The 54018-nt window shown below is 67.7% G+C and carries 61 protein-coding genes (2 of these 61 cut by a window edge); 22 read left to right on the top strand and 39 right to left on the bottom strand.

Going from position 1 to position 54018, the window contains the following annotated elements:
- Positions 1-149, bottom strand: partial view of a hypothetical protein gene (locus tag BM372_RS10715; RefSeq protein ID WP_177235960.1) — the beginning only. 1303 nt of this gene lie to the left of the window's left edge; 149 of the gene's 1452 nt are visible here — the first part of the coding sequence; it begins with the start codon at positions 147-149; its stop codon lies off the left edge, out of view.
- The gene (locus BM372_RS10710; protein WP_090954975.1) at positions 149-472 is read right to left on the bottom strand and encodes a hypothetical protein; all 324 of its coding nucleotides are present in this window, start codon (positions 470-472) and stop codon (positions 149-151) included. Before BM372_RS10710 ends, BM372_RS10715 begins: the two co-directional genes overlap by 1 nt.
- A 192-nt stretch (positions 473-664) precedes the next feature.
- Here BM372_RS10710 and purB point away from each other — a divergent pair, with 192 nt between their 5' ends.
- From purB to BM372_RS10690, 4 genes are all read left to right on the top strand, one after another.
- Complete coding sequence (gene purB, locus BM372_RS10705; RefSeq protein ID WP_090954972.1) at positions 665-2107, top strand: adenylosuccinate lyase; 1443 nt, start codon at positions 665-667, stop codon at positions 2105-2107.
- The gene (locus BM372_RS10700) at positions 2104-2775 is read left to right on the top strand and encodes a histidine phosphatase family protein (RefSeq protein WP_090954970.1); all 672 of its coding nucleotides are present in this window, start codon (positions 2104-2106) and stop codon (positions 2773-2775) included. Before purB ends, BM372_RS10700 begins: the two co-directional genes overlap by 4 nt.
- Positions 2776-2860: 85 nt before the next feature.
- Positions 2861-3364, top strand: a complete 504-nt coding sequence (locus tag BM372_RS10695; protein WP_090954968.1) for a GNAT family N-acetyltransferase — start codon at positions 2861-2863, stop codon at positions 3362-3364.
- A 90-nt stretch (positions 3365-3454) separates the two neighbouring features.
- The gene (locus BM372_RS10690; RefSeq protein ID WP_090954966.1) at positions 3455-3889 is read left to right on the top strand and encodes an acyl-CoA thioesterase; all 435 of its coding nucleotides are present in this window, start codon (positions 3455-3457) and stop codon (positions 3887-3889) included.
- Between the two features lie 15 nt (positions 3890-3904).
- Here the strand turns inward: BM372_RS10690 and BM372_RS10685 are convergent, their stop codons facing one another.
- The 4 genes from BM372_RS10685 to BM372_RS10670 all read right to left on the bottom strand — a co-directional run bounded on the left by BM372_RS10685 (position 3905) and on the right by BM372_RS10670 (position 7598).
- A complete protein-coding gene (locus tag BM372_RS10685) occupies positions 3905-4966 on the bottom strand; it encodes an FAD-dependent monooxygenase (protein WP_090954964.1) in 1062 nt (353 codons plus the stop codon).
- Positions 4967-5024: 58 nt separating this feature from the next.
- A complete protein-coding gene (locus tag BM372_RS10680; RefSeq protein WP_090954963.1) occupies positions 5025-5417 on the bottom strand; it encodes a nuclear transport factor 2 family protein in 393 nt (130 codons plus the stop codon).
- A gap of 106 nt (positions 5418-5523) precedes the next feature.
- Positions 5524-6714, bottom strand: a complete 1191-nt coding sequence (locus BM372_RS10675; protein ID WP_090954962.1) for a 4-hydroxybenzoate 3-monooxygenase — start codon at positions 6712-6714, stop codon at positions 5524-5526.
- Positions 6715-6818: 104 nt separating this feature from the next.
- Positions 6819-7598 (bottom strand): IclR family transcriptional regulator, encoded by a 780-nt coding sequence (locus BM372_RS10670; protein ID WP_090954960.1) that lies wholly within the window; start codon positions 7596-7598, stop codon positions 6819-6821.
- 131 nt (positions 7599-7729) lie between these two features.
- Here BM372_RS10670 and BM372_RS10665 point away from each other — a divergent pair, with 131 nt between their 5' ends.
- Positions 7730-9031, top strand: a complete 1302-nt coding sequence (locus BM372_RS10665; protein ID WP_090954958.1) for an MFS transporter — start codon at positions 7730-7732, stop codon at positions 9029-9031.
- Here the strand turns inward: BM372_RS10665 and BM372_RS10660 are convergent.
- Entirely contained in the window at positions 9028-10131 is a 1104-nt protein-coding gene (locus BM372_RS10660) for an FUSC family protein (protein WP_256214192.1), read from the bottom strand. The two genes, BM372_RS10665 and BM372_RS10660, sit on opposite strands and share 4 nt — an antisense overlap.
- Before the next feature lie 198 nt (positions 10132-10329).
- On the opposite strand from BM372_RS10660, the gene mscL reads away from it, so the two are divergent.
- Positions 10330-10842 carry a large conductance mechanosensitive channel protein MscL gene (gene mscL, locus BM372_RS10655; protein WP_256214191.1) on the top strand — a complete coding sequence of 171 codons (513 nt, stop codon included), beginning with the start codon at positions 10330-10332 and terminating at the stop codon, positions 10840-10842.
- 84 nt (positions 10843-10926) lie between these two features.
- Positions 10927-11796, top strand: coding sequence for an ACT domain-containing protein (locus tag BM372_RS10650; RefSeq protein WP_090954956.1), 870 nt, complete (start codon positions 10927-10929; stop codon positions 11794-11796).
- A gap of 14 nt (positions 11797-11810) precedes the next feature.
- Here the strand turns inward: BM372_RS10650 and BM372_RS10645 are convergent, their stop codons facing one another.
- The 13 genes from BM372_RS10645 to BM372_RS10585 form a co-directional block, all read right to left on the bottom strand.
- Positions 11811-12743, bottom strand: coding sequence for a diacylglycerol/lipid kinase family protein (locus tag BM372_RS10645; protein ID WP_090954954.1), 933 nt, complete (start codon positions 12741-12743; stop codon positions 11811-11813).
- 111 nt (positions 12744-12854) lie between these two features.
- Positions 12855-13661 carry an IclR family transcriptional regulator domain-containing protein gene (locus tag BM372_RS10640; RefSeq protein WP_090955118.1) on the bottom strand — a complete coding sequence of 269 codons (807 nt, stop codon included), beginning with the start codon at positions 13659-13661 and terminating at the stop codon, positions 12855-12857.
- Positions 13662-13733: 72 nt separating this feature from the next.
- Complete coding sequence (locus tag BM372_RS10635) at positions 13734-14450, bottom strand: 3-oxoacid CoA-transferase subunit B (RefSeq protein ID WP_090954952.1); 717 nt, start codon at positions 14448-14450, stop codon at positions 13734-13736.
- Between the two features lies 1 nt (position 14451).
- The gene (locus BM372_RS10630; protein WP_090954950.1) at positions 14452-15111 is read right to left on the bottom strand and encodes a 3-oxoacid CoA-transferase subunit A; all 660 of its coding nucleotides are present in this window, start codon (positions 15109-15111) and stop codon (positions 14452-14454) included.
- Between the two features lie 2 nt (positions 15112-15113).
- Positions 15114-16340, bottom strand: coding sequence for a thiolase family protein (locus tag BM372_RS10625; protein WP_090954948.1), 1227 nt, complete (start codon positions 16338-16340; stop codon positions 15114-15116).
- Positions 16337-16792: a 4-carboxymuconolactone decarboxylase gene (pcaC, locus tag BM372_RS10620; RefSeq protein ID WP_090954946.1), complete on the bottom strand. Its 456-nt coding sequence runs from the start codon at positions 16790-16792 to the stop codon at positions 16337-16339. The genes BM372_RS10625 and pcaC overlap by 4 nt, the downstream gene beginning before the upstream one ends.
- A complete protein-coding gene (locus BM372_RS10615) occupies positions 16789-17607 on the bottom strand; it encodes an alpha/beta fold hydrolase (protein ID WP_090954944.1) in 819 nt (272 codons plus the stop codon). Before BM372_RS10615 ends, pcaC begins: the two co-directional genes overlap by 4 nt.
- On the bottom strand, positions 17600-19117 hold the full coding sequence (locus BM372_RS10610) for a lyase family protein (protein WP_090954942.1): 1518 nt from the start codon (positions 19115-19117) through the stop codon (positions 17600-17602). The genes BM372_RS10615 and BM372_RS10610 overlap by 8 nt, the downstream gene beginning before the upstream one ends.
- Positions 19114-19689 carry a protocatechuate 3,4-dioxygenase subunit alpha gene (pcaG, locus tag BM372_RS10605; protein ID WP_090954940.1) on the bottom strand — a complete coding sequence of 192 codons (576 nt, stop codon included), beginning with the start codon at positions 19687-19689 and terminating at the stop codon, positions 19114-19116. The genes BM372_RS10610 and pcaG overlap by 4 nt, the downstream gene beginning before the upstream one ends.
- Positions 19682-20578 carry a protocatechuate 3,4-dioxygenase subunit beta gene (gene pcaH / locus BM372_RS10600; RefSeq protein ID WP_371261725.1) on the bottom strand — a complete coding sequence of 299 codons (897 nt, stop codon included), beginning with the start codon at positions 20576-20578 and terminating at the stop codon, positions 19682-19684. Before pcaH ends, pcaG begins: the two co-directional genes overlap by 8 nt.
- A gap of 40 nt (positions 20579-20618) precedes the next feature.
- On the bottom strand, positions 20619-22631 hold the full coding sequence (locus BM372_RS10595; RefSeq protein WP_090954936.1) for a bifunctional sugar phosphate isomerase/epimerase/4-hydroxyphenylpyruvate dioxygenase family protein: 2013 nt from the start codon (positions 22629-22631) through the stop codon (positions 20619-20621).
- Positions 22631-23512: a shikimate dehydrogenase gene (locus BM372_RS10590; RefSeq protein ID WP_090954934.1), complete on the bottom strand. Its 882-nt coding sequence runs from the start codon at positions 23510-23512 to the stop codon at positions 22631-22633. The genes BM372_RS10595 and BM372_RS10590 overlap by 1 nt, the downstream gene beginning before the upstream one ends.
- Positions 23513-23664: 152 nt before the next feature.
- Positions 23665-24507, bottom strand: a complete 843-nt coding sequence (locus tag BM372_RS10585; RefSeq protein WP_371261724.1) for an IclR family transcriptional regulator — start codon at positions 24505-24507, stop codon at positions 23665-23667.
- Between the two features lie 226 nt (positions 24508-24733).
- On the opposite strand from BM372_RS10585, the gene BM372_RS10580 reads away from it, so the two are divergent.
- Positions 24734-26050: an MFS transporter gene (locus BM372_RS10580; RefSeq protein ID WP_090954930.1), complete on the top strand. Its 1317-nt coding sequence runs from the start codon at positions 24734-24736 to the stop codon at positions 26048-26050.
- A 162-nt stretch (positions 26051-26212) separates the two neighbouring features.
- Here BM372_RS10580 and BM372_RS10575 read toward each other — a convergent pair whose 3' ends face one another.
- Positions 26213-27298, bottom strand: coding sequence for an ATP-dependent DNA ligase (locus BM372_RS10575; protein ID WP_090954927.1), 1086 nt, complete (start codon positions 27296-27298; stop codon positions 26213-26215).
- An 89-nt stretch (positions 27299-27387) separates the two neighbouring features.
- Between BM372_RS10575 and BM372_RS10570 the strand changes: the two genes are divergently transcribed.
- The 3 genes from BM372_RS10570 (at position 27388) to BM372_RS10560 (ending at position 30459) form a co-directional block, all read left to right on the top strand.
- Positions 27388-28383: a TIGR03885 family FMN-dependent LLM class oxidoreductase gene (locus BM372_RS10570; RefSeq protein WP_090954925.1), complete on the top strand. Its 996-nt coding sequence runs from the start codon at positions 27388-27390 to the stop codon at positions 28381-28383.
- The gene (locus BM372_RS10565) at positions 28380-30074 is read left to right on the top strand and encodes an alpha-amylase family protein (RefSeq protein WP_090954923.1); all 1695 of its coding nucleotides are present in this window, start codon (positions 28380-28382) and stop codon (positions 30072-30074) included. Before BM372_RS10570 ends, BM372_RS10565 begins: the two co-directional genes overlap by 4 nt.
- 148 nt (positions 30075-30222) lie before the next feature.
- On the top strand, positions 30223-30459 hold the full coding sequence (locus tag BM372_RS10560) for a hypothetical protein (protein WP_090954921.1): 237 nt from the start codon (positions 30223-30225) through the stop codon (positions 30457-30459).
- A gap of 4 nt (positions 30460-30463) precedes the next feature.
- On the opposite strand, the gene BM372_RS10555 is transcribed toward BM372_RS10560, so the two are convergent.
- The 3 genes from BM372_RS10555 to BM372_RS10545 are packed head-to-tail and all read right to left on the bottom strand — an operon-like array spanning position 30464 to position 32152.
- A complete protein-coding gene (locus tag BM372_RS10555) occupies positions 30464-30766 on the bottom strand; it encodes a MoaD/ThiS family protein (RefSeq protein WP_090955113.1) in 303 nt (100 codons plus the stop codon).
- An 8-nt stretch (positions 30767-30774) separates the two neighbouring features.
- Positions 30775-31899: a WD40/YVTN/BNR-like repeat-containing protein gene (locus BM372_RS10550; RefSeq protein ID WP_090954919.1), complete on the bottom strand. Its 1125-nt coding sequence runs from the start codon at positions 31897-31899 to the stop codon at positions 30775-30777.
- 46 nt (positions 31900-31945) lie between these two features.
- Positions 31946-32152 carry a hypothetical protein gene (locus tag BM372_RS10545; RefSeq protein WP_090955111.1) on the bottom strand — a complete coding sequence of 69 codons (207 nt, stop codon included), beginning with the start codon at positions 32150-32152 and terminating at the stop codon, positions 31946-31948.
- Between the two features lie 152 nt (positions 32153-32304).
- On the opposite strand from BM372_RS10545, the gene BM372_RS10540 reads away from it, so the two are divergent.
- The 4 genes from BM372_RS10540 to BM372_RS10525 all read left to right on the top strand — a co-directional run bounded on the left by BM372_RS10540 (position 32305) and on the right by BM372_RS10525 (position 36076).
- Positions 32305-32790 (top strand): universal stress protein, encoded by a 486-nt coding sequence (locus BM372_RS10540; RefSeq protein WP_090954916.1) that lies wholly within the window; start codon positions 32305-32307, stop codon positions 32788-32790.
- A gap of 183 nt (positions 32791-32973) precedes the next feature.
- Positions 32974-33315: a metal-sensitive transcriptional regulator gene (locus tag BM372_RS10535; RefSeq protein ID WP_090954914.1), complete on the top strand. Its 342-nt coding sequence runs from the start codon at positions 32974-32976 to the stop codon at positions 33313-33315.
- 66 nt (positions 33316-33381) lie between these two features.
- A complete protein-coding gene (locus BM372_RS10530) occupies positions 33382-33612 on the top strand; it encodes a heavy-metal-associated domain-containing protein (protein ID WP_090954911.1) in 231 nt (76 codons plus the stop codon).
- A 103-nt stretch (positions 33613-33715) separates the two neighbouring features.
- Complete coding sequence (locus tag BM372_RS10525) at positions 33716-36076, top strand: heavy metal translocating P-type ATPase (protein ID WP_090954909.1); 2361 nt, start codon at positions 33716-33718, stop codon at positions 36074-36076.
- Between the two features lie 36 nt (positions 36077-36112).
- On the opposite strand, the gene BM372_RS10520 is transcribed toward BM372_RS10525, so the two are convergent.
- Positions 36113-36385: a DUF2277 domain-containing protein gene (locus BM372_RS10520; protein ID WP_090954906.1), complete on the bottom strand. Its 273-nt coding sequence runs from the start codon at positions 36383-36385 to the stop codon at positions 36113-36115.
- Positions 36386-36461: 76 nt separating this feature from the next.
- Entirely contained in the window at positions 36462-37511 is a 1050-nt protein-coding gene (locus BM372_RS10515; protein ID WP_090954904.1) for an EamA family transporter, read from the bottom strand.
- Positions 37512-37661: 150 nt separating this feature from the next.
- Here BM372_RS10515 and BM372_RS10510 point away from each other — a divergent pair, with 150 nt between their 5' ends.
- The gene (locus tag BM372_RS10510; RefSeq protein ID WP_090954901.1) at positions 37662-38204 is read left to right on the top strand and encodes a CGNR zinc finger domain-containing protein; all 543 of its coding nucleotides are present in this window, start codon (positions 37662-37664) and stop codon (positions 38202-38204) included.
- Positions 38205-38289: 85 nt separating this feature from the next.
- Here BM372_RS10510 and BM372_RS10505 read toward each other — a convergent pair whose 3' ends face one another.
- From BM372_RS10505 to BM372_RS10495, 3 genes are all read right to left on the bottom strand, one after another.
- Positions 38290-38649 (bottom strand): hypothetical protein, encoded by a 360-nt coding sequence (locus BM372_RS10505; RefSeq protein ID WP_090954899.1) that lies wholly within the window; start codon positions 38647-38649, stop codon positions 38290-38292.
- An 89-nt stretch (positions 38650-38738) separates the two neighbouring features.
- Positions 38739-39326 carry a hypothetical protein gene (locus BM372_RS10500; protein ID WP_177235959.1) on the bottom strand — a complete coding sequence of 196 codons (588 nt, stop codon included), beginning with the start codon at positions 39324-39326 and terminating at the stop codon, positions 38739-38741.
- A gap of 68 nt (positions 39327-39394) precedes the next feature.
- Positions 39395-40750 (bottom strand): MATE family efflux transporter, encoded by a 1356-nt coding sequence (locus BM372_RS10495; RefSeq protein WP_256214186.1) that lies wholly within the window; start codon positions 40748-40750, stop codon positions 39395-39397.
- 143 nt (positions 40751-40893) lie between these two features.
- Between BM372_RS10495 and BM372_RS10490 the strand changes: the two genes are divergently transcribed.
- Together BM372_RS10490 and BM372_RS10485 are read left to right on the top strand one after the other, a co-directional pair.
- On the top strand, positions 40894-41328 hold the full coding sequence (locus BM372_RS10490) for a DoxX family protein (protein ID WP_090954894.1): 435 nt from the start codon (positions 40894-40896) through the stop codon (positions 41326-41328).
- A 176-nt stretch (positions 41329-41504) separates the two neighbouring features.
- Positions 41505-42479, top strand: coding sequence for an acyl-CoA thioesterase (locus tag BM372_RS10485; protein WP_090954892.1), 975 nt, complete (start codon positions 41505-41507; stop codon positions 42477-42479).
- 11 nt (positions 42480-42490) lie between these two features.
- Here BM372_RS10485 and dnaB read toward each other — a convergent pair whose 3' ends face one another.
- Positions 42491-43870 (bottom strand): replicative DNA helicase, encoded by a 1380-nt coding sequence (gene dnaB, locus BM372_RS10480; protein WP_090954890.1) that lies wholly within the window; start codon positions 43868-43870, stop codon positions 42491-42493.
- A 686-nt stretch (positions 43871-44556) separates the two neighbouring features.
- Here dnaB and BM372_RS10475 point away from each other — a divergent pair.
- Together BM372_RS10475 and BM372_RS10470 are read left to right on the top strand one after the other, a co-directional pair.
- A complete protein-coding gene (locus BM372_RS10475) occupies positions 44557-45021 on the top strand; it encodes a hypothetical protein (protein ID WP_090954888.1) in 465 nt (154 codons plus the stop codon).
- Between the two features lie 3 nt (positions 45022-45024).
- Complete coding sequence (locus BM372_RS10470; protein WP_090954886.1) at positions 45025-45597, top strand: hypothetical protein; 573 nt, start codon at positions 45025-45027, stop codon at positions 45595-45597.
- Positions 45598-45675: 78 nt separating this feature from the next.
- Here the strand turns inward: BM372_RS10470 and BM372_RS10465 are convergent, their stop codons facing one another.
- Together BM372_RS10465 and BM372_RS10460 are read right to left on the bottom strand one after the other, a co-directional pair.
- Entirely contained in the window at positions 45676-46032 is a 357-nt protein-coding gene (locus tag BM372_RS10465) for a TFIIB-type zinc ribbon-containing protein (RefSeq protein ID WP_090954884.1), read from the bottom strand.
- A gap of 55 nt (positions 46033-46087) precedes the next feature.
- Complete coding sequence (locus BM372_RS10460) at positions 46088-46714, bottom strand: FMN reductase (protein WP_090954883.1); 627 nt, start codon at positions 46712-46714, stop codon at positions 46088-46090.
- A 129-nt stretch (positions 46715-46843) separates the two neighbouring features.
- Here BM372_RS10460 and BM372_RS10455 point away from each other — a divergent pair, with 129 nt between their 5' ends.
- The gene (locus BM372_RS10455) at positions 46844-47278 is read left to right on the top strand and encodes a DUF1801 domain-containing protein (protein WP_090954881.1); all 435 of its coding nucleotides are present in this window, start codon (positions 46844-46846) and stop codon (positions 47276-47278) included.
- A gap of 178 nt (positions 47279-47456) precedes the next feature.
- On the opposite strand, the gene rplI is transcribed toward BM372_RS10455, so the two are convergent.
- The 4 genes from rplI to rpsF form a co-directional block, all read right to left on the bottom strand.
- Positions 47457-47909, bottom strand: coding sequence for a 50S ribosomal protein L9 (rplI, locus tag BM372_RS10450; RefSeq protein ID WP_018775331.1), 453 nt, complete (start codon positions 47907-47909; stop codon positions 47457-47459).
- A gap of 17 nt (positions 47910-47926) precedes the next feature.
- Positions 47927-48166, bottom strand: a complete 240-nt coding sequence (gene rpsR, locus BM372_RS10445) for a 30S ribosomal protein S18 (RefSeq protein WP_003800144.1) — start codon at positions 48164-48166, stop codon at positions 47927-47929.
- 125 nt (positions 48167-48291) lie between these two features.
- A complete protein-coding gene (locus tag BM372_RS10440) occupies positions 48292-48864 on the bottom strand; it encodes a single-stranded DNA-binding protein (protein WP_090954879.1) in 573 nt (190 codons plus the stop codon).
- Positions 48865-48917: 53 nt separating this feature from the next.
- Entirely contained in the window at positions 48918-49223 is a 306-nt protein-coding gene (gene rpsF / locus BM372_RS10435; RefSeq protein ID WP_026266755.1) for a 30S ribosomal protein S6, read from the bottom strand.
- Between the two features lie 267 nt (positions 49224-49490).
- Here rpsF and BM372_RS10430 point away from each other — a divergent pair, with 267 nt between their 5' ends.
- Positions 49491-50174 (top strand): DUF1345 domain-containing protein, encoded by a 684-nt coding sequence (locus tag BM372_RS10430; protein ID WP_090955106.1) that lies wholly within the window; start codon positions 49491-49493, stop codon positions 50172-50174.
- Positions 50175-50188: 14 nt separating this feature from the next.
- On the opposite strand, the gene BM372_RS10425 is transcribed toward BM372_RS10430, so the two are convergent.
- The 3 genes from BM372_RS10425 to BM372_RS10415 all read right to left on the bottom strand — a co-directional run.
- Positions 50189-51517 (bottom strand): M18 family aminopeptidase, encoded by a 1329-nt coding sequence (locus BM372_RS10425; protein ID WP_090954878.1) that lies wholly within the window; start codon positions 51515-51517, stop codon positions 50189-50191.
- Between the two features lie 101 nt (positions 51518-51618).
- Positions 51619-52482, bottom strand: a complete 864-nt coding sequence (locus BM372_RS10420; RefSeq protein WP_090954875.1) for an intradiol ring-cleavage dioxygenase — start codon at positions 52480-52482, stop codon at positions 51619-51621.
- A 401-nt stretch (positions 52483-52883) separates the two neighbouring features.
- On the bottom strand, positions 52884-54018 hold the 3' portion of the coding sequence (locus BM372_RS10415) for an amino acid permease (protein ID WP_256214185.1). The gene runs 434 nt beyond the window's last position; 1135 of the gene's 1569 nt are visible here — the last part of the coding sequence; the start codon falls outside the window, past its right edge; its stop codon occupies positions 52884-52886.

Below are 54018 nucleotides of genomic sequence, written 5' to 3'. Positions count from 1 at the left end.
AGCCCCTCCAGTGCCCCGGCGCCGGCCAGCAGCTCCTCAAACTGGAAGCTGATCCCTCCGACGCCGCCCCGGATCCGCAGGCTTCCGTCATCCGGTTGCGCCGTGACCCTGGGTGTGCCGCCGGAGTCGGCCGGAGTCGCGTCGGCCATCAGGAGCCCGGGCCGCCCGCGGACAGCGTCACGTTCTGGGCGTGCCGGAGCACCGCCGCCGCTGCATCCAGCAGGGCGTCGCGGCTGCGCCGCAGCGACGCCGCCTGCAGGGAAACGCTCACACGGTAGGCGCGCCCGGCCGGCGACTGCCAGGTCTGCAGTTCAAGGCGGGCCAGGCTGGCGAGCACAGCGTCCGCCTCGTCGGCGCACCGCGCAACGCGGGCGGCGAGCTGCTGGATCTCATAGGTGCGTGAGGCGCACGCGAGGAAGTCGGCGGACTTTGCGCCAAGGACAGCCACGTTGCCCGCCGGTCCGGGTTGCATTCCACTGTGCTGCACTCCATCGGGCTGCATTCCACTGAGCATGTAGCCGACGCTAGTGGGCGGCCATCCCCTGCTGAATAGTGCAGTCCGGCTATGTGGACAACAACCCGACACCGCCGGGCAATCGACCTGGCAAGGTCACACGAACCGGTGCGCTTAAGGCCCGGCCACACTTCGTGAAAGAATCGGCCTATGCCTGAAACTGCCGCCACAGCTGATACCCGCACGCCGTCCGGACGCCTGGCCCTCGCCGCGTCCGACCACCAGATCGCGCTCGGTCCGCTGGATGGCCGCTACCAGTCCGCGGTCGCGCCGCTGGTCGACTATCTGTCCGAAGCGGCCCTGAACCGCGACCGCGTGGCTGTGGAGGTCGAGTGGCTGATCCATCTGACCGGCAACAGCGTCCTGCCCGGCGCCGGCCCGCTCACGGCGGAACAGCGGGAGCAGCTGCGCGCGATCGTCACCGAGTTCGACGCCGCCTCCGTCGCTGAACTGGCCGAGATCGAGGCCGTCACGGTCCACGACGTCAAGGCCGTCGAGTACTACATCGGCCGGCGCCTGGCCGGCATCGGGATCGATCACCTGACCGCCATGGTCCACTTCGGCTGCACCTCGGAGGACATCAACAACCTCTCCTACGCGCTCGGCGTCAAGGGAGCTGTGGAAGACGTGTGGCTCCCGGCCGCCCGGGCCCTCGTGGCCCAGATCAGCAAGATGGCCGAGGACAACCGCGCCGTGCCGATGCTCTCCCGCACACACGGCCAGCCCGCCACTCCCACCACGCTGGGCAAGGAACTGGCCGTCATTGCGCACCGGCTGGGCCGCCAGCTGGACCGGATTGCCCGGACCGAATACCTCGGCAAAATCAACGGTGCCACGGGCACCTACGCCGCCCACGTCGCCTCCGTCCCCGGCGCAGACTGGGAGCGCGTCGCGAAGGGCTTCGTCGAAGGCCTCGGGCTGACGTGGAATCCGCTGACCACACAGATCGAAAGCCACGACTGGCAGGCAGAACTCTATGCCGACGTCGCACGCTTCAACCGCATTCTGCACAACGTCTGCACCGACATCTGGAGCTACATCTCGATTGGCTACTTCGTGCAGATCCCGGTGGCGGGTGCCACTGGCTCCTCGACCATGCCGCACAAGGTGAACCCGATCCGTTTCGAAAACGCCGAGGCCAACCTCGAGATCTCCTCGGGCCTGCTGGACGTGCTGGGTTCCACGCTGGTCACGTCCCGCTGGCAGCGCGACCTGACTGATTCCTCCTCGCAGCGCAACATCGGCGTGGCGTTTGGCCATTCGCTGCTCGCCATCTCGAACGTCGCCAAGGGCCTGGACCGGCTTAAGGTCGCCGACGACGTGCTGGCCGCCGACCTGGACACGAACTGGGAGGTCCTCGGTGAGGCCATCCAGATGGTCATGCGCGCCGAGGCCATCGCCGGCGTCGAGGGCATGGAAAACCCGTACGAGCGGCTCAAGGACCTGACCCGCGGACACCGCGTGGACGGCGCCCGAATGCAGGAATTCGTCCAGAGCCTGGGCCTGTCCGCGGACGCGGAGGCACGGCTGCTGGCCCTCACCCCCGGCAGCTACACCGGCATCGCCGACAAGCTGGTGGACCACCTCAAATGAGGCTCCTGCTCATCCGTCACGGCCAGACGCCCGGGAACGTCCTCGGGCAGCTGGACACTGCCCACCCGGGCCCGGGGCTGACAGAACTGGGCGAGCGCCAGGCTGAGGCGTTGTCCCGCGCCCTTGCCAACGAGCCCATCCACACCATCTACGCTTCCACTCTGCTCCGGACGCAGATCACGGCCGGACCCCTCGCGCGGGTGCACGGGCTGGAAACCGAGGTGCTTCAGGGCATTCACGAGATCGAGGCCGGGGCGCTGGAGAAGCGGACGGACCACGAATCGCACAAACGCTACCTGGGCACGATTTTTGCCTGGGCGGACGGCGAACTGGAGCGCCGGATGCCGGCCGGACCCAGCGGCCATGAGTTCTTCGAGCGTTACGACGCCGCGATCGCCAAAATAGTGGCACGGGCAAACGGAGCCAGAGACTCAGGGTCCGTGGCTGTGGTCAGCCACGGCGCAGCCATCCGGGTGTGGGCCGGCCTGCGGGCGGGCAACATCGAACCGGACTTTGCCATCCGCCACGTTCTGGACAATACCGGCATCGTGGCGCTGGAAGGTGATCCGGACAACGGCTGGGAGCTCATCCACTGGGACGACAGTCCCGTGGGCGGCCTGGCGTTGGCGGATCCGACGGCGGAGGATCCCACCGGCCGGCCGTTGTAGCGCAACGCTTACCGGCAGGAAACACAGCTGAAACCGCTGGTGCCTAGCCTTACACTGCATAACACTTCGGCGAATCGAGGCAGTGATGCAGACAAATCCGCGGCTTAACATACGCCAGGTCACATGGGCCAACCCCGTCGGCACGGACCTGCGCGCCGCGCAGCAGGCGGAACTCGACGCCCGCTTCGGCCGCAGCGACCACGAACCCGGGCCGCCGCCGTCGGAAGCCGACACCGCGGTGTTCCTGGTGGCGCATGACAAGGCCTCCGGCCAGCCGGTGGGCTGCGGCGGCCTGCGGATCCTGGACAAGCACACTGCCGAGATCAAGCGGCTCTACGTGCTCCCGTACACCCGGGGCTCGGGCGTTGCCAGTTCCATCCTCGCCGCGCTGGAAGCGCACGCGCACGCGCTGGGAATCACCACCCTGAGGGCCGAAGCCGGCTCCGTGCAGACGGACGGACGGCAGTTTTACCAGAATGCGGGCTTCGAGCCGGTGCCGAACTTCGGACCCTACGTGGGCGTGGAGCACTCGTACTGCTACTCGAAGGCCATCGATTCACACAGCGCCGCGCACACCGCCATGGCCTGACGCCCCGGCACGCGTCGGGTGCGGCGCGGCGGCGGCCGGGCCTGCCCGTCACACTCGAAGCGCCACTGCGGCGTCGGCTAGTCTCGCACTATGGAACCGGCCGACATCACTTTCCGCACCCGCAAATGGGTGCGGCCTGAAGACCTCAACGCGAACGGCACGCTGTTCGGCGGAAGCCTGCTGAAGTGGATCGACGAGGAGGCGGCCATCTATGCCATCCTGCAGCTGGGCAACGGCCGGGCCGTCACCAAATACATCTCCGAAATCAACTTCGTCAGCTCCGCGGTGCAGGGCGACCTGATCGAAATGGGCCTGACGGCCACCCGTTTCGGCCGGACATCGCTGACCATGCGCGCCGAAGTCCGGAACATGATCACACGCCGCAGCATCCTGACCATCGATGAGATCGTCTTCGTGAACCTGGACCCGTCCGGCAAACCGGAACCGCACGGCTACACCGAGATCACCTATGACCAGGACCGGATTCCCACGCACCATCTGACCGAAACCTTGGATCAGGACTAAGAACCTGGATCAGGACTAACGGAATCCGGGCAACCGACCGGCCAGGCCCAGCAGCGCGTCCCGCACCGGCTGCGCACGCTCCGCCAGCGCCAGCCGCATCACCGCCGACGACGCCGCCCGCACAGCCTGCGTGCGCACGTGCCGCGAGCGCTCATACGCAGCCAGCCCCTCGTCCAGGGGACGGCGGTTGAGCATGTCCGCCAAGGTCACAGCATCCACCAGGGCCTCACAGGCGCCGCGGCCAAGATTGGGCGTCATGGCGTGGGCAGCATCTCCCACCAGCACCACCCTTCCGCGGACATAGCGCCCGAGGGGCGGAGTGGTCCAGACCCTCTGGGCCAGGGAGGTGTCGGGCACCGCGGTGGCGAGGACCTCGCGGATCGCCGGAGCAAAGCAGGCGTACCGTCCTCTGGTTTCGGCCAGGACCTCGGCGACGCTGAAACTGCCGGGTTCCCGTCCGGAGCGGAACGCCGCGTACCAGTTCGTCCCGGCCGCCGCAGGCCCGATCCCGAAGAGGTGCCCCCGGCCCCAGTACTCGCCCGAGTGCTCCCTCCACAGCGGACCGGGAACCACCCCGCGGACCGCCAGGAACGGCGTGATCCGTGCCCCCGCACGCGCGCCCCAGCAGTCGCGGCGGACCACGCTGTGAACGCCGTCGGCCCCCACCACCAGACCTGATTCATCGCGCCGCACGCCGCCGATGCGGCCGGCTGCCCGTTGCACGCCGGCCGGAACCGCGGCGTCGAGGTCCCGGATGAGCTCAATCCGGGAAACCCCGAAAAGCCCGGCGGCCCTGGCGGTGGTCAGGATCGTGCCGGCGGGATCGCGCACTGCCACGCCCTCGACGGCGGGACTGGAGGTCCTGACGGCGTCGAGGATGCCCACGGCAGCGAGGGCCTGCTGCGCGGCCGGCCACATGGCCAGGGACGTCCCGACGGCGGGAAGCCCTGCCCGCTGTTCACTGATGGTGACCTCGAAGCGCCGGGTGTCCAGGCACGCTGCGAGAGCGAGTCCGGCGATGCCGCCGCCGATGATGGAGACGCGGGTCCGCGCCGCCTGGCCGGTCGGGGGCGTCATGTCCCCGCCCCGCGGCCGGCGCCCGGTGCTTTTGCCGGGTCCAGAACTATGTGCAGAGCTAGGTCCAGAAATCGTCCGCCTTGGCCGTGTCCTCGAAGAATTCGCGCCCCTCGGTGATCTTTCCGTCGCGGACCACAAACGTGATCACGGTGGCCATGTCCAGGGTTTTGGTGTTGTTTTTTCCCTGGGTTTGCTGGATCGCCACCGTGTGGTTTTCCCCGCCGACGACGTCCTCGAGGTTGGCTTGGAAGGAACCCTGGGTCCGCGCTGCCAGTTCACCGAAGTACGCCAGGATCTCGTCGCGGCCCCGTTTAACTCCGGACAGCGCGCCGCTTCCGGCTACGTACCAGAGCGCGTCCTCGGCGAACATGCTGCCGAGGCTCGCCATATCCCCTGCGTTGAAGGCCGTGTACCCCCGCCGGACCAGTTCAGCATTCTCTACGGCTCCCATAATCGGACACCTCTCCGTCGTCCTTGTCGGGTCAAGCTGGGACGGTTAAAGGCTAGTCCTGGCCCGGATGCGTGTCGATGGAGAAATGCCCGCCGCGGCAGGGGCACTAGTGCGCACCCGGCCAGCCGGTGTACGCCTCTGCGAGGTAGGCGCGGCCGTGCCGGGAGGACACCACGGTGTTCAGTTCGCCGAGCTGGCGGGCGCGGGAGAAGTCGTCGGCGTCGGCCGGGGTGTGCAGCAGGGACGTCATCCAGTAGGAGAACTGCTGGGCCTTCCACACGCGGTCCAGGGCGCGGTCGCTGTAGGCATCCAGGAGCACCGTGGAGCCGGTCGAGTAAAAGCTGTCAAGGCCTTCGAAGAGCACTTTGACGTCATTCAGCGCCAGGTTCAGGCCCTTGGCCCCGGTGGGCGGGACGGTGTGCGCGGCGTCACCTGCGAGGAAGAGGTTGCCGTGCCGCATCGGGGCGTGGACGAAGCTGCGAAACTTCAGGACCATCTTGTCGATGACCGGCCCTTCCTTGAGCTCGAAGCCGTTTCCGTTGACGCGGCTGCGGAAGGCTTCCCAGATGCTGTCCTCGCTCCAGTTGTTGACGTCCTCGTTGGGGTCGCACTGGAAGTACATGCGCTGGACGGTCTCGGTCCGCTGGCTGATCAGCGCAAAGCCGTTCGCGGAGTTGGCGTAGATCAGTTCGTCCGAGCTCCGGGGGGCCTTGGCGAGGATGCCGAACCAGGCGAAGGGGTATTCGTGGAAGTACCACTTCCGCTGCGCCTCGGGGATCTGGAAGCGGCAGTGGCTGCGGGAGCCGTCCGCCCCGGCGATGAAGTCGGCCTGGAGTTCGTACTCGACGCCGTCTGCATCCGTGAACCAGACCTTGGGCTTGCCTTCGATGTCGTGGATGGAGGTGTCCGTGACGCTGTAGCGGACGTCGCCGCCGTCGGCCTTCCGGCGGCCGGAGAGATCCAGAAACACGTCGGTCTGCGGGTAGAGCCAGACCGACTCCCCGACGAGGTCCTGGAAGTCGATCCGGTGGCTTTCGTCGTTGAAGCGCAGTTCGATGCCGTCATGGCGGTCGCCGTCGCGCAGGACGCGGTCAGAGACACCGCTGTCCAGGAGCATCTTGACGGAGCCGTGCTCCAGGATGCCGGCACGGACAGTCTCGGAGATTTCCTGATGGCTGCGGATCTCGATGACGGTGGATTCGATGCCGGCCTTGGCCAGCAGGTGGGACAACATGAGCCCGGCCGGGCCGGCACCCATGATTGCGACCTGGGTGGTGAGGACTTTGCGCTGTGCCATGTGCTTCTCGCTTCATTGCGGGCCCCGGGGGTTGGGAGTCAGGCGGGGCCCGGAGCCGGTTTGCTTGTCTGACTAACAGTGTGCTCCCCGCGGCGTGATCCGCGTTACATCGCTTCCGTTGAACGGAACCCGGGGGTCTCGCGGGACTCCCCCAGACGCCGCGCGATCCCGCGGGCCGCCGTCTGGAGGACGGGAACAAGCGCCGCCAGACGCATCTCGCGGAGCGGAACGACGACGCCGAGGGCCGCCACGGCGCGCTTCCTGCGATCCAGCACGGGGACGGCGATCCCCCACGTGTCCGGGTCGACGACGCCGGCCAGCTGGGCATAGCCCTCGCGGGCCGCGTCGCCGAGGAGGATGCGGAGATCCTCCCCGGCCAGCCTGCCGGTCGGGTCGCTGAAGCTTTCGATGTACTCGCTCTGGACGGCGGCCGGCTGGTGGGCCATGAGCACCAGCCCGGCCGAGGACACATGCGCGGGCATCCGGCCGGCCACCTGCGCCCGGTTGGCAACGGAGCCGCGGCGGGACAGCCGCTCCACAAAAAGCGCCTCCTGGCCGTCCAGCACGGCAAGGTTCACGTTCTGGTTAAGGACCTGTTGGATGTCCTCCATGAAGGGCAGGGCGGCCTCGCGGAGCTCAAGAGTGCGGGAACTGCGGTTGGCGAGCTCCCAGAGCCGCAGCCCGAGGCTGATCGAGCCGCCGGGGCCCACTTCAAGCACCCCGTGGCCGGCCAGCTGCCGGACCAGCCTGTGCGCCGTGGTCAGGGGCAGTCCCGCCCGGGCAGCAAGCTCCGAAAGCTGCAGGGCGGTGACGCCCTCCGGGAAAGCGGCAATGAGCCGCAGGACCCGATCAACCACTGAGTCGCCGGAATTCGAGTTGGCCACGGTTTCCCTTCCGCTGAATGGTTTTAAGTGTTCCATGCAACACCCGGGAGTGGTAAAACTCTCACGTCAGCAAAAGCTTGGCCGACGCCCGCCGGCGCCGAAACCACGTAGCGAACAGCCCCGAGGTAGCCATGTCAACGACGTCGTTGGATAACAAATCACGGTGGCCCGTGTGGCTCTGCTGGCTGGCCATGGTGCTGGACGGCTTTGACCTGGTGGTGCTAGGCACAGTCATCCCCGTCCTCATCAAGTCGCAGGAACTTGGTTTCGACGCAGTCGGGGCGACGTTCGCGGCCACCATCTCCCTGGTGGGCGTGGGGCTCGGGGCGCTGTTCATCGCCCCGATGTCAGACCGCTTGGGCCGGCGCAACCTGCTGGTGGCCTGCGTGACATGGTTCTCCGTCTTTACGATCGCCGTCGTCTTCGCACCGAACGTGGCATGGTTCAGCACGTTCCGGTTGCTCGCCGGCCTCGGCCTGGGTGCCTGCCTGCCCGCCGCGCTGGCGTATATGAACGACTACGCGCCTGCCGGGACGGCCGGGAAGTCCACCACCCGGACCATGACCGGCTACCACGTCGGCGCCGTGGCCACCGCATTCCTGGCCCTGATGGTGATTCCGAACTGGCGGACCATGTTCGTGGTGGGTGGCTTGGCAGGGTTGGTCCTGGCCCCCTTCCTGTGGTTCAAGCTTCCGGAAACCCTCCCGCCGGTGCACCATGTCCCCGCAGCGGCCAAGTCCCCGGCGGGCGTCCCCGGCCGCGCTCCGATCGGCACGCCGGCCGCGGCGCCGGCCGCGCCGGCCGAAGAGCGCGCCAGCTTCCGCGACCTGGGCCGCAAGCCCTACCCGCGGATTGCGGCGGGCGTGGCCGTTGCATCCTTCATGGGGCTGTTGCTCGTCTACGGCCTGAACACCTGGCTGCCACAACTCATGGCCTCCGCCGGCTACAGCCTGAACGCCGGCCTCGCCCTGCTCCTGGTCCTGAACGTGGGCGCCGTGGTGGGCCTCCTGATCGCCGGGGTCCTGGCGGACCGACACGGCACCAAGAGGATCGTCCTGCTCTGGTTTGGCCTCTCCGCCGTGTTCCTCGCCGCGCTCAGCATCCAGATCCAGAATGAAATCGTGCTCTACGCCGCCGTCTTTGTGACCGGCGTGTTCGTCTTCAGTTCCCAGGTCCTGGTCTACGCCTGGGTCAGCCAACTCTTCCCGGTCCGGCTCCGCGGGACCGCCCTGGGCTTCGCCGCGGGCGTGGGCAGGCTCGGGGCGATCTTGGGCCCGGCCGTCACCGGCGCACTGGTGGCCGCCGGGATCGCCTACCCCTGGGGCTTCTACGTCTTTGCCGCCGCCGCGGTCCTGGCGGTCCTCGCCCTCGCCTTCGTCCCGCAGACTATCGCCGCAACGTCCCGCACCGGCGCCGGCGTCGAGCACTCCTAGGGTAGGGGCCTTGGCGCCGCTGTACCCCGGCGGCCCTTCAGGCGGCGCCACGCGCCGGGCGCCAGCACGACGGCGATGCCGACGGTGGCGCCGATGACGGTCTCCACGATTCTGTCGCGGAGCAGGATGCCGGGCGGCACGGGTGCCACGAGAAGCGTCGAGGTCAGGGCCAGCGGCGTGACAAAGACCTGCGCCAGCATGTACTGCCGGGCGATGAACATCTCCGCGCCGAACTGGCAGGCGGCAATCACCAGCACCGTCTGCCATGGCGTCGGCTGCAGGAGCAGGATCCCGGCGAGCAGCACCAGCCCGAGGGCAGTCCCGGCGATGCGCTGCAGGCCCCGGCTAACCCGGTGCCGGGTGGTGTGTCCCACGAGTGGAACGACGGCGGCCACCATCGCCCAGTAATTGTGGCCGATCCCGATCCACTGACCGGCCAGGGTCCCCAGCGTTCCCGCCAGGCCCGCCGCCACGACGTAGCCGCCGCTCTCCTGCCACGCAGCGCGCTTCTCAGCCGGCGTCAGGCTCACCGGTTTCGGGCTCACCCACGGGGTCCGGCGGCTCCGGGCCACGCGTGAGGACTGGCCGACCAGCAGGCAGAACACCACCGTGAGCACCGCCACCAACATGCACTGCCATAGCGGCGGCTGGTTGGGGATGGATGCGATGGCCGCAAACGCGAAGATATGGAACAGCGAACCCGACGGGCGCAGCCGCCACCAGGCGACCACCAAGGAGCAGCCGCCGGCCACCATGGTGGTCGCGGCGACCAGAAGCCAGGTGGTGCCGGCAGCCGAAAGCCCGACCAGCGCGTCCACACGCGCCGTGAGGGCGGCCAGCAAAATGACCACGAGCATGAGCCCGCCTGCCCGGACCTGTTGCCTCAGGCGCCTGGCATGCGGCTCGTTGCGGCCGTAGATCCCGGCGAAGGCGCCAAAGGAGGCAAAGATGGCCAGATCCAGGCGGTCCAGCAGGACCAGGGTGATCAGGGGGACAAAGACGCCCACGGCGCAGCGGAAGGCAACCCGGTGGTCCTTGTTGGCTGGCGCGATGGTGAGCATATCGGCGAACAGCTTCGCTGTACCAGCCTTCACTGCCATGCCCGCGGGGTAGTTTTCATGCGCCGGGCGCCTTTCGTTGCGGTCTACGTGGTACGACGGCGGCATTGGCATCCACATTGGACTCTACGCCGAAACGGCACGGCGGACGCAGCCGAAATCCGTTGATCGGAATCTGCCGGGCGCCGGCAAGCTGGTAGCGTCTAGCGGTTGAAGCAACAACACCCACCGGAGGTTCCCATGCTCAAAGGATTCAAGGATTTCATCCTGCGCGGCAACGTGATCGAACTGTCCATCGCCGTCGTCGTCGGTACCGCCTTCACCGCCCTGGTCGGCGCCTTCACCTCGAACATCGTGAACCCGGTCATCGCCGCGGTGGGCGGCGTCGAGACCGACGGGCTGGGCTTCCACATCTGGCCGGGCAACGACAAGACCTTCGTCAACATCGGCGCCGTCGTCACCGCCTTCCTGACCTTCCTGATCACCGCTGCCGTGGTGTACTTCATCTTCGTGGCCCCCATGAACAGGATCAACAGGATGGTCAAAAACCGGCTGGGTTCAGCCGGGCAACCCGAGGAAGCACCAATCCCGGCCGACACCGCGCTGCTGGCCGAGATCCGGGACCTGCTGGAGCGCCTCGCCGGTCCGGAACCCGACGGCGGCCGCACCAGCGCAGTGGGAACCGCGGCGGGGAGCGCGCACGTGGCCACGGGCGGCCACGAGGACAGCTTCCGGCACGCCGCAAGCCGCTAGCCGCGCCAGCGGCGGCCCTCGGGCGGTTCCTAACCGTCACCGGGCCGCAATCCTGCCGAAACAGCCAGCGGGAATCATGGGAGCATGACGCACCCAGCCCGCAGCAAAAGAGATAGCAAAGCCCAGTCTCCGGCCACCTCCGAATTGAGCTGCGAAGTCTGCGGCCAGATGCCCGAACCGACCAAGGCGCGGCTGACCCTGGCCAATATCGCCGTGATGCTGCCGATCGAGTTGCTGGTGCATGCGGCCGTGGTGGGCACGCACCTGCCCTATGTCGCCAAGGTCCTGGTGCTGACCATGACTGCGACCATCCTCGTGATCTGGGTTGCCGAACCATCGGCAGCACGGATGCTCCGGGGCTGGCTGCACGCACCGGCCCTGCGGCACCGTAAACGGCTGGTTGCCGCGCCCGCCCTGTGGCGGGCGCGGACCGTGCTCAGAGACAAACCCGGGTCGCTGCAGAAGCTCACGCAGGCCCTGGCCGGACTGGACACGAACATCCTCAGCATCCACGTCCATCCCGTGGCCGGCGGCGTGCTGGACGAGTTCGTGCTCTCCGCGCCGGGTGAAGTCCGTGAGTCCGAGCTGCTCCGCACGCTGCGCGCGGGCGGCGGGGTGGATCCGCACGTCTGGCCAACCACTGCCCTGGCCATGGCCGACGGACAAACCGGGGCCCTGAGCCTGGCTGCCCGGATCGCCGCCAACCCGGATGAGCTGCCGCTGGCCGTCGCGGAACTGCTGCGGGCCCGGATCCTTCCGGGACAGCCGGCCGGCAGCGCCGAGGCACCGGCTGCTGCGGGCGGGGACGGAACAGTCCTGAGAATCCCGACGGCATGGCATGGGCCGATTACGTTTTACCGGCCCGGCGAGCCGTTCACACCGGCCGAGTCCGCCCGCGCGCATCGGCTGGCCGAACTCGCCGAAATCCTGGCGCACCGGCCGGCCGCCCTGTAGCCAGCAGCGGTGCGTTAGTCCTTCGGTGCGGTCATCCGGATCTTCAAGGCGTCCGGTTCCGCGCGCACGGTCAGGCGCTTTCCGGTGCCCAAGTGGTCGCCGTCCAACTGGAATTCCTGTTCGACTTCCAGGCGGATCTCCGCCACGCCGCCCCGGAAGTACTCCACGGATTCGGTCTCGCGTTTGTTGCTGCCGAAAATGCCCGCAACGACGCCCAGCCAGCCGAACCTCCCGCGCGGCGCAAGGACCAGCAAGTCGAGGATCCCGTCGTCGATTTTGGCCTCCGGGAAGATTTCGACCCCACCCATGATCCGGCCGCAGTTGCCGATCATGACGCTGCGGACCCGGCGATGGATGGGGTGGCCGCCGTCGACACTGATCGTCGCCTTGACGGGTTTTCCGGGCAGTTTCCGGATGCCGGCCTCCACGTAGGCGAGCCAGCCCATCCGGTCCTTGAGGACATCCACGGTGTCCGCCATGATGGCGGCGTCGTACCCCAGCCCCGCCATCACGAGGAAGACCTGCTCGTGCTGCGAGCCGTCCAGCTGGGCCGTGACCACGTCCACCGCCTGTTCACTGCCGTTCAGTACGTCGAAGCAGGCGGAAACCGGGTCGCTGATGTCAACGCCCAAGTTGCGGGCCAGAAGGTTGCCGGTCCCCAGCGGCACAAGTCCGATCGGCGTTCCGGTGCCGGCGAGCACTTCCGCCACGCAACGGACCGTGCCGTCGCCGCCGGCGGCGATGACCACGTCGACCCCGGCCTCAAGGGCTTCGCGCGTCTGGCCGACACCGGGATCCTCCACGGTGGTTTCGAGCCAGAGCGGTTCCGCCCACCCCTGCGTTTCGCAAAGCCGGAAGATGGCGCCCTTCAGAGCTTCGCCCACCGACTTCGCGGGGTTGATGACCACAGCGGCGCGTCGTGAAGGTGTCGTATTGTTCTCGGGCATGGCGTCCTTTGCGGGCAGGTGTGCGGAAGGTGCCAGGCTGCGACATCCTAGCCAGTGAAATCCTAGCCGCACTGACACCAGAAAAACGGCAGGACAGCGCGGCTGGAGGCGCTACCGGCCGGAGGTCAAGTCCCCGGAGATGAGTTCCGCCGTGGCCAGCGTCGCCTCGCGGACCATCCTGAGGTAGCCCTCGGGGTCGGGCTGTGCAGACACCGTCTGGGCCTGCAGCGAGACGTTCACGGCCGCGACAACTTTGGGCCCGTCGTGGACGGGCGCCGCGACGGACATCAGTCCCAGCTCCAGTTCCTGGTTCAGCAGGCACCAGCCCTGGGCACGGACCTTGTCCAGTTCGGCCAGGAGGGCCGCTCGCGTGCCGATTGCTCCGGGAGTGAGCGGCCGAATCTGGGCCGCCGCGAGGTAGTCGTCCAGCTTTGCCGGCGGCAGGGCCGCGAGCAGCACCCTGCCCATCGAGGTCGCGTAGGCGGGGAACCGGGTGCCCACCGTGATCCCGACCGTCATGATCCGCCGGGTGGAAACCCGGGCGATGTAAGCAATGTCGGTGCCTTCGAGCACCGCGGCCGACGTCGACTCCCCCAGTTCGAGCGAGAGCTCCTCCAGGTGGGGCTGGGCGAGCTGCGGCAGGGACAGCCCGGACAAGTAGGCGTAGCCGAGCTGCAGCACTTTGGCGGTTAGGGCGAAGATTTTGCCGTCGGTGCGGACATAGCCCAGCTCCACGAGGGTGTGCAGGAACCGCCGCGCCGTGGCCCGGGTCAGTTCAGTCCGGGCCGCGACCTCGGTCAGGGTCATTTTGGGGTGTTCGGTGTCGAAGGCACGGATCACGGCGAGCCCGCGTGCCAACGACTGCACATACTGGTCGCTGGCCGCGGGCGCACCGCCACTCTTTGCTGCCTCAATCATTCTTGCCTCCCGGTCCCGCATCACTTTATCCGTGCGAGGGTACTCCGCGCTGGCAACCCCTTCGCAGGGCCGTCAGCTTCCGTCCGCGGACGCGGCCTTCAGCGGCACGGGGACCATGTCCTGGAGTTCCTCGAGGGTGCACCCGAAGGTCTCCCGGACCTGGACGCCGTCGGGTCCGGTGAGGAAGACGGCCTTGTCGGTGTAGACCCGGGTCACGCAGCCGATGCCGGTGATCGGGTAGGTGCAGGCTTCCACGATCTTGGACGCGCCGTCCCGGGTCAGGAGCGTCATCATGACGAAGACGTCCTTCGCTCCGGTGGCGAGGTCCATCGCGCCGCCGACCGCGGGGATGGCGTCCGGGGCGCCGGTGTGCCAGTTGGCCAGGTCCCCGGTCGCCGAGACCTGAAAGGCGCCGAGTACACAGATGTCCAGGTGTCCGCCGCGCATGATCGCGAACGAGTCCGCGTGGTGGAAGTAGGACGCGCCGGGCAGCTCGGTCACCGGGATCTTGCCGGCGTTGATGAGATCGCCGTCGATCTGGCCGCCGGTGGCAACAGGTCCCATGCCGAGCATCCCGTTCTCGGTGTGGAGCGTGATGTTCTGCTCCGGCTCGAGGTAGTTCGAGACCAGGGTGGGCTGGCCGATGCCGAGGTTCACGAATGACCCGGGCTTGATGTCACGGGCCACGAGGCGGGCGAGGTCGTCCCGGCCCAGCGGCGTGTCCGAGCTCTGGATCCCGGTCCGAATGCCGGCCTGGGTGCCGGTCTGGCTGTTGGACTCGATGCTCATCTCAGGCCACCTTCACAATGCTGTTGACGTAGATCCCCGGGGTGACGATGTTCTCCGGGTCCAGGCCGCCGGTGGGGACGATCTCGGACACCTGGGCGATGGTGTGTTTCGCCGCGGCGGCCATGATGGGGCCGAAGTTCCGGGCGGTCTTGCGGTAGACGAGGTTGCCCGTGCCGTCCGCTGTCAGCGCCTTGATGAGGGCGACGTCGGCGTGGATGGGGGTCTCGAACACCTGGCCGCGGCCGTCGAGGATCCGGGTTTCCTTGCCCTCGGCCAGCATGGTGCCGTAGCCGGTGGGCGTGAAGAACCCGCCGATCCCGGCGCCGGCGGCGCGGATCCGCTCGGCGAGGTTGCCCTGCGGAACGAGTTCGAGCTCGATCTGCCCGGCGCGGTACTTCTCGTCGAAGTGCCAGGAGTCGGACTGCCGGGGGAAGGAGCAGATCATCTTCCTCACCCGGCCCTCCTTGATCAGCAGGGCCAGGCCCTGGTCGCCCTGGCCGGCGTTGTTGTTCACCACGGTCAGGCCTGTGGCGCCGCCGTCCAGCAGCGCGTCAATGAGTTCGAACGGCTGGCCGGCGTTGCCGAACCCGCCGATCATGACGGTGGAGCCGTCCTTAATGCCGGCGACAGCCTCGCCAACAGTGTCAAGGAAATTCAGCATGGCTATGCCTTTCCGTTGCTGGTGCTGATGCCGGATGTGGCGGAAGCGGTGACGTTTTCAAGCACCACGGCCAGGCCCTGGCCGACGCCGATGCAGATCGCGGCGACGCCCCAGCGCTCACCGGAGGCCTGCAGGGACCGGGCAAGGGTGCCGAGGATCCGGGCGCCGGAGGCGCCGAGCGGGTGGCCCATGGCGATCGCGCCACCGTGCCGGTTCACGATCACGGGGTCGATGCCCCAGGCGTTGATGCAGGCCAGAGACTGCGCGGCGAAGGCCTCGTTAAGTTCGACGGCGCCCACCTGGTCCCAGCCGATGCCGGCCTTCGCGAGGGCCTTGTTCGCGGCCTCCACCGGGGCGTAGCCGAAGTATTGGGGGTCGTTGGCGTGCGCGCCGCGGCCGGCGACGCGGGCCAGCGGCTCCAGACCGAGCAGCCCGGCGGCGTTCTCGGAGCCGAGCCACGCCGCGGAGGCGCCGTCGGAGAGCGGGGACGCGTTCCCGGCGGTGACGGTGCCGTTCTCGGTCCGGAACACGGTCTTCAGTCCCGCGAGCTTTTCGGCCGAGGAGCCGGCGCGGATTCCTTCGTCGCGGACCAGGTCCGTGCCCGGGACCGGGGCCACGAGGTTGTCGTAGAAGCCCTCGTCCCAGGCCGCGGCGGACAGATTGTGGGAGTTGGCGGCAAACTCGTCCTGCGCCTCGCGGGTCACGCCGTGCTTCTCCGCCAGCCTTTCCGTGGCCTCGCCGAGGGAGATGGTCCATTCCTTCGGCATGGCCTTGTTCACGAGCCGCCAGCCCAGCGTGGTGGAGGCCAGGGTCAGGTCCCCGGCCGGGTAGGGCTTCTCCGTCTTGGGCAACACCCAGGGAGCGCGGGACATGGACTCGGCCCCGCCGATCAGCATCAGCTCGGCGTCGCCGGTGTTGATCTGCCGGGACGCGATGATCGCCGCGTCCAGCGACGAGCCGCACAGCCGGTTGACCGTGGTGCCGGGGATGGAGACGGGCAGGCCGGCCAGGAGGGTGCCCATCCGGGCGACGTTGCGGTTTTCCTCCCCGGCGCCGTTGGCATTGCCGAACACCACCTCGTCAATCCGCTCGACGTCGAGCCCGGGGGCGCGCTTTACGATCTCGCCGATGACATGCGCGGCGAGGTCATCCGGGCGGACTGCGGCGAGGCCGGAGCCGAACTTGCCGAACGGCGTCCGCACGGCGTCGTAAATAAATGCGTGGTTCATGAAGTTTTGTCCGTTTCTGTGTCGCCCCTGGCGGTCTCGTCCATGGAACGGAAGACCTGCTGGGCAGTCTTGAAGGCGGTGTTGGCGGAGGGGACCCCGCAGTAGATGGCGGTCTGGAGCAGGATTTCCTTGATCTCGTCCCGGCTCAGGCCGTTGGTGACGGCGGCGCGGATGTGCATGGCCAGTTCTTCCCAGTGACCGTGCGCCACCATGGCGGTAATGGTGACGGCCGAGCGCATCTGGCGGCTGATCCCGGGCCGGGTCCAGATGCCGCCCCATGCGATCCGGGTGATCATGTCCTGGAAGTCCTCGGTGAAGGAATCCTTGTTGGCGTTGGCGCGGTCCACGTGCTCGGCACCGAGGACCTCGCGGCGCACTTTCATGCCGCCGTCGTAAATTTCCTGGCTGGTCGCGCCGGGCTGGACTGCCCCGTGCCGCTCGAGGCCGGTCATTCGGCCGCTCCCCGGGTTTCGGTCCAGGCAATGAGGCTCTTCAGCAGCTCGGCAACGTGGCCGGGCGCCTCAAACGGCGCCAGGTGTGCCACGCCCTCCAGGCTCACTGCCGTGGCGGTGCCGCCTCCGGAGGTGATGCCGGCCGCCACTTCCTCGGCCATCGACGGCGGGGCCACTGAATCCAGGACGCCGGCAACCACCTGGGTGGGGACCTGGATGGTGCCGAGCTGGTCCCGCACGTCGAAACCGGCCAGCGCTTCGCAGCAGAAGGCGTAGCTGAAGCGGTCCGCGTCCCGGAGCGTGTGCAGGAGCCGGCTGCTGGCCTCCGGCTGGCGGTCCATGAACCCCGGCGCGAACCAGCGCTGCGCCGAGCCCTGGATCATCACCGGGGTTCCCTGGGTGCGCACGGTTTCGGCGCGCTCCAGCCAGCCTTCGGGGGTGCCGAGCTTCGCGCCGGAACACTGCACCGAAAGGCTTTTGAGCCGGTCACCGTGCTTGATGGCCAGTTGCAGGCCCGTGGCCGCGCCCAGGGACACCCCGGCATAGTGGAAACGAGTCCCCGGGGCGATGGAATCGATCAGGGCGATCACGGCGTCGGCGAGTTCGGCGACGGTGAAGGTTTCCTTGGCCGCGGGCGAGACGCCGTGTCCGGGCAGGTCCCAGGCGACGACGTCGACGTCGTTGCCGAGCGCGGCACCGGCCTGGTTCCAGAGCAGGGAGGACGTGCCGAGCGAGGGCCCCACAATGAGGAGGGGTTTCTCGCCAAGCGGGCGCTGGGGGGAGAGCAGGACTGCTTTGACGGTGGGTCTAGCCACGGGAAGCTCCGTTTCGGGGTGGGCGGGCGGCGGCGCCGGCCGGGCGGGCGGTGAATTCCGGGTAGGCAGCGAGAATTCGGTTGGTGATGGCTGTTGCCTGGCCGATGTAGTTGGCCGGGTCCAGAAGCTCCTCAATCCGGGCGTCGGCCAGCAGTTCTTCAGGGACGGCTTCGCGGAGCAGTTTCCGGTAGGTGGCCGCCTGTTCCGCGGCTGGTGCCCGGAGCGTCCGGTCCACCACGTTCTGCAGTTGTTGTTTGCCGGTCCGGCCGGAGCTGGGGCCGGCGCCCTCCGCGCTGCGGGCGGAATCCAGTAGCGGCGCAACGGCGGCGTTGACGGCTTCGGAGAGCAGCAGCGGGCCCGCGAGCTCGAGGTTGCGGCGCATGGCCGCGGGGTAGACCTGCAGGCCCTCGGCAAGTTCGCGGAGCTGTCCCGCCGCTCCGAGTGCCAGCCTCAGGAGCTGGCGCAGGGCCGCCCATTCTGTGTGCCAGGCGCCGTCGGGGCGTTCATCGTTGAAATTGGCGGCCGCGAGGTGCAGCTGCGCGGCCAGGGCCGGGGCCTGCAGGGCGGCACTGCGGATCAGCACGGACAGCACGGGGTTCTGTTTGTGCGGCATGGCCGAGGATACGCCCCGTCCCGTGGCACGCGGTTCCGCCAGTTCGGCCACTTCCGGCCGGCTCAGGAACAGGACGTCCGCGGCGATCTTTCCGGCCGCGTCCGTCACGGCGGCCAGTGCGTCGCCGAGCGAGGTCACGGCAAGGCGGTTGGTGTGCCAGGGAGCCGGAACGGCGGCGAGGCCCAGGCGGGCGGCCAGCCGGTCCGCGAGGTCAAACGGGGTCAGCGGCCCTGTTCCTCCGGTCAGCCCCAACTTTCCCGTCAGCAGGGTACCGGCGGCGAGGGTGCCGGCGGCGCCACCGGTCTGCACCGGCAGTTCGAGGGCTTCGAGGCGGCGGGCGGCTGCGGCCAGCCCGGCGAACCACTGCGCCGCCCTCAGCCCGAAGCTGAAGGGCAGCGAGTGTTGCGTCAGGCTGCGGCCCACGCAGAGGGTCTGGGCATGGGCCCCGGCCAGGCCGGCGAGGGCGGACGTCGCAGCGGTGAGTTCGGAGCGGAGTTCGCGGATTGCCCCGGCGGCCAGCACCATCAGGGCGGAGTCGAGGACGTCCTGGCTGGTCAATGAGGTGTGGACGGCCTGCACGGCGCCAAGACTATCGGTGTCGAGGGCCCTGACTTGTTCGCGGAGGTCAGCGAGCAGCGGGATGACGGGGTTGCCGCCGCCCTGTGCGCGCACGGCGATGCCCGCCACGTCGTACCGCTGCACGTCCGCGGCGGCTGCCACCAATGCGGCGGAGCCGGCCGGGGCGAGGCCCGCATCGTCCAGGACCGCGGCCCAGGCAGCCTCGACCTTCAGGAGAGCTGCGAGCACCGCACGGTCCCCCGTCAGCGCTGCCACCAGAGGCGACGCCGACACAGGGCTCAGCAGGCCGGCGTCGCAATCGGTTTCGAAGGAGGTCACTTCGGGGCACCCTCGGGGCCGCTGAAATCCAGGAACACTGTCTCGCCGTCGCCCTGGAGGCGGATGTCCCAGGTCAGTCCGCCGTCGGGATCCCGGCGTGCGATCAGGGTTTGGCGGCGGTCCGGTTCCAGCGAGCTGAGCAGCGGATCCTTGGCCAGGGCCGCCTCGTCCTCCGGCAGGTAGACCCGGGTGAAGAGCCGGTTCATCAGGCCGCGGGCGAACACGGCCACCGCGATGAAGGGCGCGGCACCGGGCTCGGTGGGTCCCGGGTTTACCGTGGTGAAGGTGAAGGCGCCGGTGTTGCCGACGGCGCTGCGGCCAAAACCGGTGAAGGTGTAGCCGTCCCGGACCAGGGATCCGGTGCGCTGCGGGACCAAGCCGTCCGCGTCCGCCTGCCAGATTTCCAGGAGCGCGTCGGGGATCGGGTGGCCGGCGCCGTCGTACACGGTGCCCTGGAGTCGGATGGAGCCCGGGGATCCGGGGGCCAGCAGCTCGCGGTCCTTAGGGTAGGGCAAGGCGTAGCCGTAGAACGGCCCGACCGTCTGTCCGGGGGTGGGGGTGAGCTTACTCATCGTCATCTCCTTCTGCGCCCAAGGCCTCGTTTTCGGTCCAGGTCCGCTTCGACCCGGTCAGGACGATGTCCCAGTTGTACGCCAGGGCCCATTCGGGCCTGGTCTGCCCGTGGTCGTAGGTGGCCACGAGACGGTCGCGCGCGTCCTGGTCCACGATCGACTGATAGATCGGGTCCAGCGGGAACAGCTGGTCGCCGGGGAAGTACATCTGGGTAATGATCCGCTGCGTGAACTCGGAGCCGAACAGGGAGAAATGGATGTGGGCAGGACGCCAGGCGTTGAGGTGGTTCTTCCACGGATAGGCGCCGGGCTTGATGGTGGTGAAGCTGTAGGACCCGTCCGCTCCCGTGATGCAGCGGCCGACGCCGGTGAAGTTGGGGTCAATCGGCGCCGGGTGCTGGTCGCGTTTGTGGATGTAGCGGCCGGCGGAGTTGGCCTGCCAGATTTCGACGAGCTGCCCGGCGACCGGGCGGCCGTCGCCGTCGAGCACGCGTCCGGAGACCACGATGCGTTCGCCCAGCGGTTCGCCGTTGTGCGCGATGGTCAGGTCCGATTCGAGCGCGTGGACGTCCATGTGCCCGAACGCCGGCGAGTACAGTTCGATCGTTTCCGGGTCCGCGTGGTGCAGGCTCTTCGTGGGGTGGCGCAGGACGCTGCTGCGGTAGGGGGCGAAGTCGAGCCGGGGCTGGGTCTCGGCCGGGGCGCCGTCCTTGAGGGCCTGCGCGTACGCCTCGCCGATTGCCTTCATCTCGGCGCTGAGGTCCGCCTGGGACTCCGCGGCAGCGTCGAGCGGCGCGTACGTCTTTGGTGCGGCCTCCGTGGCGTCGTCGGACACGTCCTCAGTGACCGGGTCGGCATTGAAGGTGTCGAGGTTGAATTCTTCAGGCACAGCAGCCTCCTTTCAGTGGTGTGGGTTGTTCGGGTCGGGATCAGGAACTGCGGGTCAGCTGGTGCACGTGGTCGTACTGGACGGCGTGCCGCACCGGTGCGTTGGGGGCGCCGTAGCCGTCGTAGGCGCCGCGGCGTTCCACCATTTCGAAGAACACGCTGCCTACCGTGGCAGTGTAGAAATGCAGGAATTCGCCGTCGGCGTCGCGGTCGTAGAGCAGGTTGAGCTCGCGGAGCGTGGCCAAAAAGTCCGGGTCCAGCGCGAACCGGGCATCGAGGTCCTCGTAGTAGTTCGCCGGGATCTGCAGGAAATCCAGGCCGCGGTCCCGTGCGGCCGTGGCCGTAGCCACGAGGTCATCCACCGCGAACGCGACGTGCTCCTGGTACGTGCGGCGGTGCCCGGTGCCGTCGGCGGGTCCTTCCTGCTGCAGCAGCGGCGCCAGGTTCAGCACCAGGCGCACACCCCGGTCCTCGGTGAGCATCACCTGGGAGCGGACCAGTCCGGTGGGGCTGGCCACCTCGGCATACGGCTGCGGTTCCAGCGCGAGGGCGCTGGTGTAGAACAGCACCGCCTCGTCAAAGTGCTGCCACGGCTGGGCCAGGTTGACGTGGTCGATCACCGCGCCGGCGCCGGCCCCGGTACCAGGATTTGGCAGTCCCGTACCGGATTCGCCGGGCCCGCCAAATCCGGGCTCGCCGAATTCATCCACCCAAGCCGCCGTGCCGTCCGGGCTGCCCTGGCATAGGAAGATCTCGGTGGAGTCCGGCGCGGCGAAGCCCTGGAAGACTTCCTCGTTGGCCTGGCTCTTGCGCGGCACTGCGGGGGCCTTGAGCTGCTGGGCGCGGGCGGCGGCGATGACGGGAGAGTCCACGTCGAAGCCCAGCGCCGAAATGGCGGCGTCTGTGGGTGATGTCTGGCCCGCGGTGCCGGGAACAGCGGCCCCGGCGGTTGCTGCTGTGCCGAAGGCGGCGGGCTCTTCGTTGATGACCACGCGGGCGTGGCCCATGGTCCACAGCTGCACGTTTTTGGTCCGGTGGTGCCCGTTGAACGCGAATCCCAGCTGGCTGAGGAGGGTTTCCAGGCCGGCGGTGTCCCCGGCCCGGACCTCGGCGAAGTTGAAACCGGCGGGCTCTGCCACCCGGGGCAGCGTGGCGAGCTCCATCGGGTAGCGGCGCCGGGCGCCGACGCCGGTCGGCGCACCCGCCGCACTGCCGGTCACGGGTGCCGGGTTTGCTTGGAGCCATTTGGCGCTCTGCTCTTCGAGCCAGATCAGCGACCGCATGGCGTCAACGGCCGTCCGTTCGACGTCGGATTGGCGGAAGACGTCGTTGAACACCTCCAGCGACACCGGTCCGGTGTAGCCGGCGCGGACCACATGGCCCATGAACTTGGCTAGATCGAACTGCCCCTCGCCCGGGAAGACCCGGTAATGCCGGCTCCAGGACAGCACGTCCATCGACAGCTTGGGCGCGTCGGCCACCTGGACGAAGAAGATCTTCTCCGGGTTGAAGGCCTCGATCGGCGCGGTGTCCCAGTCGCGGGAGAGGATGTGGAAGGAGTCCAGGCAGGTGCCGAGATTGGGGTGGTCCACGGCTTCCACCAAACGGTGGGCATGTTCGTAGTCGTTGACGTACTTGCCCCAGGCCAGGGCCTCGTAGGCGACCTTGACGCCGTGGTCCCCCGCGAGGCCTGCAAGCCGGGAGAGCTGCTCGGCCCGGAGCCCGTCGTCGTCGATCGTGGCCGTGCCCACGTTGGAGCAGAGCAGCATGGTGTCCATGCCCAGCCGGGACATGAGCCGGAACTTGGCGTCCGCGCGGCGCAGGTTGGCCCCGAGCACGTCCTCGTCAACGCTGTCGAAGTCGCGGAACGGCTGGTAGAGGTCCAGGGTGAGTCCCAGGTCGGCGGCCAGTTTCCGGACGTCCTCCGGGCTGAGCGGGGATGTGACGAGGTCCTGCTCGAAGATTTCAATCCCGTCGAAGCCGGCCACGGCGCAGGCCTGCATTTTTTCCCGCAGGGTGCCGGCGAGGCAGACGGTGGCGATTCCGGTGCGCATCAGGCGGCCACTTCTTCCGCGGCCACGAGTTCCAGGAAGTGGGAGCGCATGCGGTCGGCGTCGGCCTGGCGCCCGGTGAAGATCCGGAAAGCGTCCGCCGCCTGGCCCACGGCCATCCGGCCGCCGTCGAGCACGTCGCAGCCCTTGGCGCGCGCCTCGCGGACCAGCTCGGTTTCGATCGGCCGGTACACGATGTCGGCCACCCAGTGCCGGGACTCCACGAGGGACATGTCCAGCGGAACACCCGGGTGGGCGGCCATGCCCACGGGGGTGCAGTGCACCAGGCCGTCGGCCAGCGGCATAAGCCGCGGCAGCTCCGCCGTCGTCCGGGCGGTGACGGTCCGGTCCGGGAAGAATCCGGCGAGTTCGGCAGCCCGGGCGGCGCAGCGTGCCGCGTCGGTGTCCACGAGGTCCAGTTCGCGGACTCCTGCGGTGAGCAAGGCGTAGGCGACGGCGGAACCGGCGCCGCCGGCACCCAGCTGCACCACGCGGTCCAGGGTGGCACCGGGGAGCCCGGAGGCCAGCGCCGCCGCGAAGCCGGAAAAGTCAGTGTTGTGGCCGAAGAAGCGGCCGTCGCGGATCACCACGGTGTTGACAGCGCCCAGGCGCCGGGCGTCCGGGGAAACCTCGTCGAGATAATCCAGGACGAGCTGCTTGCAGGGGTGCGTGATGTTCAGTCCGTTGAAGCCGAGGCTCCGGGCGCCGGACAGAAGTTCCCCCACGGCCTGGCCCGGCAGGCCGAGTTCGGTGAGGTCGATGGGGCGGTAAAGGTACCGGAGGCCCTGCACGTCCCCTTCCCGTTCATGCATATAGGGCGTGAGGGAGGGCGTGACGCCGTCTCCTACCAGGCCCACGAGGAAGGACTCTGCTCGATTGCTCATCCGGTTAGCTCCTTTGACAACGGCACTCGGCGGACGGTGACGCTTGCGGCGTCTGCGGCGGACCGGGTGATAGGGATTACAGTACAGATTTTGTTCACATATTGCACTACTGTTCGAATCACGAACATATTGTTATAGGCGCGGGCGGGTCGTCACCGCTGGGGCAGCCGGGCAGACAGCTCCGCGGCCGCTGCCTGAAGCAATGGCACGAGGGCCACCAGGGACTCCATACTCAAGCGGAACACCGGAACCGCCGTGGCCAGCGAGGCGAAGGCGTGCCCTTGGGCATTGAAGACCGGGACGGCGACGGCGCGCATGCCGAGCTCGTTTTCCTCGTCCATGGTGGCGTAGCCCTGGCGCCGGACCTGCTCGATTTCCGCCCGGAAAGCCGCGCGGTCCGTGATGGAGAGTGCCGTCAGCGGTTCCAGGGGCAGCTCGTCGACGAGCTGGGCGCGGGTGGGGTCATCGGCGAACGCCACCAGGGCCTTGCCCACGGAGGTGGTGTGCAGGGCCCCGAGATGCCCGGGGTCGCTCGTGACCCGGAAGGTCTGCGGGCCATCCACCTTGTTCACGGTCAGATGGTGGATGCCGTCCCGGACGGAGAGGATGGTCGCCTCGCCCGTTTCCTCGGTGACTCGCCGCAGGATGGGCAGAGCCGTACCCGCGAAGCCGTGGTGGTTGGAGACGCGCTGGCCCAGCTGGAAGACCCGCAGGCCCAAGTGGTAGCGGCGGCCGTCCGGCTCATAGTCCACGAAGCCGTCCCGCGTCAGGGAGCCGAGCAGGCGGTACGTGGTGCTGAACGGCAGATCCGCCCGGCGGGAGATCTCGGCGGCACTGGCGCCGCGCGGTTCGTCGCCCAGAAGAACCAGCAGGCCCAGCGCCTTGCCCACCATGTCCGTCCGCGAGTCCTCCCTGGTGGCCTTGGCGGGCTTCGAAGGGGCATCCGAAGGAGATCCGGAAGTGCCAGAGACATCTGTGTCTTGATTCACACTCATGCATTCATGTTGCCACATAGTGAGAGCTATTTCTAGATGGTGATTATTTTTCTTGACAAGTGACTGCGCTCACAGCCATGATTGCTGTATCGCACAAGTAGCTTCCACCATGTGGCTACTAGTCCGGGTCTATCCACGGACTTCCGGTTGCACCACACTTGAACAAACGGCAGCCGAAAACCTTCCTGATCCATCCGCGACAACGTCGTCACACCAAAGGAACACCATGAGCCACACTGTCCCGTCCACGACGGCGGGTATAACAACAGGAGGGACGCCGAAGAAGGCGGCCCTTGCCAGCTTCCTGGGCAGCGCCGTCGAATACTACGACTTCTTCATCTTCGGTTCCGCAGCGGCGCTGATCTTCCCGCACGTCTTCTTCCCGGACGCGGACACCAACGCGGCCATCATGTCGTTCGCGACCTTCGGCTTCGCCTACGTGGCCCGTCCGGTCGGCGCCGTCATCCTCGGCCACTTCGGCGACAGGGTTGGCCGCCGGAAGGTCCTCATGTTCACGCTGCTGCTGATGGGTGCATCCACCTTCGTCATCGGCTGCCTTCCGGACTTCAATACGGTCGGCTGGTGGGCTCCGGCACTGCTGGTGCTGGCACGGCTCTGCCAGGGCCTGTCCGCAGCCGGCGAGCAGGCGGGCGCGTCCTCGATGACGCTCGAGCACGCCCCCGACGGCCGCCGCTCCTTCTTCACCTCATGGACCCTGACCGGCACGCAGGGCGGCCAGATCCTCGCGGCCCTCGTCTTCATTCCCGTCCTGGCCCTGCCTGACGAGATCAAGTACACCATCGGTTGGCGCATCCCGTTCTGGCTCAGCGCCGTGGTGGTGCTGATCGCGTTCTTCATCCGCCGCACCCTGCACGAGCCGCCGGCGTTCGAGGAAGCCCAGAAGACCAAGCAGATCTCCAAGCTTCCCGTTGCCGACCTCCTCAAGGGCCACTGGCGCGATGTCCTGCGCGTCATTGCCTGCGCCTTCATCGCCGCCGTGTCCACGGTCTTTGGCACCCTGGCCATCAGTTACGCCAAGAACGTCGCCGGTGTGGACGGCACCACCACCCTCTGGCTCGTCGTCGGCGCCAACTTCCTGGCCTTGGGCACCCAGCCGCTCTTCGGCATGCTCGCGGATAAGATCGGCCGCAAGCCGGTGTTCATCTACGGCGCCCTGTCCAGCGCAGTCCTGACGCCGGTCTTCCTGCTCAGCCTTGAGTCCGGCAGCGTCCCGCTGATGTTCCTGGCAGCCATCGCGTTCTTCTCCTTCGGCTACGCGGCAGCAAACGCGGTCTGGCCCTCCTTCTACGCCGAGATGTTCAGCACCAATGTCCGCTTCTCCGGCCTCGCAATTGGCACCCAGCTGGGCTTCCTGATGGCCGGGTTCGCCCCGGCGATCGTCGCGGCCATGGGCGGCATCCAGTCCGGCGGCTGGGTCCAGATCTCCATCTTCACGGCCATCATCTGCCTGATCGCCACCATCTCGGCACTGACGGCCAAGGAAACCTTCCGCGTCCCCACCCGGGAGCTCGGGGTTAAGTAGTCCCGCTCAAGGAGCCCCGCCGCAGCACTCCTGCCCGGTTGCCCCCGGCCGCAGCACCGGAAGCCCGGCGTGTCCACGCGACACGCCGGGCTTTTGCGTGTTCCGTGTTGGGGCCCCGGAAAGCAACCGGGCGGGAGCGTCTGAACCGGGCGGGTTCGCGGCCTAGGGCTTTGCCGCCAGCACCGCGGCGAGATCGAACTTCACCGGCTCCTCGAGCTGGTCATAGGTGCAGGAAAGTGGGTCCCGGTCCGGGCGCCAGCGCACGAACTGCGTGGTGTGGCGGAACCGTTCGCCTTCCATGTGGTCGTACTTGACCTCCACCACGCGTTCGGGCCGCAGCGGGGTGAAGGACAGGTCCTTGCCGCCGCTCCAGCGGCTGCCTTCGGCATTCCGCGGCGTCCGCGTGCCCGCTTCCTGCTTGGCCCAGGCCCAGGGGTGCTGGTCGAACCCGGTGACCAGTTCCTGGAGCTCCTCGAAAAGCTCCTTGCGCCGAGCCATCGGGAAGGCGCCCACCACACCGACGCTGGCCAGCACCCCGGTGTCGTCGTACAGCCCCAGCAACAGCGAACCGATCCGGTCCGCTCCGGAGGTGTGCACGCGGTAACCGGCCAGCACACAGTCGGCGGTTCGCTCGTGCTTGACCTTGACCATCGCGCGCTTGTCCGGCTGGTAGGCGCCGTCCAGCCGCTTGGCCACGATGCCGTCGAGCCCGGCACCCTCGAACTGCCGGAACCAGCGCTGCGCCGTCCCGCGGTCCGGCGTGGCGGCTGTCAGATGGATCGGGGCCGCAGCAGAAGCGAGGGCGCGTTCGAGCGCCCGGCGGCGCGCGGCGAAGGGCTGCCCCGTCAGATCCTCGTCACCGAGGGCCAGCAGGTCGAAGGCCACGAAGCGCGCCGGCGTCTGTTCGGCCAGCAGCCGTACTCTGCTGGCCGCCGGGTGGATCCGCTGCTGCAGCGCATCGAAGTCGAGCCTGTCGCCGGAAGCTGCGACCAGGACGATCTCGCCGTCCACCACACAGCGCTCCGGCAGCTCCGCTTTGAGGGACTCGACGAGCTCGGGGAAATAGCGCGTCATCGGTTTGCCGTTCCGGCTCCCGATCTCCACTTCGTCACCGTCGCGGAAGATGATGGAGCGGAAGCCATCCCACTTGGGCTCGAAGAGCCACCCCGCCCCGCCGTCAGGCTCCGGCAGTGCCGGGAGGGCCTTGGCCAGCATGGGCGGGATCGGAGGCATCAGCGGCAGTCGCATAGCGCCCATTCTTGCGCCGCGGACGGCGCACCGCCAGTCCCGCGGGCGGATTCCTCGACACACCCGCCCCGCCACGGTAGACATTAACGATGGCTACCATCGGGTTCCACGCATCGCATGAACAGATCAGCCCCGGCCGCCTCCTCACGGATGTGCAGCTGGCCGAGCAGGCCGGCTTCGATGCCGCCATGTGCTCGGACCACATCGAGCCCTGGTCCGCCCGGCAGGGCCATTCCGGATTCGCGTGGTCCTGGCTCGGCGCGGCACTGGCAACCACCGGGCTGCGGTTCGGCGTGGTGACGGCACCGGGACAGCGCTACCACCCGGCCATCATCGCGCACGCCTCGGCCACCCTTGCGGACATGTTTCCCGGGCGTTTCTGGCTGGCGCCGGGCAGCGGGGAATTCATGAACGAGCACGTCACCGGGGAGCCGTGGCCGCCCAAGGAGACGCGACAGCGGCGGCTTGAGGAGTGCGTCGACATTATCCGCCGGCTCCACGCCGGCGAGGAAGTGACCCACCACGGGCTCGTCACGGCGGAGCGAGCCAGGCTCTGGGACGTTCCGGAGACCAAGCCGCCGCTGATTGCTCCGGCGGTGAGCGTCGAGACAGCGCGCCGGGCCGCGGCGTGGGCGGACGGGCTGGTCACCGTGAATCAACCCCGGGTTAAGCTGCAGGAGATGCTGGCGGCGTACCGGGATGCCGGCGGCCGCGGAAGGGCGGTCCTCCAGGTCCATCTGTCCTGGGCACCCACCGAGCAGGACGCCGTCGCGATCGCCATGGACCAATGGCGCACCAACGTCTTTGCGCCGCCGATCCCGTGGGATCTGCCCACGGCCGCCCATTTCGACGGGGTAAGCGCTGGAGTGACTGAGGACCAGGTGCGGGCGGCTGTCAATGTCTCGGCTCATCTACAAGAGCATGCCGAATGGCTTGCAGGCTACTTGGAGCTCGGGTTCGAGGAGCTGTACCTCCACTTCGTCGGGCAGGACCAGGAGCCGTTCATCGGCGCGTTCGCCGAGCACGTCCTCCCCGAACTCCGAACGGCCGCCCCGGCCGGGACCGAAAGCGTGGGTGCAGTGTGAGGATTGCAGAGACTTCCGACCTCTGGTGGAAAAACGCGGTGATCTACTGCCTTGACCCGGAAACGTTTCTGGACGGCGACGGCGATGGCACCGGTGATTTCGGTGGCCTGATCCAGCGCGTGGACTACCTCGCGGCCCTCGGCGTCACGTGCATCTGGCTCATGCCCTTCTATCCCTCCCCGGACCGCGACGACGGCTACGACGTCACCGACATGTACGGTGTGGATCCGCGGCTTGGCAACCTCGGCGACCTCGTGGAATTCATCCGCACGGCCAATGACCGCGGCATCAGGGTGATCGCGGACTTCGTCATCAACCACACGTCCGACCGGCACCCGTGGTTTGTCCAGGCGCGGAAGTCCGTGGACAACCCGTACCGCGACTACTACGTCTGGCGGAAGGACACGCCGCCGGACACTTCGGACCAGGTGGTGTTTCCCGGCGAGGAAACGTCGATCTGGACGCAGGACAAGGCAACCGGCGAGTGGTTCCTGCACATGTTCTCCAAACACCAGCCGGACCTGAATGTCATGAATCCAAAGGTGCGGGACGAGATCGCCAAGTCCATGGGCTTCTGGCTGCAGCTGGGCCTGGACGGCTTCCGGCTGGACGCCGTGCCCTTCTTTCTGGAACTGCTCGGCGAACCGAAGGACGAAGCGGCAAGAATTAATCCGCACGACTACCTCAGCGCCCTGCGCAGCTTCCTCAACCGCCGCCATGGCAGTGCCGTCCTCCTCGGCGAGGTCAACCTGCCCTACAAGGAGCAGCTGAAGTACTTCGGCGGGCAGACCGGCAACGAGTTGAACATGCAGTTCGACTTCCTCTCGATGCAGAACATGTACCTCTCGCTGGCCCGGCAGGACGCCCGCCCACTGGGGAAGACGCTCAGCGGCCGCCCGGCAATCAACCCCGACAACCAGTGGGCCATGTTCGTCCGCAACCACGACGAGCTCACCCTCGACAAACTCAGCGACTCGGAGCGCGCGGAGGTCTTTGCCGCGTTCGGTCCGGACCCGGACATGCAGATGTACGGCCGCGGGCTGCGCCGCCGGCTTCCGACCATGCTCGGCGGCGATCCGGCAAGGATCCGGATGGTCTATTCACTGATGTTCTCGCTTCCGGGCACCCCGGTGCTCTTCTACGGCGAGGAGATTGGAATGGGTGAAGACCTGCGGGCCAAGGGCCGTTCGGCGGTCCGCTCCCCCATGCAATGGGACGACACTAGGAACGGCGGCTTCTCGACCGCCCCGTCCAGTGACCTCGTGGCCCAGCCGGTGGAAGGGTACTTTGGGCCCAAGAACATCAACGCCGCCGCCGCGAAGCGGGATCCGGACTCGCTGTGGAACTTCATCGCCACCCTCATCCAGCGTTACCGGGAATGCCCCGAGCTCGGCTGGGGGCGGTTTGAACTTATCCAGCAGCCGTCCGCCCAGGTGCTGCTTCACCGCTGCACCTGGGACGGGTCGGTGGTGATCGTGGCCCACAACTTCGGCGCGGAGCCGGCGTCGGTGACTGCCAGCGCAGAATCGCCAGACGAACCGGAAAGCTCGTTCTCAGGCGCCGTGCTCCGGGACCTGCTCGGCGGCGAGGATCTCCCGCTCGCGGACGACGGCGGATTTGAAGTCCCGCTGGATCGCTACGGCTACCGGTGGTTCCGGATACAACGCCCGGCGGATCGCCATATTCCCTGAGCCGCACGCACGTTCGAGACCCGGAAACTCCGGCGCCGCCGAAAACTAACCCGTCCCTAACCATGCCGAAACGCGGCGGCAACATTGGCGCAGGACACTGGAAGGGCCGGCAAGAGCAGGCACCAGCTCCAGTTCGGGAGGCCCCGCCATGTTGAAGGAAGCCAAAGCCCATGTGACCCGTATCCGCGCCCTGGACCAGCTGCACCGCGGCGACGAGATCGAAGCCCGCCTCCGGGTGGGCCCGAATTACGACGACGTCGTGATCCGCCGCGGCAGCGTCCAGGAAACCGCCCCCGGAATCGGCGTCGTCTGGATCATGGACCGCCACAGCGGCATGCGCAAAGCCATCAACGCAGACGAATGCAGCGTCTGGCGCGTCGCCTGAGGCGTCAGCCGCCGGCCACGGACTGGATGATGAGGACCTCCTGGCCCGGCGCCACCGCAGTGACCAAGCCCTGCAGCCCCCGGATCTCATTGCCGTTGACGTATATATTCACGTAACGGCGAACGGTTCCGGTTTCATCCCGCAACCGCCGCGAAAGCGCCGGATAGTCCCCGGTCACCCTATCCAGCAACCACTCCACCGTCACCGCTTTCTCGGCGGGCGCAGTCAGGATGGACTGCCCGCCGGCAAGCGGTTGGAGGACACTGGGCAGTACAACGGTGATCGGCGCCTCCACCGGTACGGACATGGCCGCCGTCATCGCCTATCCGGCAACAGGGCAGCCGGGACTGCGGCGGCCCGCACGCAAAGCACGTCCGGCAGATGCGAGGCCACCTCGCTGAAGTGGTCCCCCTCGTCCGGGCTGGCATAGACACAGCCGCCCCGGGTCCCAAAGTAGACGCCGGCCGGTTCCGCCGCATCGACGCACGCGGCATCGCGCAGGACGGCGTTGTACTCAGGCTCCGGAAGCCCGGCGTCGAGCCGCGTCCAGCTCGCTCCGGCGTCGCCGGTCCGGTGCACCGCGAGCTTCCCGTCCGGCGGGATACGCTCGCCGTCAGCTTTCAGCGGGATCACCCAGGCCGTACCGGCCCGACGCGGATGCGTCATCATCACAAAGCCAAAGTCCGCCGGCAGCCCTTCGGCGATCGACTCCCAGGACTCGGCGTCGTCGTCGCTGCGGTACACCCCGTGGTGGTTCTGCGCGTACAGCCTGCCGTCGACGGCGGCGTCGGCGGCGATCTTGTGGACGCACTGGCCAAATTCCGGATTCGGATCGGGCATGAAGTAGGCGGAAATCCCCTTATTGCGCGGTTCCCAGGAGCCTCCGCCGTCGAGCGAGCGGTAAACCCCTCCCGTGCTCATGGCAACGTGGACTTTCTCCCCTGTGGGGTCAACGACGATCGAGTGCGCCGCGGCGCCGCCGTAGCCGGCACCCCATTCACCGCGGTGCGGGTGGTCCCAAAGGCCGCGGTTGAGCTCGAAGTGCTCGCCGCCGTCGGTCGACTTCCAGACCGAGATCGGCTCGCAGCCGGCCCACACGACCCCCGGACGGGACTCGGCGTCGGGGTAGATCTGCCAGATCCGTTCCAGGGCGGCGTCGGTGCCGTCGGGGAACGAGATGGCACCGTTTTCGGGTTCGGTCCACGTTCGGCCCAGGTCATCGGAATGGAAAACGGTGGGACCCCAATGCTCGGAGCGTACCCCCACCATGATCCGGGTCCGGCCCTCGCGGGTGTCGATGCCGATGCTGGGCACTTCGCTCATCAGAAAATGCGGCCCTGACAGCGACCACTCCTTCCGGTCCGGGCTGGTCGCCAGCCAAAGGCCCTTCTTGGTCCCGATCGCCAGGACATAACTCTCTGCAGTAGCCATGACCCCCATGCAACCACCCGTGCCGGATGGCCGCAATGGTTTTCTTGGGCTGCCGTCAGTCGACGAACTCCGATTGCGTCTCGATGAAATCCCAGTCGGCGGCCGTCAAGGCGGCGCCGCCGGGCGCCCGCTCGGGACCTGGGCCGCCCGCATCGGCGATACCCCGAAGCACGGACTCGGGCAGTTCGGCGGCCCGGAGGTTTTCCCGGAGCCATTCTTTACTCGCCAAATCCAGATCCAGCCACCACATGTAGATCTCCACGGCGGCCACCTCCTCCTGTGTCCTTCAACCGTAGGCCCCTGTCCCCGGGGTGTTCAAGGGATGCCGCGGCCAACGCCCGCGCAACGTCCCCAGCCGCCGGAGCGGAACGGAAAGCCCCTGTTCAACGCGGCTGTCCGGCGCCAGAATGAAGTATGTCTGACGAGTCGGTCACCGGCCAGCGGCCCCTAGTGGTAGGGGTGCTTCCCGGGCAGCATCCGGAGGTGCTGCAGACCGCGGCATCGCTTGCGAAGCGCCTCGCTGCGCCGATGATCTGCGTGCATGTCGACGAGGCGAGCTACCTGGTGGAATGGGACCCAGCACGGACCGCGCACCGCTCGTCCCTGCATCGGGATGCCGATGACGCCGAGGTCCGGGCGACCACCCGGAAGCTGCGGTCCAGCATCGGCGCAACCTGCGACAGCATGGCGGTCGAGTGGACCCTGCGCACGCTGCCGGGCGACCCGGCCCGGGCGATCGGCAGGCTGGCGGCTGAGGCTGACGCGCTCATGATCGTCGTGGGGACCCCCGAGCGCGGGGTCGGCCACCGCATTTCCGCGGCACTCAACGGCTCAGTCGCGGCATGGCTCAGTCACCATCAGGAGCGTCCGGTCCTGATCGTGCCGGTGGTGGAAAAGTAAAGCGAAAGTAGTTATTCGGGGTGCTGGCGTTATCCCGCCACTGCCGACTAAGCTCGATGTGTAGGCGGGATGAACCGCCTACCCCATAGCTGCTCCGGAGTGCGTATCCCCCAATAACGCACTCCGGAGCTGTTTTATTTTCTGCCTGTTGCCAGATACCCCTAGGGGGTATAGGTTGGGGACATGAGCGAGTCCGAAATTCCCGGCACGGCCGGTCTGGGGTCCCATGAGCAGCACGGCTACACCGCCAACAAAGAGGCGTACCTGCGCAGGCTCAAGCGGATCGAAGGCCAGGTGCGCGGCATTGCCCGGATGGTCGACGAGGACAAATACTGCATCGACATCCTCACCCAGGTGGCCGCGGTCACCAAGGCCCTGCATGCCGTGAGCCTGGGGCTCGTGGAAGAGCATATCGGCCACTGCGTGGTCGGCGCCGCCGCGGAGCCTGATCCCGGCTTGCGGGCCGACGCCATCGATTTCAAGGTCAAAGAGGCCACCGAGGCCATCGGTCGACTCCTGCGCTAGAACCTGCACGTCAACCACTCCCCGGGCCCGGAACCACCGAGCGCCCCCACCGACAAGGAGCACGCCATGAGCACTGTTTCCACCACCGTCAACGTATCCGGCATGACCTGCGGCCACTGCGTGTCCTCCGTCAGCGAAGAACTTGAGGCGCTCTCCGGCGTCGAAAAGGTCGACGTGGACCTCAACGCCGGCGGCATCTCCACCGTCACCATCACGTCCAGCGAAGCCCTGTCATCCTCCGAGATCGGCGAGGCGGTCGCTGAAGCCGGCTACCTCGTGGTCGCCACCGAAGCCTGAGTGCCCCACGCTGAGCGGCCGCCGCGCAGCGAAGAACTTTAGGGAACAAGCCGGGGCAGGACACGCGGTGAGTAAGGAACGCACAGTGAGTCGGGAAGGAACCGTGAGTAACGAGCAGTTGCTGGGCCAGGCCGGACGCCGCGTCCTCGACCTCGACATCGAAGGCATGACGTGCGCTTCCTGCGTCAACCGGGTCGAACGCAAGCTCGGAAAGCTCGACGGCGTCGACGCCACCGTCAACCTGCCACTTGAGTCCGCCCACGTCACCGTCCCGGCAAACATCAGTGACGAGCAAATCACCGCCACGGTTGCGGCGGCCGGCTACAAGGCCACCATCCGGGCTCCACTGCACCCGGACACGCTCCACTCGGACACACCACACCAACCCGTCAGCACTGAACCGGAGGGTGTCTCCGGTGGAGCCGCACGTAATGAACCAAAACCGTCGAACGCAGCGGCCAAACTCCGCCCGCGGCTCATCACGGCAGCCGCCCTCGCCGTTCCGGTAGTGGCGATCTCCATGTTCCCGGCCTTCCAGTTCCCCCACTGGGGCTGGGTGGTCGCCGTTCTCGCCCTGCCGGTGGTCGGCTGGGCGGCGTGGCCGTTCCACCGGGCCGCAGCCATCAACGCGCGGCACGGTGCCTCAACCATGGACACGCTGGTTTCGATTGGCGTGATCGCGGCCTATGCGTTCTCCACCGGGCAGCTCCTGGCGGACCCGCGCCTGACCGAATCCCCGGCCATGGAAGGCATGGGCTCCGGCGGCCTCTACTTCGAGGTCGCGGCCGTCGTCACCACTTTCCTGTTGCTGGGCCGCTATCTGGAGGCCGGTGCCAAGCGCAAGGCCGGCGATGCCCTCACGGCCCTGCTCAGCCTTGGCGCCAAGGACGCCACCGTGATGCGCAACGGCCGGGAACACAAGATCCCCGCCGGGCAGCTCGCCGTCGGAGACGAGATCGTTGTCCGGCCCGGTGAAAAGATCGCCACGGACGGCGTGGTCCTGGGCGGCTCCTCGGCCGTGGATGCCTCGCTTGTCACCGGAGAATCCGTGCCGGTGGAGGTCGGCCCGGGCAGCCAGGTCACCGGTGCCACCATCAACACCTCCGGCCGGCTCTTGGTTCGCGCCACACGCGTCGGTTCGGAAACGACCTTGGCGCAGATGGGCCGGCTCGTCTCCGCTGCTCAGACCGGGAAAGCCCCGATTGCCCGGCTCGCGGACCGGATCAGCGCCGTCTTCGTCCCGGTGGTCCTGGCGGTCGCGGCCCTCACCTTCGGAGCCTGGCTGCTGGCCGCCGGGCCTGCCCCCGGAGCCGACGGACTCCGGGCAGCATTCACCGCGGCCGTTGCCGTGCTGGTCATCGCGTGCCCCTGCGCCCTGGGCCTGGCCACGCCGGTGGGGCTGCTGACGGGGACCGGCCGCGGCGCCCAGCTCGGCATCCTCATCAAGGGACCGCAGATCCTTGAAGACACCCGGACTGTGGACACGATCCTGCTGGACAAGACCGGCACAGTCACCACGGGCAGGCTCGCCGTGGACGGCATCCAGGGCTTCGGAACATACAGCGAGGCTCAGGTCCTGCGCCTCGCCGGGGCCGTGGAAAACTCCTCCGAGCACCCCATCGCCCGCGCGATCGCCGCAGCGGCAGCCGAGGCGGCGATGGTGGGCGCAGGCCATAGGGGCGCAGGGCAGGCAAGCTTCGCGGGTATCGACGCCGTCGCCGGTTTCCGTTCCGCACCCGGCGGCGGAGTGCTGGGCACCGTCGACGGCCAGATCGTGGCCGCGGGCCGCACCGGCTGGCTGCAGGAGAACGGAATCACCCCGACTCCCGCGCAGCGGGAGGCGCTGGCCGCCGCCGAGGACACCGGTGCCACCGCGATCTGGGTTGCCGTGGACGGCGAACCCGCCGGAATCATCCGCCTGCGCGATTCCCTGAAGCCCGGCTCCAAGGCCGCCGTGGACCGGCTCCGCCGACTCGGGCTGCGGCCCATGCTCCTGACCGGCGACAACGCCGCGGTGGCCGCCCAAGTGGCTGCCGCCGTCGGGATCCGCCCCGAGGACGTCTTCGCCGGCGTGCTGCCGGAGGGCAAGGTTCAGGCCGTGCGCAGCCTGCAGGCGGCCGGTGCCACCGTGGCGATGGCCGGGGATGGCGTCAACGACGCCGCGGCGCTGGCCCAGGCAGACCTGGGCGTGGCCATGGGGTCCGGGACGGACGTCGCCATCGAAGCCGCCGACCTGACCGTCATGGGCAATGATCTGGGGCAGGTGGCCCAGGCAATTGAGCTCTCCCGGCGGACCCTGGCCACCATCAAGACCAACCTCTTCTGGGCCTTCTTCTACAACGCCGTGGGTATCCCGGTGGCGGCCCTGGGACTGCTAAACCCGATGATCGCCGGAGCCGCCATGGCGGCCAGCTCCGTGCTGGTGGTGGCCAACTCGCTGCGCCTGCGCAGCTTCGGCAAATAGGGCACCCCAGCCCGCCTACCAGTTCAGGATTGCAGGTTAGGCGGCGCCATACCGGACGGCCGCCCTTGCACGCGCCTTGGCAGCTTCCTCCGCCCGGTCCTTGGCCGGGGCGTGCGTCACCAGGGATTCGAGCAGGTGCTCGGTAGCGTGCGCGATCTCGTGCACAGCCCGGTTGAAGGCTTCCTCGTTGGCCTTGGACGGCTTGGTGGAGCCGCTGATCTTGCGCACGTACTGCAGCGCTGCGGCCTCCACCTCCGCCGACGTGGCGTGCGGCTCAAAATTATGCAGGGTCCGGATGTTGCGGCACATATCTCCACTGTAAGCTCTTCGCCGGTGGGGATGAAGGCCCGCGGCCGCTACGCCGGAACACCGGCCTGGCAGGGTCCTAGGGGACGCGTTCGACGTCGTTCGCTTGCTCAAGCGGTGCCTGCAGCGGAACCTGCAGGGGAGCCGGGAGTGCGGCGGCGCGGAGTCCGGCGACCGGCGGTTCGTCCGCCCGGAGTTCATCCGCGCGGACCAAAACGACGCCTCCGACGATCAGGAGGCCGCCCAGCAGCTGGATGGTCCCGGGCAGTTCGCCGAGCAGCAGCCACGCCCAGAGGACGGCAAAGAGCACTTCGGTCAGCGAGACGAAGGACGCCACCTTGGAGCCGAGTGCCCGCGCGGCGACAATGCCGGACACATACGCCACAACCGTCGCCAGGACCACCAGGCCGCCGAGGCAGACCCACCACGGGGTCATCCAGGGCCCCAGCCGGGTGTCCGCCGTGCTGAAGGCCATCGGCGCCAGCCCGGTGGCGGCCGCGAGCCACATCACCGCCGCACCGACCATCAGGCCGCCCGAGGCGAGGACAATCGGCGGAAGGGTGTCATTTTCCTTGGCCGTGATGAAGAAATAGATGGCAAGGCAAACAGCCGCCGCAATCCCCCACAGCACGCCGATCAGATCGATCTTCACGGCACCCGTGAGGTCCAGAACCAGGACCAGCCCGCCCAGCGACAGCAGCGTGCCGGCGATGGTCAGCGGGCGGGGGCGCTTCCGGCTCGCGGCCCAAAGCCAAAGCACAATGATCACGGGCGCGAGGTACTCCAGCAGGAGAGCGACGCCGACGGACAGCCGGGACACGGCGTTGAAGTAGAACAGCTGGCAGGCAGCCACCCCGATGACTCCGAAGAGCAGGACCGTCAGCCAGTTCTCCCTGAGCTGGTGCCAGCGTCCGCGCAATGCGGCGATGGCGGGAACCGCCAGGATCAGCGCGGCACCGGTGAGGCGGGCCGTGACGGCGGCACCGGGTGTCCAGCCCGTTTCCAGCAGCGCCTTGGCGAAGGAGCCCGAGAGGCCAAAGACGGCCGAGGAGAACAAGGCGACACCCAGGCCCGAGGCCATGAAACCGGACACCGCTCCGGCCCGCCCGGTGTCCCGAGTGCCCGGCATGGCCCCGCCCGGTTCCGAGCCGGGCCACGGGGCGGCAAGGTCTCGAACGGGGGCGGCGACGGGGCGGCGGACAGACACGGGCATTCTCCTGTCAGGAGTAAAGTAGGGTTATGGTCATGACATTACGCCCCGGCAAGGTAAGGAGTCAAGATGGTCTTTGCCCCTGACACGGAAGCTGCCCTGCGCTCCGTGGTCAACCTGATCAACACCGCGGCCAACGGCGAGGAGCACCTGGCCACCGCGAAGGACCTCGATGACTTCCTGGCGGCCGAGGGGTTCACCGGCTCGCGGACCCGGGACGAGGCCGAGTTGGCAAGCGTGCGGCGGCTGCGCAGCGAGCTCGCCGGCCTCTGGCTGGCGGAGGAGGCTCCAGCGGCAGAAACCGTGAACCGGTTGCTCCGCGAAGCCCGGGCGCTCCCCCAACTGGTCAAGCACGACCCCTGGGACTGGCACCTGCACGCCACGACGCCGGAAGCCCCGCTGGCCGACCGGATGAGCACGGAGGCGGCGATGGCGATAGTCGACGTGATCCGCAGCAAGGAAATGGACCGGCTGCTGGTGTGTGCCGCGGAAGACTGCGACGCCGTCGTGCTGGACCTGAGCCGCAACCGTTCGAAGCGCTACTGCGACACGGGAAACTGCGCCAACCGCGCACATGTGGCCGCGTACCGGGCCCGGAAGGCCGCGTCCTGACGCCGGCATCCTGACGACAGCGGCCGGCCGCTCACGCCGGCCGGCCGTACGTCTTAGTGGTAGGGCTCCGGATGAGGCCCCGCTCTTAGGCGGTGGGCCCGTTGTCGCCGGAATCGGCGTGGCCGGCAGCGTCGGGCCCGGGGGCAGACGGGCCGCCGTGGCCGGAGCTTCGCTTGGAACTGAGGTTGACACCGGAGCCCTTCCCCAGGTGCTCCGCGTTCTCCTTGTAGCTCATCGAGAGCATGGCCGCCACCACGAGAATCACGATGAAGGCGATCCCGGCACCGGTGAAGGCCAGATCGAAGCGGGGCGAGCGGGCGCTGCCGCCCGAGGCGAAGATCAGGACGCCGACGAAAACCACCACGGCCCAGAACGCGGAGAACATGAGCGGTCCCTTGACCGACGTCCGCAGGCTGCGGGGCGCTCCGGGTTTCTGCTGTGCCAAGGTGTATTCCTCCTGCAGCCTGTGCGCAAAAGCGCGGCTGTCTCTTTACCGCAATTGTTCTACGCCGGGTAGAACCTGTCGGTACTAGTTTACGGCCTCGCGGAATCGCCCCGAGCATCGTGCCGCAGGGTCAGCCCGGACAGCATCCACAGGACGCCGCTGATGATGGCACCGCCGCCGGCAACGCCGAGGAGTGCGTGCGGACCGAGGCCAATGAAGAACGGCAGCGCGACCGCCGTGCCCAGTCCGATCACGCCGGAGGCGATCCAGTCCCGGGCCAGGACGGAGCGGCCGCGGGCCAGGATGCCCGCGAACAGCTCCGCGGCACCGGCGACGCCGAGGCCCACGGCCGCGATGGCTCCGAAGACGAGGGGGCTGGGGATCAGGGCAACGGCGGCGCCGGCTCCGGCAAGGGCGGCCGCGCCGGCGGAGAGGATCCTGCCGGCACGTTCCTGCGGCCGGTATCCGGACTTCGTCACGGTCCAAATCAGTATCACCCCGGTGGCCAGGAGGTAGAGCCCCCCGGCCCAGCCCATGCCGGCCTCGGACGGCGCGGCCCAGAACACCGTCACTGCGCCGAAAACGAGCGCAACGCCGGCCCTGACCAGCACGGGCTTCCAAAGATCGGTGGCGGCGCGGAGGGCAGGGGTCGAGTCAGGCGCTGCGGGGAGAGTCACCCGACCAGTTTAGTGCGAAGCCGCCGCCGTGCATGTCTGTCCGGGACGTGTGCCGGCAGGGGTCGGGCTCACAGCACCCCGAGGACCATCCACCGGTCTGTCCGTGCCCTGAGGCCCAGCGTCAGCGCCCGGGCAGCCATGTAGCCCAGCGAGAAGGCTGCCCAGAGCCAGAGCAGCCCTTCGCCGCCCGCAACCCCGGACCAGGACACAGCCAGCAGCAGCGGCACGTAGACGGCCAGATTGACGACGCCGGCGATCGCCAGATAGCGGGCGTCGCCGGCGCCGATGAGGACGCCGTCGAGGACGAAAACGTATCCGGCGATCGGCTGCCCGGCGGCGAGCACCCACAGCGCGAGCGTGAGCGCCGCGCGGACGTCGGCGTCGGAGGTGAACAGAGCGCCGGCCCAGGGCGCCGCCGCGGCGAGCACCGCCCCGGTCAGGGCGCCAAAGCCGAGTCCCCACCGAGTCATGGTGCCCGTCAGCGCCCGCGCCGTCTCCGGCCGGGCCGCCCCGAGCTCCTTGCCAATCAGGGCCTGCGCCGCGATCGCGAGGGCATCCAGGGCGAAGGCGAAGAACGTGAAGATGGTCATGGCCAGCTGGTGCGCGGCAAGATTGACCGGACCCTGGGCCGTGACCACCATTACCGTGGCAAGAATCGCAATGCGCAGGCTCAGCGTGCGCAGCATCAGCCACGATCCCACCCGGGTCAGGGCCCGGATGCCGCGCCAGTCCGGCAGCAGGGACACGCCATGACGGCGGGCGTTGCGCCAGACGATGAGCACGTAGACCGCGGCCATTGCCCATTGCGCGATGCTCGTACCCGCGGCCGAGCCGGCCACCGACCAGCCCAGACCGTAGACGAGGACCAGGTTCAGCACGATATTCAGCGTGAAGCCCGCCGCCGCCACAACCAGGGGCGTGCGCGTGTCCTGGAGCCCCCGGAGCACTCCGGTGCCGGCGAAGATGAGCAGCATCGCCACCAGACCGGGCATGGACCACCGTAGGTAGTCAACGGCAAACGCGTGCACCTCGCCGCGGGCGCCCATCAGGTCCAAAAGGGGCCCGGCGGCCAGGAATCCGGCGACCGCCAGGACGATTCCGAGCAGGAGCGCCAGCCAGATGCCGTCACGCCCGGCGGCGAGGGCTTTGGCGAGCTGGCCGTTGCCGATGGCCCGCGCCACCGCCGGCGTCGTGGAATATGCGAGGAACACCATGAGTCCCACCGCCGTGTGGAGCACCGCCGACGCCAGCCCGACGCCGGCCAGCTCGGCCACTCCGAGGTGACCCACGATTGCAGAATCGGCGAGCAGGAACAGCGGCTCGGCAATCAGGGCACCAAAGGCCGGTACGGCGAGGCGGAGGATTTCCCGCCGGTGACCTGAGGACGGCGGCAGGGTCTTTGGCAGCGGAGGGGAGGCAGGCACGGATTAACCCTAACGGGCGCTTCCACGTCCACCCGCGTCATTGATTGACATTTCAACTAAAAGCGTCCACAGTAGTAGTTGAAGATACAACTTTTCACGTTTTGGTGGCACCGCCGAGCGCCCCTACCCCGAAAGGGCAACTCATGAACCAGCCCGCACTGACCACCTCCGCCCGGACCATCCTGCGCGTCATTGCAGGCTTCCTGTTCGCAGCCCACGGCTGGCAGAAGTTCAACGAATTCACCATTGCCGGCACCCAGGCGGCCTTCACACAGATGGGCGTCCCCGCGGCCCAGGCGGTGGCCCCGATCGTCGCCACCCTCGAACTCGTCGGCGGCGTCGCATTGATCCTGGGCGTGCTCACCCGCGTGTTCGCTGCCCTCCTGGCCTTGGACATGCTCGGCGCCCTGTTCCTGGTGCACGCCTCTGCTGGTGTCTTTGTGGCAACCGGCGGCTATGAGCTGGTCCTGATCCTGGCGGCCGCAGCCCTGGCCGTGGCGCTCGTCGGGGCAGGCAGCGTCTCCGTGGACAAGGCACTCTTTGGCCGCAGCGGCTCGAAACTGCGCGTCCTCGCCTAGGACAGCACCCGAATCGTGCGGCGCTCCTTTGCGGGCGCTCCCTGGCGGGCGGTCACCAAGCGGTGGCCGCCCGCCGTCGTGCGCCAGCACTTATGGCCCGCCGGGTTATGGCGTCCCGGACAGCGATTGTGTCGCCGGACCCCGGCCCCGGCCGGGCCGTTCAGTAAACTTCCAGCATGAGCGAGAACGCGCCCAATGCCGTGACCCTGCGCTTCCTGGCGGCGCCCACCGACGTGGGCCACAGCGGCTCGGTCGACGCCGGCACCGTGCTGGAGTGGGTGGACAAGGCCGCCTACGCCGCCGCCGTCGGCTGGGCAAAGTCCTACTGCGTGACAGCCTATGTGGGGAACATCCACTTCGCGGATCCGGTCAACAGCGGCGACATGGTGGAGGTCAAAGCCACCATCGTTTACACCGGGCGGTCATCGATGCATATCCGCACCGTGGTGTCCTCGTCCGATCCAAGGGGTGGACCGGCCACCATGCGCAGCCAGTGCATCGTGATCTTCGTGGCCGTGGGCGCGGACGGCAAGCCCATCGCCGTTCCGGGGTTTGAACCGGGGACGCCGGCGGAAATCGAACAGCGGGACGATGCGCTGGCCCGGATCAAGGTCCGCGAAGCCATCGTCCAAGCCATGAGCGGACAGGAATATACCGATGCCGGCACGGCCGAGCGGGTGGTGCTGCGGTTCATGGCGGCGCCCACGGACGTGAACTGGGGCGGCAAGGTCCACGGCGGCATCGTCATGAAGTGGATCGACGAGGCCGCCTACGTCTGCGCCTCCCGGTACTGCGGCAAGGACACCGTGGCCGTGTTCTCCGGCGGCGTGCGGTTCTACCGGCCGCTGCTGATCGGCGACGTGGTGGAGGTAGAGGCGCGCCTGGTCTACACGGGCACTAAGGGCATGCACATCGCCGTCCATGTCCGTTCGGGCGACCCCAAGGGGCGCGAGCTGAACCTCACCACCTACTGCCTGACCGTCATGGTGGCGCGCGATGAGACCGGCACCTCGGTCCCGATCCCGCAATGGGTACCGGTCTCCGCGGAGGACAAGAGGCTGCACGCCCACGCCCGGGAACTGCTGGAAATCCGCGGCCGGGCCCCGGGGAACCGGCTGCCGAACCACCTGCTCGCGGCGGGCAACGGCTGAGCGCAACCGGGCTAGAAGCCGCCGCCGGCATCGGCCGCCATGTTGGCAAACCGCGAGTAGTGGCCCTGGAAGGCCACAACAATGTCCTTCGTGGGGCCGTTACGGTGCTTGGCGATGAGGATGTCCGCCTCGCCGGCGCGCGGGGACTCTTTGTCATAGACGTCTTCACGGTGCAGCAGGATCACCATGTCGGCGTCCTGCTCGATGGAACCGGATTCACGCAGGTCCGAGACCATGGGCCGCTTGTCCTGGCGTTGCTCCGAGCCACGGTTCAGCTGCGACAGCGCGATAACGGGCACCTGGAGCTCCTTGGCCAGCAGCTTCAGCGCACGGGAGAACTCGGAAACTTCCTGCTGGCGCGACTCCACCTTTTTGCCCGAGCTCATGAGCTGCAGGTAGTCCAGGATCACCAGCTTGAGGTCATGCTGCTGCTTCAGGCGGCGGCACTTGGCGCGGATTTCCATGAGCGACATGTTGGGGCTGTCATCAATGAACAGCGGGGCATCATTCATGCGGCCCATGGTGGTGGCGATTTTGGACCACTGCTCGTCCTTGATCGTGCCCTTGCGAAGGTCCTGAAGACCGATCGTGGCCTCGGCGGACAGCAGGCGCATGGCGATCTCGTTGCGGCCCATTTCAAGGGAAAACATGACCGTGGCGAGGTTGTTCTTGATGGCGGCCGAGCGGGCGAAGTCCAGCGCGAACGTGGACTTACCCACGGCCGGGCGGGCGGCGATGACGATCATTTGGCCGGGGTGCAGTCCGTGCGTCAGCTCATCAAGTTCATAGAAGCCCGTGGGGACGCCGACCATGCCCTCGCCGCGGTGTCCCGAGGCCTCGATCTCGTCCACCGTGGACTCCATGACGTCCTTGAGGACCACATAATCCTCGGCGGTGCGTCGTTCGGCGACGGCATAGACCTCGGCCTGCGCCTGGTTGACGAGGTCTTCCACCTCGCCGTCCTGCCCGTAGCCAAGCTGGACGATCTTGGTGCCGGCATTGACAAGGCGGCGCAGCACGGCGCGTTCGGCCACGATTTCGGCGTAGTATCCAGCGTTGGCGGCCGTGGGGACGGTCTGGATGAGTTCGTGCAGGTAGGCGGGGCCGCCGATCCTGTTGATTTCACCGCGCTTGGTCAGCTCATCCGAGACCGTCACGGCGTCCGCGGGTTCACCACGGCCGTAGAGGTCAATGATGGCCTCGTAGATGGTCTCGTGTGCCGGACGGTAGAAGTCCTGGCCGCGCAGGATCTCGACGACGTCGGCGATGGCGTCCTTGGACAGCATCATGCCACCGAGCACGGACTGCTCCGCCGGGATGTCCTGGGGGGGCTTGCGGCTGCCCTCGGCTCCCCGCGTGCCCTCGACCGAGTCCAGATGCGTAACTGACAAAACTGCCGTCCTCCATTGTGTGCCGCGGCGAACATTCCGTTCACCCCGGCGCGTAAGCCCTGTGCCTTCAGACCCAGTGACAAGAGCCGGCTCAGCCGGCCGCTCCATTCGTATCAGTCAGCTCCGACAGTTCATGCCGGCGCCGCATATCGCAGTGACCAACACCGCCAGCACTCAGGTCCGCTATCGGTGGCGCTGGCATCAATAGCAGCACGGCCGCACCTCGCCCAAATCGGGCTCCGAACGCCTCGGCGTGACATCCATACAGCGCCCGTTTCTGCCTTCCTGGCCCGAATCTCCTGCAACGTTATCTGCCGTTGGGGCAGGCACCAACCCGGAAGGCGGGCCAGCCTGTGGATAAGCTGTGCACTACTGGCCGCTGCTTGTGCACAGTCTGTGGGTAGGCCTGTGGATAGAAAGAAATTTAATCCCGAAACCTCCGCTTGACCTGCGGAAACATTGAATTCGTGTTGTGGACACAAAACAATTTTTCGCGAAGCTTCATCCACAGCCTGCAGCTTGGGCTGGGGATATGCCGCAGCACAGGAAGCCACATTTGCCGCCCAATCGGCGACTTTTGTGACCGGACTCACGGCCGCGGGCCCGCTTTGACGCGAGCCCCGGCGTGCTGTACTCGGGCTGCAGAACATGCTGTGGACAATCGCAATCTGGCATAAGCTCTAATCATGGGCGATGTACTGCTAGTCATGTTGCCTGCCCTTATTCTGGCGGCGGTGCTTTGGGCGGGCGCCACAGCCCTGAAGCCCCGGAATTTCGGCGTCTCCGACGCCGAGCGCTACCAGCGGGAGCTCGCGGTTAAGTCCCAGGCCCACTATGCGGCACAGGTCCAGTCTGCCGTCGCCGCTCGAGCCCGCATCGAAGCGTCCATTCACCCCAGCCAGAACTCCCAGCAGCAGTCGCAACAGGAGGACCATGCACGGACCGCCGCGCAGCTGGTCCGAAACGCCTCAGTCCCCGCAGGGGGCCGCCACGCGGACGACCTGCTTGCCACCGGACACCTCAGTCCGCAGCTCTTCCTGGAACTGCAGTCGCTGGCCCGTAGCGGCCACAAGACCAAGGCCGCCCGGTTGCTGCGGCACTCGACCCACTCGGACCACCAGACCGCCAAGAATTACGTAGAACGGCTCTAGCCCATGGACTCCCTGCTCACTCCCGTACTGATCTTGGTGCTCGTGGCCGCCGGCGTGCTGCTGGCGATCCGGGCTTGGAGCCGCCGGAGCCAGCGGGCCCGGTCGGAGGCGGCGCCGCAGCCCGCCCCCGACTCCGCAGAGCTGGCGCGTGCGGCGGCGGGAAAGCTCAGCGAGGAGCAGCACCGGCGGCTGTACGCGCTGATCGCACAGGGACAGGCCATGGCGGCCATCAAGGTCTATCTCGAGGCCACGGGAGAGGGCCTGCGGGCCTCCCGCGACGCCGTCACGGCACTCGCCGCCCATCCCCAGCCGTTCCGCGCCCCGGAGGCGGCCCCGGAAGCGGCGCCGGACGAGGACGACGTGCCACAGCGATTCTCGTACCGCTACCGTGCGATCGCCAGCAAGGGTGACGTCACGCGCGAGGTGAGCAGCAACATGCTCAACGATGAGATCTATGGAAGAATCCGCACCCTCGCCAAGAGCGGCGACACCGAGGCTGCAGCGACGGCCCTGACCCGGCACTCCGATATCTCCATGAAACAGGCCAGGGAGTTCATCGCACTGCTCGATGACTGAACACCGGCAGGACTCGGCGCCGCCGGGCTACGCACGGCGGGCAGCGGCAGTGCCGCCGTCCGGCGCGGGCAGGGCCGGCTAGAAGTCGAACAGGTCCCCCAGCCAGCCCTCCTTCTTCTTGGGGCGGCGGCGGTCATCATACCGGGGCTGGTCATATCGGGGCTGGTCGCGGCGGTCCCGGCGGTCATCATACCGGCCCTCGTCATACCGCCGCTCGTCCCGGCGCGGGTCAAGGTTGTAGAGCGGCGGCGGAACCTGGCCGGGCGAGGGCAGCGGCGCTGCGGGGGCGGCGGCGGTCGCCTCCGCAACCCGGTCAATGATCTTGTCCAGCTCGCCCCGGTCCAGCCACACTCCGCGGCATTTCGGGCAGTAGTCGATCTCCACGCCGCTGCGTTCACTCATGATCAGGTCTATAGAATCCACGGGACATTTCATGTCCCGGACAACGAGCGGTCGCCCGAAAAGGTTCTCCCGGTCCCGCCGGCGGGCGCTAACGCTGGCCGGAGATCCCGGCGAGCAGCTGCTCGAACGGCAGGGACTCCAGCGCGGCCGGCTTCTGCCGCGGACCCGCTTCCTGAAGCAGGCGAACAAACTCCCCCGCTGCCCGTTCCACGCGCACCGACAACGGCGAGCCGCCGTAGTCGTTGTTCCCCCAGTCCTGGGGCCCGGCGAAGACCGCGGTGGGAGTGATCCGGGCGCGCAGGTAGGTGAAAAGCGGCCGCATCGCGAAGTCCAGCACCATCTGGTGCCGGTCCGTGCCGGCGGTGGCACCGACCAGAACGGCTTTGCCCTCCAGCGACTTGGGATCGAGCACGTCGATGAAGGACTTGAAGAGCCCGCTGTAGGACGCGCTGAACACGGGGCTGACGGCGATGATGCCGTCGGAGGCTTCGACCCCGGCGATCACCTCGGCCAGCCGCGGAGCCGCGTAGCCGGTCACGAAGTTGTTGGCGATGTCCACGGCAAGGTCCCGCAGTTCCACGACTTCAACGTCCGCGGCATAGCCGGCGGCGGCAAGCTGCCGCTCGGTCGAAGCCGCCAGCTGATCCGCCAGCAACCGGCTCGACGACGGAACGCCGAGCCCGGCGGAGATTACGGTGATACGGCGGGTTTCCACAGGTGCTCCTCAATTGAATTCAGGTCAGCAACGCTATTACATGCGTTTGCATCTACCTACACAAGGGGCGGGGGTGCGGATTTATTCCCCGGCGGTGACAGGCCTGCCACCGTCTGCCAGACTGCGGCCATGGCTGAAAACAAGACCCAGGCAACCGGCGCGTCCGTTGAGGCGTTTCTGGCCGGCGTCGAGCATCCCGTGCGGCGCGGGGACGGGCACCGCCTGGTACAACTGATGTCCGCGATCACGGATCAGCCGGCGGAAATGTGGGGTCCGAGCATTGTCGGGTTTGGCCGCTACCACTACAAGTACGCCACGGGCAGGGAGGGCGACGCCCCGGCCGTCGGGTTCTCCCCCAGGAAGTCCAGCCTCTCGCTGTACGGCCTCACGTACGGGCTCACGGACGCGCCCGAAACCGCCGAAGTGCTGGGACGCCTCGGAAAGCACAAGCTCGGCGCCGGGTGCCTGTACGTCAACAAGCTCGCGGACATCGACGAGGCCGCCCTCACGGAGCTCATCCGCCGCGGCTACCGGCACGCCACCACGGCGCTGCACCACGGCTAGTCCCGCCCCAAGCAACGCGGGGTCACATCGCGCCCAATAAGCCCGCCGCATTGGGCCGCAAGTGACTCCGCGTTGGTTAAAAGCAGAAGGCCCCCGCCGCCGGATCCCATGAGGATCAGGCAGCGGGGGCCCTCAACAGTTCAGGACCGCCTGGCCGTGAGGCCGGAAGCCGAGAAGACTATTTGCCTGCGACGACGTCGAGTTCGATCACAGCGGAAACGTCGTCGTGCAGACGGACGTTTGCCTGGTAGGAACCGGTCGACTTGATGTGTGCCGGCAGTTCAACCTTGCGCTTGTCGATGCGGCCCAGGCCAGCGGCCTCAACAGCGTCGGCCACGTCGCCCTGCTTGACGGTGCCGAACAGGCGTCCGGTTGCGCCAGCCTTGACGACCAGCTTGACCGGCTTGGCGGAGAGTGCAGCAGCCTGCTTCTGAGCGTCTTCCAGGGAAGCGTGCTCGCGGGCAACGCGGGCAGCCTTGATGGACTCAACCTGCTTCTCGCCACCCTTGGACCAGGTCAGGGCGAAGTTGCGGGGCAGCAGGTAGTTACGTGCGTAACCGTCCTTGACCTCGACAACATCGCCAGCAGCACCGAGACCGGTTACTTCGTGGGTCAGAATGAGCTTTGCCATGTTAGTTAATCCCTTCCTTAGCCGCGGCCAGCGCCGGAGTAAGGCAGCAGAGCAACTTCGCGGGCGTTCTTGATTGCCTGGGCGATTTTGCGCTGTTCCTGCACCGTGACGCCAGTGACGCGACGGGCGCGGATCTTTCCGCGGTCGGAGATGAACTTGCGCAGCAATGCTACGTCCTTGTAGTCGATGACAGTGATGTCAGCGGCCTTCAAGGGGTTGGACTTTGGTTTGGGCTTACGGAGTTCAGCCTTAGCCATCGTGGAGCTCCTATTCGATGGAGCCCGTGGATATTGATCCACGGGATGGTGGTGATCCGGCGCGGTCGGCGCCCGGCCGCCTTGCGGCGTCCCGGCGGTTTTCGTTGCCGGACCTTAGATGTTGTTTAGAAGGGAGGTTCGGAATCCGGGCCGTTGCCCCAGCCGCCGCCAGCGTTGCTGACCCCGGGCGTGGCCCACGGGTCCTCTTGCGCTGCGGGCTGGTTGCCGCCCCAGTTTCCGCCGGAGTTGCCACCCTGGTTTCCACCAGAGTTGCCACCGAAACCGCCGCTGTTGCCGCCGCCGAAGCCGCCCTGTCCACCCTGACCGCCGGAGCGCTGGGTGCGGTTGACCTTAGCATTGGCGTAGCGCAGGCTCGGGCCGATTTCATCGACCTCAAGCTCGATAACGGTGCGCTTCTCGCCTTCTTTTGTTTCGTAGGAACGGCTCTTCAGGCGGCCGGAGACGATCACGCGCATGCCCTTGGTCAGGGACTCGGCGACGTTTTCGGCTGCTTCACGCCAGACCGACGCGCGGAGGAACAGGGTTTCCCCGTCCTTCCACTCATTGGACTGCCGGTCAAAGGTGCGGGGAGTAGAAGCGATGGTGAAATTCGCTACGGCCGAACCTGACGGTGTGAACCTGAGCTCGGGGTCATTGGTGAGATTACCGATGACCGTGATAGTAGTTTCGCCTGCCATCTACTGCCTCCTTGTGCGTTCCTGCGGAATGAAGATTGAACGTTGACGCTGAATTACTCAGCAACAACTTTCTGCTCTTCGGGGCGGGTGATCTTGGTGCGCATGATGGTCTCGTTGAGACTCAGCTGGCGGTCAAGTTCCTTGGCGGTAGCCGGCTCAGCGGTGAAGTTCACCACGGCGTAGATACCTTCGGACTTCTTCTGGATTTCGTAAGCCAGGCGACGACGGCCCCAGATGTCAACCTTTTCGATGGTTCCACCATCGTTGGTGATGACGTTCAGGAACTTCTGAAGCGACGGCTCAACGGCACGCTCTTCGACCTCGGGGTCGATGATTACCATCAATTCGTAAGGACGCATATGTGAACCCACCTCCTTTGGGCTAAGCGGTTACGGCATTTCCGTAACAGGAGGTTCATTTGCGGTGCCATGCGGTGCCCGGGCCACCGGAACGGGGCTGGGCGCAGCACAGACTTCACTATCTTAGTGCATCGGTGCTTGTTCCGGCGACTCCTGATGGACCCACGCTAGTCCGGCCCTCAGGCGGCGGGAAGCGGGCAGGAAGCACATGTGGAAAACCGCCGCTCGGCCGGGGTCGGAAGCCTCGCCCTGTGCCATGATCTGAAAATGGACTCCGACACTGAATCCACGGCCGTGCCTCCGCCAGTGCGCCGCAGCCGGCTGCGCTTCGCCGTCATGGTGCTGGTCGGGCTGCTCGCCGCCGCAGCGACCGGGATGGCGGGCTACTGGGTGGAGGCCCCCGCGGTCGGCTGGGCCTGCGCCGCGGCCTGCTACGTGCTCTGGGTGTGGTTGGTCGTGGGCAGGCTGGACCCTGCTGACACCTGGGCCCACGCGACGGCGGAGGACCCGTCGCGCAGCGTCACCGACCTGCTGATCCTAGCCGCGAACGCGGCGAGCCTTGTGGCGGTGGTCGCCGTCGTCATCGACTCGCACAGCAGCGACTACGCGGCACGCCTCGGGGGTGGGGTGCTCGCGCTGGCTTCGGTGGCGCTGTCCTGGCTCCTGGTCCAGACCCTCTTCACACTCCGGTACGCCGAGCTGTATTACAGCACCGAGCCACATGCTGGGGCGGCCGTGGGCGGAATCAGCTTCAACCAGGCCGGCCCGCCGCAGTACACGGATTTCGCCTACCTCGCCACGAGCCTCGGCATGACCTACCAGGTCTCGGATACCGCCCTGGAAAACCACAGTGTGCGTGCCGAGGCGCTGAAACACAGCCTCTTGTCCTACGTTTTCGGGACCATCATCCTGGCCGCGACGCTCAACCTCGTGGTCGGGCTGACCGCCTAGGGCACCACCGGCGGCTACGCGGCGGTCCGGAAGAAGGCTTCGGTGGCCTTCGCCAGCCGGTGCGGGTCCTCGACGCCGCAGAGCTCGCGCGCCGAATGCATCGAGAGCAGGGGCACGCCGACGTCGACCGTCCGGATCCCCAGCCTGGTGGCCGTCAGCGGGCCGATCGTCGAGCCGCACGGCATCACGTTGTTGGACACGAATTCCTGGTAGGGGATGCCGGCGTCGTCGCACAGCCGCGCCCAGAGGGCGGCCCCGGCGGCGTCGGTCGCGTAGCGCTGGTTCGCGTTGATCTTTAGCAGCGGGCCACCGTTGAGGACCGGCCGGTTGGCGGGATCGTGCCGCTCCGGGTAGTTCGGGTGCACGGCGTGGCCCGCATCGGCCGAGACGCAGAACGACGCCGCGAAGGCCTGGCGCCGCTGGCTCGCCGAAGCGCCGAGCCCGTCGGAGATCCGCACCAGGACGTCTTCGAGGAGGGGTCCGGATGCGCCTGAACGGGACGCGGAGCCGATTTCCTCGTGATCGAAGGCGGCCAGCACGGCGATCGGCGCGCCGCCGGACATGGGCGTCCCGGCGTGCGCGATCAACGCCGCGAGCCCGGCGTGCGTCGCCGAGAGGTTGTCGAGCCGGCCCGAGGCGAAGAACTCGTCTTTCGCGCCGAAGACCGCCGGGGCCTGGGTGTCCGCGATCACGACGTCGTACCCGCCGATCCGGGCCGGATCCACCCCGGCGCCCGTGACCTTCGCGGCGAGGAGCCCCAGCAGGTCCTCGGCGGCAGGATCGCCCAAGCCGAACACTGGATTCATGTGCTGCTGCTTGTCCAAGACCAGGCCTTCATTCACGGCCCGGTCCAGGTGGATGGCCAGCTGCGGGAAACGCAGCAGCGGACCCGTCGCCGTCAGGTGCTGGCTGCCGTCGCGCAGAACGAGGCGGCCGGCGAGCTGGAGTTCGCGGTCCAGCCAGGAGTTCAGGAGGGGGCCGCCATAGACCTCCACGCCGGCCTGGAGCCAGCCGAACTTGCCGGTGGTGGGCTTCGGCTTGAGCTTGAACGACGGTGAATCCGTGTGCGCGCCGAGGATGTTGAAACCCGTGGTCGCTCCGGCACCCGCCGGCACCACCCAGGCGATGAGGGCGCCGTCGCGGATCACGTAAAACTTGCCGGCCGCCTCGGCGGGGGCCGCAGGTGCGGGCGCCGGCCACGGCTGCAGCTCATCGAGGCCCGTGAAGCCCGCCTCATCCAGTCGGCGCGCGGCCTCATGGACGGCATGGAAGCTCGACGGCGACGCGCTGACATAGGCGCCGAGGTCCTGGATGTGGTCTGCGGCAGAGCTCGGTGATGGCATGGCTTCGAGTCTAGCCGGGCGGGTTCCTCAGTCCCGGCCGTCCCGCAGCTCCGGCCGGTAAGGGCACCGGCGGCGCTCGGCCGGCATGTGGCGCCGTCGGGCTATACCGTGACCTTGAGGCCGGCGGCGTAGCCGGCCGCCACCGACCCGCTCATGGTGGCCAGCTGGTAGATCCCGCCGTCATCGCCGAACACGTTGTCGGATTTCAGGGTGGTGCGCGGGAAGTTCCGGGCGCTCAATTCGTAGCCCGCGGACGCGTAGACCTGGCGGCATGCCGCCTCGGTCAGGGCGATCTGGGACACCGCGAGGACCTGGCCGGCCGCCGTCGCATTGCTCATGGACTCAAAGACTTCGAAGTGGATGTGGGGCCAGCGGCCGTTGTAGGCGCCCGGGTAGATGGTCGTGAAGATGACCTGGCCGTTGGCGTCGGCCACCTGGACGCCGCGGAGGTAGTTTTCGCTGTGGAGCGCGGAATCGTACATCGAGTATCTGCCGTCGCGGTCGCAGTGCCAAGCGTAGACGGCGGCACCGGCCAGCGGGATGCAGCCGTTGGCGTTGTCGAGCAGGGTCAGCGTGACGGTCAGAGGGACGCCCTGGGCTGTGCTGGTGGAGGTTCCGAAGCTCGACGTGATGTCCCGGCGGACCACGCCGGACGCCTCGAGGACGTTGGGCCCGTTAGAACCGTCGCCGGGGAAGGGGCCGGCAGTTTCCTGCGGCATTTCGGCGCCGCATTCGGCAATCGCACGCGTCAGTGTCGGGGAGGCCGCCGCCGACGTTGCCGCCGCCGAGGCCGACGTCGAACTGCCGCCGCTGCCGCCGGGGGTACAGGCCGCCAGGGCGGCGGCGGTACCCGCACCAAGGAACATGCCCAGCGAGCGGCGGCTCATAAGAGTGGAGAGATCGAATTCCAGGCCACGATCGTGGTCGGGATGCGGCTCGCGCGGAGGCTGCGGCGTTGATGTCATGACCCCATCGAACCCGGGATGGCCGTGGATTGGCTAGACCCCTCGGAAATGGCCCTCCGGTTTCGGCGAAGACCGGACATGTCCCTTGCCGGCGCCGCGTCCCGTCCTGCCCCGCGGGACATGCCCTCCCGTTCGTCACAGGGTAGGACATGCCCTCCCCTTCGTCACAGGGTTGGACATGCCCTCCCCTTCGTCACAGGGTTGGACATGCCCTCCCGTGCATACGGACATGCCCTTCCCTGCACCGCGGGACTGGACATGTCCCCCGGTGTGCACGGACATGCCCTCCCTCCGCGCCGGGGAATGGACATAATGCCGCTATGTCCAGTGGTGGGCTTCGGGGGAGGGCATGTCCGGTGGTGTGGGCCGCCTAATCCGGCCTGTCGCCGGAAGAGTGGGACCTACGGCATCGGGCGGCCCGCCACGACAGCATCGTCGGCGGAATCCGCGCCGCTTGCGGCAGCGTCGGCGGAATCCGCGCCGCTTGCGGCCGCGTGGGCGGAATCCGCACCGCTTGCCACCGCGTGGGCGGAAGCCGCACCGCTTGCCACCGCGTCGGCCGGGGAATCGGCGTGATCTGCGGCCGCCCCGGCCGTACCTGCTGCCGGGACCCTATCCGCCGCACCGTTCCGTCGGTAGCGGAAGACTCCGATCCCCACCACGACGGCGGCGAGGGCCAGCGAGAGCAGCAAGGATTCCCGCGTGGATTCCAGGATCACCATGCCGATCAGGAGGGCGACGATGCTGCCGATGGCCAGCCATGTGAGGTACGGGAAAAGCCACATCTTCAGCTGAAGGTCCTTGGCGGCGGAGCCCATGCGGCGGCGCAGGATCAGCTGGGAGGCGGCGATGACCAGCCACACGAACAGCGCAATGGCGCCGGAGGTGTTGACCAGGAACAGGAAGACGGTGTCCGGGGCGATGTAGTTCAGGCCCACCGTGACGAAGCCGACTACCGTGGAGGCCAGCACCGTATAAGTCGGCACGCCACTCCTGGAAATCCGCGTCCAGGACTTCGGCGCATCCCCGCGCCGGGACAGCGAGAAGAGCATGCGGCTGGCGGTATAGAGGCCGGAGTTCAGGCAGGAGAGCACCGAGGTCAGCACCACAATGTCCATGATGGTTCCGGCTCCGGGGATGCCGAACAGTTCGATCACCGCAACGTAGGGGCTCTTGGCGACGGAGGCCGAGTTCCAGGGCAGCAGGGTGACCACGATGGCGATGGAGCCGATGTAGAAGACGAGGATGCGCCAGACGGTGGACTTCACGGCCTTTTTGACGGCGTCAACCGGGTTCTCGGACTCACCGGCGGCGATGGTGGCAATTTCCGCGCCGAAGAAGGAGAAGACGACCACGAGGATGCCGGCCAGGACGGCGCCGGGGCCGTTGGGCATGAATCCGCCGTTGCCGATCAGGTTGTCCAGCCCGGGCGCCGGGACACCGGGGACCAGGCCGAGGATCGCGGCAGCACCGAAGAGCAGGAAGAGCACGATTGCCGCCACCTTGATGGAGGCAAACCAGAATTCGAATTCGCCG

It is taken from the genome of Arthrobacter sp. ov118, assembly GCF_900116495.1.
GTDB lineage: Bacteria > Actinomycetota > Actinomycetes > Actinomycetales > Micrococcaceae > Arthrobacter.
The sequence above is the reverse complement of the archived record's forward strand: the minus strand, read 5'-3'. Positions and strand labels throughout refer to the sequence as shown.

Excerpts from the sequence above, each read along its gene's own strand:
- BM372_RS10685 (WP_090954964.1), bottom strand. The coding sequence starts at position 4,966 with ATGACGCCCCCGACCGGCCAGGCGGCGCGGACCCGCGTCTCCATCATC.
- BM372_RS10440 (WP_090954879.1), bottom strand. The coding sequence starts at position 48,864 with ATGGCAGGCGAAACTACTATCACGGTCATCGGTAATCTCACCAATGAC.
- BM372_RS10625 (WP_090954948.1), bottom strand. The coding sequence starts at position 16,340 with ATGAACCACGCATTTATTTACGACGCCGTGCGGACGCCGTTCGGCAAG.
- BM372_RS10555 (WP_090955113.1), bottom strand. The coding sequence starts at position 30,766 with ATGTCCGTACCGGTGGAGGCGCCGATCACCGTTGTACTGCCCAGTGTC.
- BM372_RS10570 (WP_090954925.1), top strand. The coding sequence starts at position 27,388 with ATGGCTACCATCGGGTTCCACGCATCGCATGAACAGATCAGCCCCGGC.
- rpsR (WP_003800144.1), bottom strand. The coding sequence starts at position 48,166 with ATGGCTAAGGCTGAACTCCGTAAGCCCAAACCAAAGTCCAACCCCTTG.
- BM372_RS10430 (WP_090955106.1), top strand. The coding sequence starts at position 49,491 with ATGGACTCCGACACTGAATCCACGGCCGTGCCTCCGCCAGTGCGCCGC.
- BM372_RS10640 (WP_090955118.1), bottom strand. The coding sequence starts at position 13,661 with ATGATTGAGGCAGCAAAGAGTGGCGGTGCGCCCGCGGCCAGCGACCAG.
- BM372_RS10535 (WP_090954914.1), top strand. The coding sequence starts at position 32,974 with ATGAGCGAGTCCGAAATTCCCGGCACGGCCGGTCTGGGGTCCCATGAG.
- BM372_RS10660 (WP_256214192.1), bottom strand. The coding sequence starts at position 10,131 with ATGGCAGTGAAGGCTGGTACAGCGAAGCTGTTCGCCGATATGCTCACC.
- BM372_RS10645 (WP_090954954.1), bottom strand. The coding sequence starts at position 12,743 with ATGCCCGAGAACAATACGACACCTTCACGACGCGCCGCTGTGGTCATC.
- BM372_RS10475 (WP_090954888.1), top strand. The coding sequence starts at position 44,557 with ATGGGCGATGTACTGCTAGTCATGTTGCCTGCCCTTATTCTGGCGGCG.
- BM372_RS10675 (WP_090954962.1), bottom strand. The coding sequence starts at position 6,714 with ATGGCACAGCGCAAAGTCCTCACCACCCAGGTCGCAATCATGGGTGCC.
- BM372_RS10520 (WP_090954906.1), bottom strand. The coding sequence starts at position 36,385 with ATGTGCCGCAACATCCGGACCCTGCATAATTTTGAGCCGCACGCCACG.
- BM372_RS10695 (WP_090954968.1), top strand. The coding sequence starts at position 2,861 with ATGCAGACAAATCCGCGGCTTAACATACGCCAGGTCACATGGGCCAAC.
- BM372_RS10710 (WP_090954975.1), bottom strand. The coding sequence starts at position 472 with ATGCAACCCGGACCGGCGGGCAACGTGGCTGTCCTTGGCGCAAAGTCC.
- BM372_RS10515 (WP_090954904.1), bottom strand. The coding sequence starts at position 37,511 with ATGCCGGGCACTCGGGACACCGGGCGGGCCGGAGCGGTGTCCGGTTTC.
- pcaG (WP_090954940.1), bottom strand. The coding sequence starts at position 19,689 with ATGAGTAAGCTCACCCCCACCCCCGGACAGACGGTCGGGCCGTTCTAC.
- BM372_RS10700 (WP_090954970.1), top strand. The coding sequence starts at position 2,104 with ATGAGGCTCCTGCTCATCCGTCACGGCCAGACGCCCGGGAACGTCCTC.
- BM372_RS10530 (WP_090954911.1), top strand. The coding sequence starts at position 33,382 with ATGAGCACTGTTTCCACCACCGTCAACGTATCCGGCATGACCTGCGGC.
- mscL (WP_256214191.1), top strand. The coding sequence starts at position 10,330 with ATGCTCAAAGGATTCAAGGATTTCATCCTGCGCGGCAACGTGATCGAA.
- BM372_RS10420 (WP_090954875.1), bottom strand. The coding sequence starts at position 52,482 with ATGACATCAACGCCGCAGCCTCCGCGCGAGCCGCATCCCGACCACGAT.
- BM372_RS10680 (WP_090954963.1), bottom strand. The coding sequence starts at position 5,417 with ATGGGAGCCGTAGAGAATGCTGAACTGGTCCGGCGGGGGTACACGGCC.
- BM372_RS10575 (WP_090954927.1), bottom strand. The coding sequence starts at position 27,298 with ATGCGACTGCCGCTGATGCCTCCGATCCCGCCCATGCTGGCCAAGGCC.
- purB (WP_090954972.1), top strand. The coding sequence starts at position 665 with ATGCCTGAAACTGCCGCCACAGCTGATACCCGCACGCCGTCCGGACGC.
- BM372_RS10490 (WP_090954894.1), top strand. The coding sequence starts at position 40,894 with ATGAACCAGCCCGCACTGACCACCTCCGCCCGGACCATCCTGCGCGTC.
- BM372_RS10465 (WP_090954884.1), bottom strand. The coding sequence starts at position 46,032 with ATGAAATGTCCCGTGGATTCTATAGACCTGATCATGAGTGAACGCAGC.
- BM372_RS10485 (WP_090954892.1), top strand. The coding sequence starts at position 41,505 with ATGAGCGAGAACGCGCCCAATGCCGTGACCCTGCGCTTCCTGGCGGCG.
- BM372_RS10425 (WP_090954878.1), bottom strand. The coding sequence starts at position 51,517 with ATGCCATCACCGAGCTCTGCCGCAGACCACATCCAGGACCTCGGCGCC.
- rplI (WP_018775331.1), bottom strand. The coding sequence starts at position 47,909 with ATGGCAAAGCTCATTCTGACCCACGAAGTAACCGGTCTCGGTGCTGCT.
- BM372_RS10510 (WP_090954901.1), top strand. The coding sequence starts at position 37,662 with ATGGTCTTTGCCCCTGACACGGAAGCTGCCCTGCGCTCCGTGGTCAAC.
- BM372_RS10455 (WP_090954881.1), top strand. The coding sequence starts at position 46,844 with ATGGCTGAAAACAAGACCCAGGCAACCGGCGCGTCCGTTGAGGCGTTT.
- BM372_RS10580 (WP_090954930.1), top strand. The coding sequence starts at position 24,734 with ATGAGCCACACTGTCCCGTCCACGACGGCGGGTATAACAACAGGAGGG.
- BM372_RS10635 (WP_090954952.1), bottom strand. The coding sequence starts at position 14,450 with ATGAGCATCGAGTCCAACAGCCAGACCGGCACCCAGGCCGGCATTCGG.
- BM372_RS10470 (WP_090954886.1), top strand. The coding sequence starts at position 45,025 with ATGGACTCCCTGCTCACTCCCGTACTGATCTTGGTGCTCGTGGCCGCC.
- pcaC (WP_090954946.1), bottom strand. The coding sequence starts at position 16,792 with ATGACCGGCCTCGAGCGGCACGGGGCAGTCCAGCCCGGCGCGACCAGC.
- BM372_RS10690 (WP_090954966.1), top strand. The coding sequence starts at position 3,455 with ATGGAACCGGCCGACATCACTTTCCGCACCCGCAAATGGGTGCGGCCT.
- BM372_RS10540 (WP_090954916.1), top strand. The coding sequence starts at position 32,305 with ATGTCTGACGAGTCGGTCACCGGCCAGCGGCCCCTAGTGGTAGGGGTG.
- BM372_RS10585 (WP_371261724.1), bottom strand. The coding sequence starts at position 24,507 with ATGAGTGTGAATCAAGACACAGATGTCTCTGGCACTTCCGGATCTCCT.
- BM372_RS10650 (WP_090954956.1), top strand. The coding sequence starts at position 10,927 with ATGACGCACCCAGCCCGCAGCAAAAGAGATAGCAAAGCCCAGTCTCCG.
- rpsF (WP_026266755.1), bottom strand. The coding sequence starts at position 49,223 with ATGCGTCCTTACGAATTGATGGTAATCATCGACCCCGAGGTCGAAGAG.
- BM372_RS10560 (WP_090954921.1), top strand. The coding sequence starts at position 30,223 with ATGTTGAAGGAAGCCAAAGCCCATGTGACCCGTATCCGCGCCCTGGAC.
- BM372_RS10665 (WP_090954958.1), top strand. The coding sequence starts at position 7,730 with ATGTCAACGACGTCGTTGGATAACAAATCACGGTGGCCCGTGTGGCTC.
- BM372_RS10590 (WP_090954934.1), bottom strand. The coding sequence starts at position 23,512 with ATGAGCAATCGAGCAGAGTCCTTCCTCGTGGGCCTGGTAGGAGACGGC.
- BM372_RS10550 (WP_090954919.1), bottom strand. The coding sequence starts at position 31,899 with ATGGGGGTCATGGCTACTGCAGAGAGTTATGTCCTGGCGATCGGGACC.
- BM372_RS10630 (WP_090954950.1), bottom strand. The coding sequence starts at position 15,111 with ATGCTGAATTTCCTTGACACTGTTGGCGAGGCTGTCGCCGGCATTAAG.
- BM372_RS10595 (WP_090954936.1), bottom strand. The coding sequence starts at position 22,631 with ATGCGCACCGGAATCGCCACCGTCTGCCTCGCCGGCACCCTGCGGGAA.